This is a genomic window from Conchiformibius kuhniae DSM 17694, from assembly GCF_000428785.1.
Lineage (GTDB): Bacteria > Pseudomonadota > Gammaproteobacteria > Burkholderiales > Neisseriaceae > Conchiformibius > Conchiformibius kuhniae.
Genome location: NZ_KE386798.1, coordinates 18,306 through 59,451, shown reverse-complemented (window position 1 = coordinate 59,451; position 41,146 = coordinate 18,306). Strand labels below are relative to the sequence as shown.

The window sequence follows — 41,146 nt, the reverse complement described above, 5'->3', positions numbered from 1 at the left end:
GTTTTTCCGTTTCCAATCAATTTATTATTTGTAGCGATTTTGTAAATTTGAATCTTAACAAACATAAACAATTTTTAACAGATTAAAGACCAAAGAAATGTGGCCGGAAGCACATCTTCCGCAGCTTGAACCAAAGCGTTTATCATATCACGCAACCATGTCATTTGACAAGATGTCTTCTTCGTATCCCGTCAAAAAAATATCTTCAGGCAGCGCGGTGCGTCCCAGCGCAATAATGCGTCCGTTGGTGGGAAGCGGATACAGGCGCAGGTCGTCTTCGCGCGGATTGAGCTGTGCGGCGAGTTCCTTATGCAGTTGCTCGGCCTGCTCTTGACCGCCGCGAAACAGAAAGACGCTTTTTTGTAATGCCAAAGCGCGGCCGCTCAGCAGTTTGTGGGTGCGTTGCAGGCGGCGGCGGTCGGCGATGTCGTAGGCAATCAGCCAGCGTCGGGGTTGTCCCATAGTTGCAGTTCTCCCAGTGCGAGTTCGGGTTGGCAGGTGCTTTGGCAAAGGTGGTTGAGCAGGCGGCGGCAGGCTTGGTGGATGTGGGTGCGCCATGTTTTGGCATGTTCTTCGTAGGCGCGGTAGTAGCGCAGTCTGCCGCTTTTTTTCAGGCGGCAGCCTTGCGGGGTGTCGCTGAAGTCTTGTGCTTGCAGGGTGTGTTGGCGGAACAGGTCTATCGCCCATTGGTCGTATTGGGGGCGCAGGGGTTCGAGCAGGTCGCAGGCGAGCGATTCGCGTCCGTGTTGCAGGTTGTGGTAAAAGCCGATGCAGGGGTCGAGTCCGCACAGGTGAAGGTGGCGGACGATTTCAAAATGCAGCAGGGTGTAGCCCAGTGATAAGATGCTGTTGAGCGGGTCGCGGGGCGGGCGGCGGTTGCGGCCCTGAAAGTTGAGTGAGGCGGGCAGGAAGCTTTGCCATGCTTGAAAATAGCAGGCCGCCGCCGCGCCTTCCAAGCCGCGCAGGCTGTCTGAATCCGGTGCGGCGGCAACGGCTTGGACGAGTGCTTGGATTTGTTCGGCAGGGCGGTGGAGGCGGTGGGCGTGTTGCAGGGCGGTTTGTCCGATGCGGCGCAGCAGTTGCGCTTGGCGTTCGGTTTTTTCGGCAATCAGGTTTTTGGCAATCCGCAAGGCGGCTTCGGGGTCTTGGGCTTGGGTGTGTTGCAGGGTGCGGCGGCGGGCGTCCAGTTTGGTGTTTGGCATCATCAGTGCGGCTTGCTGCTGTTTACCGCTTAAAACCAATACGCCGATGCCGTGTTCGCCCAGTTTGCCCAACACGGAGGCGTTCAGTTGCAGGCTGCCCTTGATGCAGATGCGTTCGATAATGTGAAGCGGGACGGTGGCGGTGCGCGTGTCGTTTTCATAAAATACGGCGGCTTGGTTTTCCACCGTCAGGCGCAGATTTTTGCGGTCAATATAGAGCGTGGTCATCATGGTTTATCCGATAATCAAAGCATGGCAGGGCATGGGCGCGGCAACGCCGGACAATAAAGCAGGGTGTTTGCCCAAGCTGATGATGTGAAACGTGTCTTCAGGTTTGAGCAGGTGCGAAAGGCGCAGGTGCAGGTGGGCGTATTCGGGCGGGCTCAACAGGCATTCAAACACCGATTTTTGCCTTCCGACCGCATAGGTTTGCAAGATGCGGCGCACTTGCGCCTGCCGTTTCGGGCAGGAAATGTCGTAGGCAAGCAAATAGGCTTGACGGGCGGGCATCAGTGTGGCTCCGGCCGCCAAGCGGGAAGATAGGGCAAATCCGCATCAAGCGGGGTGGGTTCGGGGTGGCATTTGCCGCAGGGAATAAAGCCCAGTTCTTCCAATACGCCCGCATCACAGCCGCCCACGCCGCTTTTTTGTGCGCTTTGGTAGTAGTACAGCAGCAGGGCATCGCGCATCGGATTTTTGAAGGTGCGGGCGAATTCGTCCAGCAAATCCGTGAGCCGTTGCGGTGCGACATGGTCGGCACGCAAGCCGCGCTGTCTGCAACGGCGTTTGTGGGCGCGTAATGCCTGTTGTTCGGCAAAGGGCAGCGTGTCCTGCCAAACTTGGTATTTTGCCAGCAGGGTTTGAATGGTTTGCGCCAGCTCCGCCAAGTTGAAATGGTAGAACGGGTGCGTGCCGCTATTGCGGCGGCGCACGGCTTCGCGCACCGCGCTTTCCCATTGCACACGCGGCCAGAGGGCTTGCACTTTGGTTAAAAAGCGTTGTTCGTGGTCGGGCAGCAGTTCGCGGTGGACGGCGAACCAGTCGCGGAAACGTTCCACGCCTTGAATGCCGTAAGTTTCTTTAAAACCAACGGGCAGCACCAAATCCACAAAATCACTTTTCACGCAGGCGCAGCCGGCGCGGTGGTAGCGCGGCTGTTGCGGACGGGCGGCGCGGGTGTAGTTGTCTTGCGGGGTGGCGACATACAGCCAGCGTTGTCCGATGATGCGGTCAAACAGGGGGTGGCTGTGTTCCAGCAGCAGGATTTTGCAAAAATACAGCCGCGCCGCTTCCAGATTGTTAAACCAATCGATGCAGCATTCGGAATACAATGCCCCGTCATGACCGTCCATCTCCAGCTTGTGCTGCGGGCTGGCGAGCAGTCTGCCGAAATTGTATTTGGTGATGTAAACCGTCATGATGGTTGGGCGGGTTGGTGAATGATGGGGCGGATTATGCGGCGGCGGCGTTTTTCAGGCAGCCTGCACAAATTTGTGATGACGGTGTTTGACGGACTTTCGCGTATGATGGGCGTTTTTTCAAACGGAGAACAATGATGACGGTTTGGTTTGTATCGCGGCACGAGGGCGCGTTGGCTTGGATTGAGGGGCAGACGCAATGGCGCATCGACCGTTTCGTGCCGCATTTGGACGTGGCGCAGGTGGCGGCGGGCGATGTGGTGTTGGGCACGCTGCCCGTGCATTTGGCGGCGCAGGTGTGTGCAAAAGGCGCGGCATTTTATTTTTTGCAGATGCCGCAACAGCCGGAACAGCGCGGCTCGGAATACTCGGCGGAAGAAATGACGCGGGCGGGCGCGTGTTTGCGGCGTTTTGACGTGCGCCTGTTGGAAGACGGGGAAAAGCAGTGAAAAAGAAAATCTTGGTGGCGGTTACCGGCATGTCGCCGCAGATTGTTACCGAAACGGTGTATGCCCTGCACCGTTATCACGGCTGGCTGCCTGAAAAAATCATCGTGCTGACCACTTTGACGGGACGCGCACAAATTGTGGCGAAACTGCTGGGCGATGACGGTCATTTCGCCCGCTTGCGCCGCGATTACGGTTTGCCGCCGATTGCGTTCGGCAGCGACACCATCCGCGTGATTCACGAAAACGGCCGCGAGCTGGACGACATCCGCACCCCCGAACAAAACCAAGCCGCCGCCGATTTGATTGTGCGCGAAATCGGCAGCCTGTGCCGCGATGCCGACACCGAACTGCACGTTTCCATTGCCGGCGGGCGCAAATCCATGGGGTTTTACATCGGCTACGCGCTGTCGCTGTTCGGACGGGTGCAGGACAAATTGTCGCACGTTTTGGTGGAAGAGCCGTTTGAGCAATGCCCCGATTTTTTCTACCCCGCGCCTGAATCACGCCTGTTGCGCTTGCGGGACGGCAGTTGTGTCGATGCCGCGCACGCCAAAGTGATGTTGGCGGAAATTCCGTTTGTGCGGATGGCAGACAACCCCACACCGTTGCTGGCAGACGCGCAACACACTTTCTCCCAAGCCGTGCAATTGGCACAGCATGTGGTCGGCGGTCGGGCGCGGGTGCGGATTGATGCTGCCGAACGTGCGGTTTACATCGGGGGTTATTGCCGTATCGGCGATTTGAATCCCATGCAGTTTGCCTTGTATCTGGCAATGGCGCAGTTCCGAAAAGCGGGGTTTGACATTCACATCGCCGACGTGTCGCACCGCCAACGCTTGTCGGAGCGGTATTTTCATCATTATTGCCGCTATGGGGAGGGTTTGCAGGGCAGCCACAAAGCCGCCGCCGACCGCCGCCGTGCCGTGTGGGACGATTTGCAGCACGATGACGGCGCGGAAATCGTGCGGATTTTGCGGGAACACCGTTCGCGGATAAACAAAATTTTGAAAAAGCATTTGGGGCAATACGGCAAACGGTTCGGCATTGAAAGCGGCGGGGCGAACAACCGCAAATTTTACCGTCTGCAAGTGTCTGCCGAACAAATTGACATCACCGGTTTGCCGCCGTGCGTGTCAGGGCAGTAAAAAACACCGCCAACGGACATTGGCGGTGCGGCTCATCGGATTGGCACGGGACAAAACGAATGCGGTTGGCTTGTTTTTCCAACACACCAAGCCCCGCGCCATCGACATCAATAGTATTTCGGCGGCAACTGGTGGCTGCGCAAGCGTTTTTGCAAACGTTTTACCGCAGCCGCTTTTTTGCGTTTGCGGGCGGTGGTGGGTTTTTCGTAGGCTTCGCGGGCGCGAAGTTCGGTCAGCAAACCGGTTTTTTCAATGGCGCGTTTGAAACGGCGCATCGCCACTTCAAACGGCTCGTTTTCTTTTACGCGAACAGAAGGCATGTTATTTCCTTATAAAACAAAATGATGAAAAACGCATCGTTTTTGCCGCAATGCCGGCGGGGCAGATGCCGCCCGATGATGACACATCACCTCCCAACCGAAACCGCACTTGGCGGAAAAACGGGCATTGCCATACGAATGCGCCGAAAAATAAACCGATTATTTTCGCCAAAAAGCCTTGTCGTGTCAATCAAAATATTCAGCGCCGCCATTCTTCGTTCAACGCCCGCAAATTGGCTTCGCGGTCGCGCACCGTGTGTTCCCAACGCTGCGCGGCGGCGGCATCGCCGCGTTTGCGGGCTGCCTGAAGCTGTTTTTGCGCGGCGGCCAGCGCGGTTTGTTCGCGGCGGATGTCGTTTTCCAAAATTTGACGGCGGCTCGGCGGCTTGGGCGGCGGCGCGATGCCGGCGGGGCGCGGCGCAACCGTTTTTTTCGGCGGCACAACGGTGGCGGCGGGCGGCGGTTTCGGCGCGGGCGGCAAAATCGGCGTGTCGTCAAAACGCCCGTATTCGGCGCGTTTCCAAATGCGGGCGATGTCGTCTTCGCCGGTGTCGGCGGCGGGCGCGGACGCGGCGGCGTTCGGCAGGGCAACGGCGGCGGACACGGTGGGCGGCGGCGCGAAGTGGGCGGACGCGCTTTCGGCGATGCCGTCCATTTGCGAACGCACGCACTGCGGCTGCACGCGCACGCTGGTAAACACGGGTTTGCCGTCAATCACGCAAATATAGGTGTCGGCGCGGGCGGGCAACGCTGCCAAAAATATGCAAAAAAACAAGGTTTGACGCATTTTCAGGCTGCCTGAAGCCGCTCGATGCCCTGCGGCGGCAGTTCGGCGGCGATGTCGGCGATGCGGCGGCCGTTGATGCGGTAATCGGGGGCGATGTCGGCAAGCGGATACATCACAAACGCCCGTTCGCAGGCGCGCGGGTGCGGCAGGGTGAGCGTGTCGCTTGCCAGCATTTCGCCGTTAAAGTCAATGATGTCCAAGTCCAAAGTGCGCGGCGCGTTGCGGAAACTGCGTTCGCGCCCGAATGCCCGCTCGATGCCCTGCAAGGCCAGCAGCAGCGCGGGCGCGTCCAGCGTGGTTTCCACCAGCGCGGCGGCGTTGATAAAATCGGGCTGGTCGGCGTAACCCACCGGCGCGGTGCGGTAAAGCGGCGACACTGCCAGCACGCGCACGCCCTCCAACGCGGACACGGCAGACACGGCACGGCGGACTTGGTTTTCGGGGTCGGCAAGGTTGCTGCCGAAAGCAATCAGCGCATTCATTTCAGGCTGCCTGAATTAGCGGGCGTTTTTCATCAAACGCTGTTTTTCGCGTTTCCAATCGGCTTCTTTGGCAGACTCGCGCTTGTCGTGCTGTTTCTTGCCCTTTGCCAAACCGATTTGCACCTTGATGCGCCCGCGATGCAGGTGCATATTGAGCGGCACGATGGTGTAACCCGCCCGTTCGGTTTTGCCAATCAGCTTGTTGATTTCCCGTTGGTTCAGCAGCAATTTGCGCGGACGCACGGGGTCGGGCTTGACGTGGGTGGACGCGGTGGGCAGCGCGGTGATGTGGCAGCCCACCAAGTAAAACGCACCGTTGCGCCAATAAATATAGCTTTCTTTCAACTGCACCCGCGCCGCACGAATGGCTTTGACTTCCCAGCCCTCCAGCACGATGCCTGCCTGAATCTGCTCTTCAATAAAATAATCATGAAAAGCCTTGCGGTTGTTGGCGATGCTCATATCGTTTCGCAAAATCAAATGGTTTGAACGGCTGCGATTGTAGCAGAATTTGTTTCGGGTATACTGCGCGTTTTGTATTTTTCAGGCAGCCTGAAAATGATGAACGTTTTGAAAAAACTTTTGTGTTTGGCACTTTGTTTCGTCAGCCTGACGGCGGCGGCGCAGGAATGGGATTTTACGCTGGTTGCGGGGCGCGAGCATGAGGGCAACCTCTTACTCCCGAATTGGCAAACCGTCAAAGTGCAAGCACCCGCGCCTGAAGCACCGTCCGTCCAATCGTTTTTTGTGGTTGGTGAAACGTGGCTGACGGAAAAAGATGTGGCGACAATAAAAAGCCATCGGCAAGACAACAATATCTTTACCACACTTATGTTTACCCCACAGGGCGCACGCACATTTAAGCGTTTAACCACACAGCATCGCGGAAAAGTCATCTTGCTGACCGATGGGCGTGAACAATATTCTCTTGCTGCCGCGCTCATTACCCACCCCATTGATAATAATCTGCAACTGATTACCAGCGTACACCCCGACATCGCAGACAGCCGCGATATTATCCGCCTGCTGCGCGAAAACGGCTTGCGCGTTTATCTGACCCACCCCGAGCACGGACGCAAACTGATGTTGCAAGAAATGCCCAAACAGCCCATTCTCACTTGGGAAATAGACCCCGACCGCCGCTTTACCGCCGATGATTTCAATAATATCCGCATTGAAGCCGAAAAATGGAATGTCGGCGAGAGCATCAATGAAAATTCGTTTACCATGCGTTACCGCATTGTCGCCACGCCCACCGCCGCCGCCCGTCAGCGCATGAGTCAGCCTAGATTCCCTTTTTTGTTTATGTGGCTACTGCTGGACGGCGGACAACCGCCCGCTTTGCTGAACACGCTGAGTGATGATTTCCTGCATGATGCAAACGGCGATGTGGCTTTACACGGATTTTTTCTCAATGAAGCAGACGCACGCAAAGCCTTGGCCAAACTGCGCCGCACCCCGCCAGATGACAAAACCCCGCCCAAACAGTAAAATCCCCACCTTTTACCCGCAGCAAAACCATGCTAACTTTTCAAGACATTATCTTCAAACTGCAAAGCTACTGGGCGGCAAAAGGCTGCGCGGTTCTGCAACCCTTTGATTTGGAAGTGGGTGCCGGCACGTCCCACCCCGCCACCTGCTTACGCGCACTCGGCCCCGAGCCGTGGTTTGCCGCCTACGTCCAGCCCAGCCGCCGCCCCAAAGACGGACGGTATGGCGACAATCCCAACCGTCTGCAACATTATTACCAATTCCAAGTCGCGCTTAAGCCCGCGCCCGCCGACATTCAGGACTTGTATCTGGATTCCCTGCGCGAATTGGGCATCGACCCCACCGTTCACGACATCCGTTTTGTGGAAGACGACTGGGAAAATCCCACGCTCGGCGCATGGGGTTTGGGCTGGGAAGTGTGGCTCAACGGCATGGAAATCACCCAGTTTACCTATTTCCAACAAGTCGGCGGCATTGATTGCACCCCCGTACTCGGCGAAATCACCTACGGCATCGAGCGTTTGGCAATGTATCTGCAAGGCGTGGAAAACGTTTATGATTTGGTGTGGACGCGCACGCCGGACGGACAGGTTTTGACTTACGGCGACGTGTATCATCAAAACGAGGTAGAACAATCCGCCTACAATTTTGAACACAGCGATGCCGACTGGCTGCTGGCACAATTCAACGGCTACGAAGCACAGGCGCAACGTCTGCTCGCCGAAGAAAACGCGCAGCTTGCCCTGCCCGCTTACGAATTGGTGCTGAAAGCGGGACACACCTTCAATCTGCTGGACGCGCGCGGGGCGATTTCCGTTACCGAACGGGCGACTTACATCGGGCGCATCCGCAATTTGAGCCGCGTGGCGGCGCAGAAATTTGTCGCGAGCAGGGAGGCTTTGGGCTTTCCCTTGTTGAAACAATAATTTTTCAGGCAGCCTGAAACATGATTACACTCTACGCTTTGGAACAATCCCGCGCCGTGCGCATCGCGTGGCTGTTGGAAAAGCTGAAGCTCGATTACCAAGTGGAACGCTTCGCCCGCAACGCCGACACCCTGCTTGCGCCCGATGCCTTGCGCCAAATCCACCCGCTCGGCAAATCGCCGCTTGTGCGCGATGGCGACAGCGTGTTGGCGGAAAGCGGCGCGATTGCGGAATATCTGCTCGCCCGTTACGACCGCGACCACACGCTGCACCCCGCCGCCGATGCGCCCGATTTTGACAAGCATTTGTATTGGCTGCATTATACCGAAGGTTCGCTGATGCCTTTATTGGTGATGTCGCTGGTGTTCCGCCGCATTGGCGCGCAAAAAATGCCGTTTTTCGCCAAACCCGTTGCCCGCAAAATCACGGACGGCGTGCGCCAATCCTTTCTTTCGCCACAGTTAAACCTGCATTTAAATTATGTGAATCAGGCGTTGGCAGACAAAACGTGGCTGCTCGGCGACACCTTAAGCGGCGCGGACATCATGATGGGCTTTCCGCTTCAGGCAGCCTTGTCGCGCGGCGGCGGCAGTTGGGAAAATATTGAACACTATGTGCGCCGCATGGAAGCCGATGCCGATTACCAACGCGCGGCGGAGCGCACCGGCTGTTTGGAAACTTTGTGATGCCGCACTACCGCCGTCCGCACAGCCGCCGCGCCCTGCGCCGCCTAAACGCCCGCCAACGCAAAAAATACCATTTGGGCGAATACCAAAACCTGATTTTTTGCGTGCAAGGCTGCCTGAAAAGCGAATACCAAACCTTTGCCGCGTTTGAGCAATTTTGCGGAAAACTGTTGTCGTTTATCGCTGCAAACGGCATCTGCATGACAAGCTGCGGCGGTGCGGCGGATTTTCAAATCATCTTTGACACCGCCCGCCGCAGCGTTCCCGCGCTGACCGCCGCACAACGGCAAACGGTTTTGGAAATGCTGTTGTCGCTGCCCGAATTGGCGCATTTGCGGGCGGGCAATCTGATAGACGGTTTTTACGCCGATGAAACCGCATACGAAACCTATCCCGAAATACTGAAATAAATCATTGAGAACCATCACATGTCCCCCACCCTACTGATTGAATTGCTCACCGAAGAACTCCCCCCCAAAGCCCTGAACACTTTGGGCAACGCCTTTGCCGCCGCCATTGCCGAAGGCTTGGAAAAAGCACAACTGCTTGACGGCACGCCCGATTTCACCGCCTACGCCGCCCCGCGCCGTTTGGCGGTGCAGGTGCGCGGCGTGAAAGCGGTACAAACCGACCGCCAAGTGCTGAAAAAAGGCCCTGCCGTTGCCAACGCGCTCAAAGACGGCGTGCCGACCAAAGCTCTGGAAGGTTTTGCCCGCTCCTGCGGCGCGGCGGTGGCGGATTTAAGCATTGTCCACGATGGCAAACAAGACGTTTACGCCTACGAATTTACCCAAAAAGGTCAAAGCCTTGCCGATTTACTGGGCGAGATTTTGGCGCAAGCGGTGAAAAAATTGCCGATTCCGAAAGTGATGCGCTGGGGCAGCAGCACGCACACCTTTGTGCGTCCCGTTCACGCTTTAACGGTGTTGCACGGCGAAAACGTGTTGCCCGTCAGCGTGTTGGGTTTGGAAGCGGGCAGAAGTTCGCGCGGACACCGCTTTTTGTCGCAAGGCGAAATCGTGTTCGCACAAGCCGATGATTATGCGGAACAAATTCGCGAGCAAGGTAAGGTGGTGGCTTCGTTTGGCGAGCGCAAAGCCGCGATTCAGGCAGCCTTGAACGAACGCGCCGCCGCTTTGGGCGCGAGCGTGGCCGCCGATGATGCCTTATTGGACGAAGTAACGGCGTTGGTGGAATATCCCAATGTTTTGGAAGCGGGTTTTGAAGCGCATTTCCTTGCCGTGCCGCAGGAATGCCTGATTTTGACCATGCAGCAAAACCAAAAATACTTCCCGCTTTTGGACGCGCAGGGCAAGCTGATGAACCGCTTTTTGCTGGTTGCCAACATCGCGCCCGACAATCCGGAACACATTGTTCACGGCAACGAGCGCGTGTTGCGGGCGCGTTTGAGCGATGCGGCGTTTTTTTACAAGCAAGACCAAAAAGCCAAATTGGACAGCCGTTTGCCGAAACTGGCGAATGTGGTGTACCACAACAAACTCGGTTCGCAAGCGGAACGGGTGGCGCGTTTGCAGGCTTTGGCGGCGCACATCGGCGCGGCTTTGGGCGCGGACGCGGCGGCGGTAGCGCGGGCGGCGCAGTTGGCAAAGGCGGATTTGCTGACGGAAATGGTGGGCGAATTTCCCGAATTGCAAGGCGTGATGGGGCGTTACTATGCTTTGCATGACGGCGAAACGGCGGAAGTGGCGGACGCGCTGGCGCAGCATTACCGCCCGCGTTTTGCCGGCGATGCGCTGCCGCAAGGGGCGGTGGCGGTGGCGGTGTCGCTGACGGACAAATTGGAAACGCTGGTGGGAATTTGGGGCATCGGCTTGATTCCCACCGGCGACAAAGACCCGTATGCGCTGCGCCGCGCGGCTTTGGGCGTGTTGCGGATGTTGTTGGAAAATAATTTGTCTATCAATGATTTGTTGCAAACGGCTTACGACACCTTCCCCGCAGGCTACCTGAACGCGGACACAGTGGCGCAGGTGGCGGAATTTATGCAGGGGCGTTTGGCGGTGCTGCTGCACAACGATTATCCGCACGATGTGGTGGCGGCGGTATTGGCGCAACGTCCCGACCGTTTGAACGATTTGGTGGCGAAATTGCAGGCGGTTCAGCAGTTTAAGCAGCTTCCCGAAGCGGCGGCATTGGCGGCGGCCAACAAGCGCGTGCAAAATCTGTTGAAAAAAGCGGACGGCAGTTTGGGCGCGGTGGACGAAAATCTGTTGCAGCAGGACGAGGAACGCGCTTTGTTTGCGGCGGCGCAAGATTTGCAACCCGTTGTTGCCAAGGCGTTGGCGGAACAGGATTTTCAGGCGGCGTTGGCGGCATTGGCGGGCATCAAGCCGCAGGTGGACGCGTTTTTTGACAAGGTAATGGTGATGGCGGACGATGAGGCCGTGAAGCGCAACCGTTTGAGTTTGCTGAAGCAGTTGGCGGAACTGCTGAATGCCGTGGCGGATATTGCCGAGTTGGAAAATTGATGCCCGCACCAAACGCCCGTTGAAAACGCTGGACAACGGCAACAAATCGCGGTACAAAACCGTTTTCATGCAATTTTAAGGAACGATGATGAGCAACATCAAACGCTTGGGTGGCAATGCCCGTTTGTCGGAAGCCGTGATTGCCAACGGTTTCGTGTTTTTGTCGGGCATGGTGCCGGAAAATCCCGAAGCGGACATCACCGCGCAAACCGCCGATGTGTTGCGCCAAATCGATGATTGGCTGGCAAAATGCGGCAGCGACAAAAGCCGTATTGTGGAAGCCACTGTTTTTCTGCCCGATTTGGCAGACTATGCGGGCATGAATGCGGCGTGGGACGCTTGGGTCGCGCCCGAAGCCGCACCCGCCCGCGCCTGTGTACAGGCAAAGCTCGCCGATGCGGCGTGGAAAGTGGAAATCAAGGTTTCGGCAGTGCAGAGCTAGGGCGTGCCATCAATTGACTGAAAAAACGCCGCGCCGTCATTCCCGCGAATGCGGGAATCCAAGTTAAAGCACAACAAACCTTGATAAAACAACGCTTGCCAAACATCGAGCGGTAGATTCCCGCCTGCGCGGGAATGACGGCGTTTTTGTATTATGCTGATTTTCAGCATAAAAGTTTAATTGATGACACGTCCTAGGGCGTGTCATCAATTGCTTTGCGAAGGGTTTTGCAAGCAAAAATCCGCACAAGGTCAGACACCTTGCGCGGATTTTCAACACGGAAACGGCGGTTGTGCCTTTATCCGTCCGCCTGGTCGTCATCGGGATTGCTGCGAATCACCAGCAGGGGCAGGCAGGTTTGACGCATCACCGTTTCGGTAAAGCTGCCCATCAGCAGGTGCATCAGCCCCGTGCGCCCGTGCGTGCCCAACACCAGCAAATCCGCGCCTTCTTGGTCGGCATAGTTGATTAATTCGTTTGCCATTTCTTTTGCACCGCGTGTGGACACCAGCAAATGCCAAACGGGTTTGTCCACCCCTGCGGCTTCGGCGCGGCGCACGGCTTCGCCCAATACGGTTTGACCGTGTTCGCGCGCGGCTTCTTCGTAGCTGCTTTGCTGCGCCAATTCGGGGGCAACCGCCATAAATTCGGCGGGGTTGGCAACGTGAACCAGCGTGAGTTTGGCTGCGGACGACACCGCCAAACGGCAGGCGTGGTCGAGTGCGTTGAGCGATGTGTCGCTGCCGTCTACGGCAACCACCAAATGTTGGTACATAGTCGTCTCCTTGATAAGCGGTTTGCGCCATTATAACGCTGCCGCCCTTGTTGTTTCAAACCGAAAAATACGGTTTTTGTGGGATTTTGCCATGTTTGAAGTATCCGACCGGTCGCGCCGTTTCGGCGGCATCGCCCGACTGTACGGCACAGGTGTTGCCGATGCGCTCGCCCGCGCCCATGTGTGTCTTGTCGGCATCGGCGGCGTGGGGTCGTGGGCGGCGGAAGCTTTGGCACGCTCGGGCATCGGCGCACTGACGCTGATTGACCCCGACAATGTCGCCGTTTCCAACACCAACCGCCAAATTCACGCCCTCACCCCCACTTTCGGGCAGGCAAAAACCGCCGCCATGCGCGAACGCATCGCCGCCATCAATCCCGACTGCCGCGTTTGTGAAGTGGAAGATTTTGCCGATGAACAAAATCTGCCCGAATTGTTGTCGCCACCGTTTGATTTTGTGATTGACGCAATCGACCAAGTGCGGGTGAAAGCGGCATTGGCGGCGCACTGCGTACGCACGGGCAAGCCCTTGGCGGTGAGCGGCGGCGCGGGCGGACAACGCCACCCGTCCCTGATTCGGAGCGGCGATTTGGCATCGGTTACCCACGACCGTTTGCTGGCAAACATGCGCTACCTGCTGCGCCGTCATCACGGCTTTGCCCGCGCAGGTGCGGGCAAAATGGGCGTGTGGTGCGTGTATTCGTCCGAAAACGTTGTCGCCCCGCAAACCGAAAGCTGCGATGCCGCCCCGCAAGGTCTGTCGTGCGCGGGCTACGGCGCGAGCATGCTGGTTACCGCCGCATTCGGGCTGCATCTGGCACACGCGGCGGTGGAACACATCGCCACCACAGCATGAGTACCGTTGTTGCCAAAGTATTCGGGCAAACCCTGACCGACCTGCCCGCCGACCTGTTCATTCCGCCCGATGCCCTGCAAGTGGTGCTGCACGCCTTTGAAGGCCCTTTGGATTTGCTGCTCTACCTGATTCGCAAGCAAAACATCGACGTGCTGAACATTCCGATGGCAACCGTTACCGAGCAATACCTTGCCTACATCGCCGCTTTGGAGCACACCCATTTCGACTTGGCGGCGGAATACTTGCTGATGGCAGCCGTATTGGTGGAAATCAAATCGCGCCTGCTGCTGCCGCAACCGCCCGCCGAAGCCGACACCGAAGACGCCGCCGACCCCCGTGCCGAACTAGTGCGCCGTCTGCTCGAATACGAACAAATCAAAGCCGCCGCCCACCGCTTGGACGCCCTGCCCCGCGCCGGACGCGATTTCGCATGGGCGTATCTGCCCGTAGAATTGGCGGCACACGCCCGTTTGCCCAAAGCCGCCACCGCCGACCTCACCCGCGCATGGCTGGGCATACTCGCCCGCGCATCGCACCACCAACGCCACCAAATCACCCGCGAACCCCTGTCAGTGCGCGGTATGATGGCAAAAATCCTGCAACACCTGCACCAAAACGGCGGCACATGCGCCTTCAGCCAACTGTTCGCCCCACCCTACACCGCCGCCGAATGGGTTACCGGCTTCATCGCCCTGCTCGAGCTGGTCAAAGAAAGCACCGTGCGCGTGGCACAAGAACAGCCCTTCGGCGAAATCCGCGTCCTGACCGCCAAACAAACCACCGTCCTGCCCGCGTAGAGCGTGTCATCAATTGACCGGGAAAACACAGCACCGTCATTCCCGCGCTTGAAAAATCATCGGACAAAAAACAGGCTGCTTGAACCCAACCAAGCAGCCTGTTTCACATGCACACGCTTTTTAGAAACGGTAGTTCACACCCAAGCGCACTTCACGACCCGGATTGGGCGGCGTGGACGCCAACAGGCGTTGGCTGTGGCTCTTATACAGCTTGTTGCCGACATTGTTTACCGCCACATTCACATTCATCGCATCGTTGTTCAAAGGCTTCCAGTTGGCATACAGGTCGTGCACGCCATAACCTTTACGGTGTCTTGCGTTGCCTTCACGTCTGTTGGCAGCAATAAAATCTTTGCTTTCGGCAAAACGTCCGCGCCAGCCCACTTCCAAATTGGGCTTGTCAAAGCGGTAGGTGAGCGATGTGCGCCATTGGCGACCCTGCGGAATAATGTCCAAGGGGTCATCGGCAAAATCCACTTCTAAAGCCTTGCCGTTGGCATCTTTAAAGTCGGCTTTCGGGTTGGCGTACGCCATGCTGGCGCGTGCCGTCAAGCCTTTCCACTGATAAGACGCGCCCAGTTCGTAGCCGTTGGTTTTCAGCGTGCCGCGATTGGCAACCGGGCTGCTGTTCAATTCGGTGTAGTAATTTTTTACCTGTTGTTGGAACAGCGTTCCGTTTACGTTCAGGTCTTTATGCGTCCAATTAAAGCCGACTTCCGCCAAACGCGCTTGTTCGGGTTTCAATTTGTCGGCAACATCGCGCCAGCCACGCGCTTTGTTTTCGCCACGGTTGTCGGTCAGGGTGTAGGCTGATGCCAGATTGGGGCTGCGGCTGGCATAGTTCAGTTTGGCATGCAGTGCCAAATCGGGCATCACGTCCCAAATCACGCCCACGCTCGGGTTGATTGCGCCTACCGATGCTTTTTTCGCGGCGTTGGAATTGTATTTGCCTACGGTGTTCAATTCAAAATGGTCGTAGCGCAAGCCTGTGGTCAGGGTTACGGGGTCGAGCGACCAGATGCCTTCGGCATAAATGCCCACTTCGTTTTTGCGTTCGCCGTTTACGCTGTTGTCGCCCGCCCGACCTTTGGTGTGTTCGTTGCGCCAGTTCAAGCCGTATTTGATGGTGTGTTTGCCAAGCAGGCTGCTGGCGGCGTTCAGGTTTGCGCCTGTGGTAAAGGTTTGGGAATGCCGTCCCTTGCCGGCGTTGTAGGTTTCTTCTACCTTTTTGCCATTTTTTTCGACTTCGCGGCGTTGCCAGTTTTCGCGTTCGTCATCGCCTTTGATGTGGAAGACGTTGGCATCAAGGCTGTTGATAAAGCCCAAGTTTTTGCCGGCGTATCGGGCATTGACGGTTTGCTGGGTGGTGGCGACGTTGCCTCGGTCTGCGTAGGAAGCAAATTCGGGACGTTCGGAACTGTCGCCGTAGAAATGCTCGCGGCGGTAGCTGATGCCGATTTTGTGGTCGGGGTGGATTTCATAGCCGAATTTGGCAAGGTAGTTGGCTTGTTTGCGGGCGGTGTTGTCGGCAATCACGCTTTTGTTTTCCTTGTCTCTGTCCCTGCCCGCTTTGTAGTTGCGGGCGTTGTGCCAACTGCCCAGCAGCAGGGCATCGAAGCCGTGTGTGTTGGCGTACACGGCGGCGCTGCCGCTGATGCTTTTGTTGCTGTTGTATTGGGTGGAAATGCGTGCGCCAAAGGGTTTGCCGTCCAAAATCAAATCTTTGGCATCAAGGGTTTGCGAACGAATCGCGCCACTGGTCATGCCGATGCCCGCGCTTGCCGAACCTGCGCCTTTGTCCACGCCAATCACGCGAACCATGTCGGGGTCGAGCTGGAAGCGCCCTTGGTGGTACCAAAGCTGGGTGGCGGTGGCGGTGCCGTCCACCACCATGTCGATGCGGTTTTGCCCCGCCGCGCGGATGGACAGGTATTGCGCCGATGCGTTGCCGCCGCCGGCGTTGATGTCGGCACGGTCGGCAAGCAGGTCGCGCATGCTGCTGATGTTGCGCTCGGAATTGGTTTTCCAGTTGTTGGTAATCGGGCGTTTGCCGGTGGCGGAGATGGCGGGCAGGTCTTTGCCGTTTTCTGCGGCGTGCGCCAAGCTGACGCCGGACAGGGCAAGTGCCAGCATGCTCATGCGGAAAAAAGAGATGTGTGCAGACATAACGTTGTTTATCCTTACAAACAGACAAAATTCGGGCGTCAAACGCCCTGTTGCGTATTGAAAACTGTGAATAAAAATGGTTATCAGAACCAATTTTACCCAATTTGACGGTTTTGTCCAGTATATTAACTTTTGTCAAACCGCCGTCCGCATTCGGGCAAAATCCGTGCCGCCGCAGGGCAAATTGGGTTACAATGTCTGCCGTTTTACAGCAATTTTGGAAAATACGGTATGCAACAATCTGTTTGGCAACAAAAATGGGTGGTCGGCAATTGGAAAATGAACGGCCGCACCGAGTCCAACCGCGCCCTGCTCGGCGACATCGCCGCCCTGCCCGCCGCCGAACGTGTCTGCATCGGCATCGCCCCGCCCCTGCCCTATCTTGCCCAAGCGCGCGCCGCCACCGCCCAAGCGGGCAACCGCATTCACCTTGCCGCTCAGGAAGTCAGCCGTTTTGCCGACAACGGCGCGTACACGGGCGAAGTTTCGGCGCACATGCTTGCCGATGCGGGCGCGGATTTGGTATTGGTCGGGCATTCCGAGCGCAGCCTGTATTTTGCCGAAACCCATGCCGAGCGCCGTCAGAAACTGGAAAACGTGTTGGCGGCGGGCTTGCAGCCTTTGCTGTGTGTCGGCGAAACCCTTGCCCAGCGCGAAGCCGGACAGGAGCAAAACACCGTTGCCGCCCAGCTTGACGTATTGGCAAACCTGAACAGCCGCCACATTGCTGTTGCCTACGAGCCGGTTTGGGCCATCGGCACGGGCAAAGTCGCCACCACCGCGCAAATTGCCCAAATGCACGAATTTATTTACCGCCACATCTTGTCATTGTGCGGCAGTGATGTTAATATCCGCATTCTTTACGGCGGAAGTGTGAACGAACAAAACGCCGCAGATATTTTCAGCGTCGCCCATGTGGACGGCGCACTTGTCGGCGGTGCATCGTTAAAAGGCGGGTCGTTTGCCGCCATTATCCGAGCCGCCGAAGAAACCGCATAATCATCATGGAAGCCTTAAAAACCGTTATTTGGATTGTCAATATCTTTTCCTCGCTCGCCATTATCGCCTTGGTGCTGATGCAGCACGGCAGGGGTGCGGACGCGGGTGCGAGTTTTGGCGGTTCGGGCAGCGCACAAGGCGTGTTCGGCTCTGGCGGCAACGCCAATTTTTTGAGCCGCATGACCGGCATGGCCGCCACGGTCTTTTTCGCTTCCTGCCTGTTGCTCGGCTACATTCACAGCCAACAAAGCAACAAGGGTTTGGATTTCAGCACCGTGCAACAAAGCAGTATCGCACCTGCCGCCACACCCGCCGCCGATGAGCAAGGCAGCACCTTAAATCCCGTTGCCGCCCATGCAAGCGCAGAAGCATCTGCCGCCGCAGCAAGCGGCGAAGCCAAAGCAACAAATGATGATAAGGGTTCGGCATTGGCTGCTGCCGCCGCAGGCGCAACCGCAGGTGCGGCCGCCGCCAAATTGGCAGACACCAAAAAAGCCGAAACCGACAAAAAAAATAACAAAAATAACGATGATGCCAAAAAAGACGCAAAAGCACCGGCAGGAAAAAGCAAAAAGCCAACCAAAGCCGATGCCGACAAAAACAAGAAAAAATCATCGTCCAAAACCAAACAATAAACTTTATGCCGACATGGTGGAATTGGTAGACACGCTATCTTGAGGGGGTAGTGACCGCAGGTCGTTCGAGTTCAAGTCTCGATGTCGGCACCAAACTGAAAAAAGCAGCCCGAAAACGGGCTGCTTTTTGATTTCCCATTGCACGGCTTGATTTGTACCCGCCTTGTATGCAAAACAAATCACATCAACGCCAACAATCAAAGTATTTCAACCGGCACACACATTGTGGCTCATGTACCGCAGAAAGTACGGTAGGGTTCGTCCTGTGCGGGAACGTGCTGATAGACACGGCAGGTTTCATCGCCATGGCGGAACGGCTGTTGCAGCACCGCCAGCAAATCATGAAACGGCTGCATGTCGCCTTGTTCTGCCGCCGCCAACGCCGTTTCCACATGGGCGTTACGCGGAATCACGGCGGGGTTGGCGGTACGCATGCGTTCGGCAACGGTGTCGGGCGGGCAGCCCTGCAAAGCCTGCTGCCACGCCTGATGCCATGCGGCAAAATCATCCGCCGCAAACAGTGCGTCCGTTCCGTCCAGCCTTGTGTTGCGGTTGCCGCTTTGCGCCAACGTCAGGCGGGCGAAGGTGTTGGTGTAATCGGCGCGGTGGCGCATCATCAGGTGCAACAGGCATTCAACCAAATGCCAATGTGCTTGCTCGTTGTCGGCAAAGCCCAGTCTTTGTGCCATTTTGGTGCGGTAGTGCTGTTCAAACGCGGGCATAAAGCCGTTTACGGCGGCGTATGCTTGTGCCAAAGCGCGGTGTTCGTCCGCATCAAGCAGGGGCAGCAGGGTTTCCGCCAAACGCGCCATGTTCCATTGTGCCATCGGGGCTTGGTTGGCATAGCGGTAGCGTCCGTGGTGGTCGATGCTGCTGAACACGGTGTCGGGGTGGTAGTTGTCCAAAAAGGCGCACGGGCCGTAGTCCAGCGTTTCGCCGGATATGGCGCTGTTGTCGGTGTTCATCACGCCGTGTACGAAGCCCGCCCATTGCCACAGTGCCGTCAATCGGGCTTGACGGGCGACAACGGCGTGCAGCAGGGCGCAATAGGGTGATGCTTGCGCTTCGGGTGTCAGGTCGGGAAAGTGGCGGGCAAGGGTGTAATCCGCCAAGGCGCGGACATCGGACACTTCGCCGCCCAGCGCGGCAAACTGGAAGGTGCCGACACGGATGTGGCTTTGGGCGGTGCGCACCAAAACCGCGCCGTCCGGCCAGTGCGGACGGTACACCCGTTCGCCCGTCCGCACCACTGCCAAGCTGCGGGTGGTCGGAATGCCCAAAGCGTGCATGGCTTCGCTAATCAGGTATTCGCGCAACATGGGTGCGAGTGCCGCTTTGCCGTCTCCGCGCCGCGAATAGGGGGTGCGCCCGTTGCCTTTGAGTTGGACGTCTGCCAATGTGCCGTTTGGGGTGCGCTGTTCGCCAATCAGGGTGGCGCGTCCGTCTCCCAGCACGGCGAAATGACCGAATTGGTGTCCCGCATAGGCTTGGGCGATGGCATGCGCTTGTGCGGGAAAACGGTTGCCGCACAAAACATCGGCATGGGTTTGCGGGTCGAAGTCCGCACCGTCTGCCAACAAGCCCAATTCGTGTGCCAAAGGCGTGTTGAACACCAGCACGTGCGGATTGGGAAAACCGGCACACACGGCAGAGGCGTAAAAACGGGGCGGGAGGGTACGGTAGCTGTGGGCAAATTGCCAATCAAGTTCGGACATGGGCGAAAAAACGGTGGCGGGTGGATAAAACGGTCAATCCTGTATAATGGCGCAATGTGGAAAACGATGACCTTGTTTGTGCTGACCGCGCTGGCGGAAATTGTCGGGTGCTGGCTGCCGTATTTGTGGCTGCGGCAGGGCAAAAGCGCGTGGCTGCTGCTGCCTGCGGCGGGGGCTTTGTCGCTGTTTGCGTGGCTGCTTACCCTGCACCCTGCCGCAAGCGGGCGCGTGTACGCCGCCTACGGCGGCGTGTACATCAGCGTGGCACTGCTGTGGCTGCGCTTTGCCGACCAAGTGCGCCCGCTTTGGAGCGACTGGCTCGGCGTTGCCCTGTGCCTGTGCGGGGCGGCGGTGATTGCTTGGGGCGGACGTTGATTATTCCCGTCTGTCCGCCACATCGTCCGCACCGTCTGCCGCCGTCTGCGCCACCGCCGTTTCCAAGCCCTTCCACTTGCGCCAACCATAGCGCACATAGCCCGACAAGCTGTACATCAGAAAAAATGCAAACAACACCAATGCCGGCTCAAGCGCCACCACCATCACCGCCAACACCAGCAAAATCATTCCGAAAAACGGCACCTTGCGCTTCACATGCACCTCTTTGAAGCTCCAAAACGGAATTTGCGCCACCATCGACAGCCCCGCAAACAGCGTCATCAGCAACGCCCATGCGCCACCGCCCGCCAAGCCGCCATAACTTTGGTCGAGCCACACCAAACCCGCCATCAGTGCCGCCGCCGTCGGGCTGGGAATACCGATAAACCACTTCTTATCGATTTTGCCAATCAGCGTGTTAAACAGAGCCAAACGCAGCGCCGCACAGGCACAATACACAAACGCAATCCCGTAACCGAGCTTGCCAAACTGGTACAACTGCCAATTGTACACAATCAGCGCAGGCGCCACCCCGAAGCTCACCATGTCTGCCAAACTGTCGAGCTGCTCGCCGAATGCGCTTTGGCTGTTCGTCCACCGCGCCACCCGCCCGTCCATACCGTCCAGCAGCATCGACACGAACACCGCCGCCGCCGCCGTACCGAAGCGGTCGTGCATCGATTCGGTAATCGCATAAAACGCACAAAACAAAGCGGCAATGGTAAACGAATTGGGCAGCAGATAAATACTGTTCTGCTTCAGATTATTGATTTTGTTTCTTGATTTTGTGGCGGACATAAGCCTGTCCCAAAGATTCGGCAACACGCGGATAATAGCACGATTCTGCCAAAACCAAAAACAGCCCGTTTTTCAACGGGCTGTTTGCTTCATTGGGGAATGGTCGTGGTTTGTGTCTTATTGTGCCCCAAGTTGCAGATAAGCGGGCAAACCCAGTTTGCCAATCAGTTCCTGCTGGTTGCCCAGCCAGTCCAGATGCTCCTCGTTTTCCGCTTTCTGTTCTTCCAAAAGCTGACGGGAAACATAATCCTGCTGCGCTTCGCACACGGCAATCGCTTCCACCAAAGCCGCATGTTTTTCCTGCTCTTTTGCCAAATCGCAGGCGATGATTTCTTCCGCGCTTTCGCCAATCAGCAGTTTGCCCAATTCTTGCAAATTCGGCAGACCTTCCAACAGCAAAATGCGTTCAATCAGCGCGTCTGCCGCTTTCATTTCCACAATGGATTGTTTGTAAAAATGCTGTCCCAGCGCTTCCAAACCCCAGTTTTTCAAAATGCGGGCGTGCAGAAAATACTGGTTGATGGTAACGAGCAGCAGCCCCAAATTTTTGTTCAGTTCGCGGATAACCGCGCGGTCGCCTTGCATGGTGCGTCCTTTTTAGTGGCTGTGGGCGGCGGCTTCGCCGATTTGGCTTTGCAGGTAGTTTTGCTCGCCAATCATGTCCATCAGGCGCAGTTGCTGTTCCAACCAGTGCGCGTGGTCTTCTTCGGTGTCTTTCAGTTGCTCGACCAAAAGCTGGCGGGTAACGTAATCCTGTTTCTCTTCGCAGAGTTTGATGCCTTTTTTCAGATTGCCCTGCACTTCCAATTCGGTGTCCAAATCCAGTTGCAGCATTTCGCGCACGGTTTTGCCCACTTTCAGCGCGGCGGGAACGCACACCGGCGTGCCGCCCAATGCCAGAATGCGGCGGATAAAGCCTTCGGCGTGCAGGGTTTCGTCTTCCATTTCATGACCGATGCGGGCAAACAATTTGCTCAAGCCCCACTCGTCATACATACGGGAATGAATGAAATATTGGTCGCGCGCCATCAGCTCGCCCGCGAGCAGGAAGTTCAAATAATCGATGATTTCTTTATCGCCTTGCATTTTTTTGTCCTTTTACGGTGTGTTGGTTCAAAACGGAGCGAATGATAGCGCGGCTGCCTGAACAATGCAAATTCGGTTTTAAATACAAACAATTATCAAGATTGAAAAAACCGCGCAAACCGTTTTGATAGCCATTCCGATTGCCGCTTTTTCATTGATAAATCATATTGATATTTTGAGATTGATTGTTAATTGTTATTTTGCGCGGACGCGGCGGGCGGGTGTTTTTTACCTTTCTTTACGTTTTCAGGCTGCCTGAACGCGCTTTTTCACGGGTTTTCGGCAAAAACGGTTATAATAATCGGTTTTGAGATTGAAACCCCCGAGATGAAAAATATCCGCAACATCGCCATTATCGCCCACGTCGACCATGGCAAAACCACGCTGGTGGACCAGCTTTTGCGCCAATCCGGTACGTTCCGCGCCAATCAGCAGGTGGACGAGCGCGTGATGGACAGCAACGATTTGGAAAAAGAACGCGGCATCACCATTCTCGCCAAAAACACCGCCATCGAATACGAAGGCTGCCACATCAACATCGTCGACACGCCCGGACACGCCGATTTCGGCGGCGAAGTGGAGCGCGTGTTGGGCATGGTCGATTGCGTGGTGCTGCTGGTGGACGCGCAGGAAGGCCCGATGCCGCAAACCCGTTTTGTTACCAAAAAAGCGCTGGCATTGGGCTTGAAACCGATTGTGGTGATTAACAAAATTGACAAACCGTCCGCCCGCCCGTCTTGGGTGGTGGACCAAACCTTTGAACTGTTTGACAAACTGGGCGCAACAGACGAACAACTGGATTTCCCCATCGTCTACGCATCGGGCTTGAGCGGCTTTGCCAAGCTGGACGAAAACGACGACAGCAGCGATATGCGCCCCCTGTTTGAAACCATCTTGAGCCACACGCCCCCGCCTTCAGGCAGCGCGGACGAAACCCTGCAACTGCAAATCTCGCAACTGGACTACGACAACTACACCGGCCGCTTGGGCATCGGGCGCATTCTCAACGGCCGCATCAAGCCCGGACAAGTGGTTGCCGTGATGAACCACGAACAGCAGGTCGCGCAAGGGCGCATCAACCAGCTTTTGGGCTTCAAAGGCTTGGAGCGCGTGCCTTTGGAACAGGCGGAAGCGGGCGACATCGTGATTATTTCCGGCATTGACGACATCGGCATCGGCGTAACCGTTTCCGAAAAAGACAATCCCAAAGGCTTGCCCATGCTCAGCGTGGACGAACCCACGCTGACGATGGATTTTATGGTGAACACCTCGCCTTTGGCAGGCACGGAAGGCAAATTCGTTACTTCGCGCCAAATCCGCGACCGTTTGCAAAAAGAACTGCTCACCAACGTGGCTTTGCGCGTGGAAGATACGGACGATGCAGACGTGTTCCGCGTATCGGGGCGCGGCGAACTGCATTTAACCATCTTGCTGGAAAATATGCGCCGCGAAGGTTACGAATTGGCGGTCGGCAAACCGCGCGTGGTGTACCGCAACATTGACGGACAAAAATGCGAACCCTACGAAAACCTGACGGTGGACGTGGAAGACAGCGTGCAAGGCGCGGTGATGGAAGAGCTGGGACGCAGACGCGGCGAACTCACCAATATGGAAAGCGACGGCAACGGGCGCACCCGTTTGGAATACCACATTCCCGCGCGCGGACTGATTGGTTTTCAAGGCGAATTTTTAACCATGACGCGCGGCACGGGCTTGATGAGCCATGTGTTTGATGACTACGCGCCCGTCAAACCCGATATGCCGGGACGGCACAACGGCGTGTTGGTGTCGCAGGAGCAGGGCGAAGCGGTGGCGTATGCCTTGTGGAATTTGGAAGACCGTGGGCGCATGTTCGTATCGCCGGGCGACAAGCTCTACGAAGGCATGATTATCGGCATTCACAGCCGCGACAACGATTTGGTGGTCAATCCGCTCAAAGGCAAAAAACTCACCAACGTCCGCGCAAGCGGTACGGACGAAGCCGTGCGCCTGACTACGCCGATTAAGCTGACGCTGGAAAGCGCGGTGGAGTTTATTGACGATGACGAATTGGTGGAAATTACGCCGAAATCCATTCGTTTGCGTAAACGTTATTTGACCGAGAACGAGCGGCGCAAGCATTTTAAAAAGGATTGATTTTAAAAACGGCGCGGGCTGCCTGAACAGGGTTTCAGGCAGCCCGCTTTGATGCCCCCCACCCTTACCCTCCCCCGCAAGCGGGGGAATGTTACTGTGATTGCGGCAATACTTTATTTTTCCCGCAACAAAACGCGCTGTAATCCCACGCCCGCCAAACAACTCAAACCGACTTGCCAATAAAACATATCTTTGTCCGGAAACAGATAATCAAATCCCAACGCAATCAGCAAAGACGCGCCGAAAGCCAAGCATATGGTCAAAATACACCGTTTCATCAGGATTTGTTTTTCAAAAACCGCAATACGTCTTGATTTTGAAACGATTGCGGTGCGTGCGCGAAACTTGAATACAAATAATAGCCATACAATACCGCCGCATCAATCAACACCATCATGCCCGCCTGACTGTGCCAAAACACCGCCGTTAAAACCGCTTGGCGGCGGTAATGATGCTTGAGCAAATAGCGTTGCTTGACCTGCTTCGCCAGCACATTGCCCGCATACGCCGCCGCCAGCAATACCGCCAAATCAATCAGATGGCTTAACCCTTCAAACATTTGCGAAACCTTTTTGTGATGTGGAAAACGGTGCGGATTATACGGCGGGAAAACGGTCGGGCAGCGTGGTTTTACCGCATTTCACACAAGTCGCGGCATATTTTGACTATGTTTTTTCAGGCGAAACCAAAAACACCCTCCCCTGCAAGCGGGGGAGGGAATGCCGTGCAGTACGGCAGCGCGGGGTTTAATAACCTTTTGATTTTAAGATTTGCAGGTTTTCCTTGGCGGTTTCATCACCTTGAGCGGCGGCTTTTTCCCACCATTGACGGGCAAGTGCGTAATTTTGCGTTACGCCATGCCCGTTGGCATACAGCACGCCAAGATTGAATTGTGCAATGGCATCGCCTTGGGTAGCGGCTTTTTCGAACCATTGTTTGGCAAACGCGTAATTTTGTGTTACGCCTTTGCCATTGAGATACAGTGTGCCAAGATTGGTTTGTGCATCGACATTGCCTTGAGCGGCAGCTTTTTCGTACCATTGACGGGCAAGCGAGTAATCTTGCGCTACGCCGCGCCCATCGTTGTATAACGCGCCGAGATTGTATTGTGCTCCAGCATCGCCTTGAGCGGCGGCTTTTTCAAGCCATTGTTTTGCAAGCGCGTAATTTTGCGTTACGCCTTGTCCGTTGTAATACAGTACGCCCAGATTGTATTGTGCATCGGTTTTGCCTTGTTTAGCGGCTTTTTCATACCATTGTTTGGCAAGTGCGTAATTTTGCGCTACGCCGCGCCCGTTGGCATACAGAATGCCGAGATTGTATTGTGCTTTAGCCATGCCTTGAGCAGCAGCTTTTTCATACCATCGTCTGGCAAGTGCGTAATTTTGTGCCACGCCATGTCCTTTTTCATACAGTACACCGAGATTGTATTGTGCATCTGCATCGCCTTGGGTGGCGGCTTTTTCATACCATTGGCGAGCCAGTGTGTAATTTTGTTTCACACCTTTTCCTTCAACATACATCGCGCCGAGCATGGTTTGTATTTGGCTATTACCTTGTTGTGCCAAAGGCAGCCACAAACGATGTGCTTCGGCGTAATTGCCTTTTTTAAAGGCAGTCATGCCGTCTTCTAACGCACCCGCCATCACGGGCGCAGCCGTCAGCAAACCCAGCGCGGCAATCGCCGCTACCAAAACTTTATTCAAATTGCGGCATGGCAGTTTTTTCATGCTTAATCCTTTGTCTTGAATTTAAAAAGCGCGTATTGGCGCGGGCGCGATTGTAGCACGATGTAGCGGTTTTGTCATCTAAAATTTTACGGCAACCCGTTTGGTTTCGCGCTTGGCATGCGTGTTAAAATTTGCTTATTTGGACAACAAGCATGCAATTATCGGATTTTGATTTTGACCTGCCCGAACACCTGATTGCCCAACACCCGCCCGCCGAGCGCGGCGGCAGCCGTCTGCTGGCGGCCTTGCCAAACAGCCCTTTGCGCGACTGCACGTTTGCCGATTTGCCCGAATTTGTGTCGGCGGGCGATTTGCTGGTGTTCAACAACACCAAAGTGATGAAAGCGCGTTTGTTCGGACAAAAAGCGAGCGGCGGGCGCGTGGAGGCTTTGGTGGAACGCGTGTTGGACGCGCACACGGTGTTGGCGCACGTGCGCGCGTCCAAATCGCCGAAAGCGGGCGCGGAACTGCGGTTTGACGGCGGTATTGATGCGATAATGGAAGCTCGGGAAAACGAATTGTTCCGCCTGCGTTTTTCAGGCAGCCTGAACGTGTACGAATTGCTGGAGCGGCACGGCAAACTGCCGCTTCCGCCCTACATCGTCCGTGCGGCGGACGATGATGACGATGCCCGTTACCAAACCGTTTACGCCAAACATCAGGGCGCGGTGGCGGCACCGACTGCGGGTTTGCATTTTACCGATGAGTTGCTGGACGCGCTGCGCGGCAAAGGCGTGCAAACGGCGGAACTGACTTTGCACGTGGGCGCGGGGACGTTCCAACCCGTGCGCGGCGACAACATCGCCGACCACAAAATGCACAGCGAATGGTTTGAAATCCCGCCGCAAACCGCCGAAGCGGTGGCACAAACGCGGGCGCGGGGCGGCAAAGTGTGGGCGGTCGGCACCACTTCGCTGAGGGCATTGGAATCGGCGGCGCGTTCGGGCAGCCTGCACGCGGGCTCAGGCGACACCGATATTTTCATCACGCCGAGCTACCGTTTTCAGGTGGTTGACCGCCTGATTACCAATTTCCACCTGCCCAAATCCACCTTGCTGATGCTGGTGTCGGCGCTGGCGGGAACGGCGCATATCCGCGAGGTTTACCGCCACGCCGTAGAACGCGAATACCGTTTTTTCAGCTACGGCGATGCCATGCTGCTGGGGCGGATTTGACGGCTTGCATTTGCGGCGGTTTGCCGTATAATCGCCGTTTTGCTTGCGGACGTGGCGAAATTGGTAGACGCACCGGATTTAGGTTCCGGCGCAGTGATGTGTGAGAGTTCGAGTCTCTCCGTCCGCACCACACTCACAAAAAAGCAGCCTTTCGGGGCTGTTTTTTTACGTCCAACACCGTAAACCAAATATTTTTAACAATAAGGTTTAAATGCTATTTTCCCGCCCATTTTTTCCTGCTTGTATCGTCTAATCCCGTCTAATCCCGCCCAATTGAAACAACCGCCCGATGAGGGTATATTTGAGGATACCTTGAAATACTCCCGAAAAAATATCCCCAAATAACCGCCACCAAAGCACAAAAATCATTCCAATGACGTCCGGCTGTACCGGACAAGCTCTATAGCATACGATTACAACGTTTTCTACAGAGTCGGTTGTGGGGTAGTGTCGTATTTCCGTTTTATCGGGGTGTTGTTCGGTTTTATTCCCGCCAAAAATGCGGCGAAATTGAATCCGATTGATGCGTTGGCGCATGATTGAGGTGTTTCAGGTAGCCTGAAAATGATAAACAACTATTTTTAAAATGAAATAAAATGGATTTTAAAAATCAAAAGAAACAAGCTGTTTTTATGTTGGTGTATAGTGAATTGATTTTTCGTCAGTTGAATTTCAGTCATAAGGAAATTATCAGAAATGCTCTAAATCTTTGCTGGAAATGGATTGCAAATCAAGATATTTCAGCAGACACAATTTATTCAACTTTAGATGATGGTACTGATTTTGGCGGCATTTGCATACTAATGCAACTAGATAAAAATGAAGAGAATATTTTAAAATTAGATAATATTGTTTATGCAATTTCCTACATTTCATTATTAGCATATCAAAAAGAAAATAGTAACGGTTATTTGCCACCTATTTTAGAAAATATAGATGAGAATACAATAGTTTTGTTTATGGAAAATCTATCTAAAATGAATTTATTGCATATAAATTCTTATCAAGATTAACGTAGATTGGGTTGGAGCGCAGCGCAAACCCAACAATCAACGGTTTATTCGGAAATGTTGGGTTACGGCTTACGCCTAACCCAATCTACATACTTTATTCAGGCAGCCTGAAAACGCAAAAACACGCCTTCCCTGCATTGTGGATTTTTTTAAAAAACGGTTATAGAATGTAAAGCCCTTTTGTTTCAGGCAGCCTGAAACGCCCCGCCATCAGAAAAACAAGGAACCCCCGCCATGTACGAAACCCCGATTTACAATTTTTCCGCCGGCCCCGCCGTGCTGCCCGAAAGCGTGCTGCGCACCGCGCAAAGCGAAATGTTTGACTACAACGGCACCGGCTTTTCGGTGATGACCATGAGCCACCGCTCGGACGTGTTTATGAGCATTCTCTACCACGCCGAACAGGATTTGCGCCAACTCATGGACATTCCCGACAACTACAAAGTCTTGTTCCTGCAAGGCGGCGCATCGGCGCAGTTTAATCAGGTGGTGATGAATTTCGCCAACGGTTTCAAGCGCGTGGATTCGGTGGTAACGGGCAACTGGTCGGAAATCGCCCACTCGCAAATGGGCAAACTCTCCGATGCCGAAATCCACTTGGCGGCAGACGGCAAACAATACCATTACCAAAACCTGCCGCCCGTATCGTCTTGGGACATCAGCCCCGATTCGGCGTTTGTGCATTTTGTGATTAACGAAACCGTACACGGGCTGCAATACCGCGAAGTGCCCAAGCTGCCTGAAGGCATGCCGCCTTTGATTTGTGACATGTCCAGCGAGATTTTGTCGCGGCGCGTGAACGTGTCGGACTTCGGCGTGATTTACGCGGGCGCACAGAAAAACATCGGGCCTTCGGGCGCGACCATCGTGATTATCCGCGAAGATTTGCTGGAACGCTGTTCCGACCGCATTCCCGACGTGTGGAACTACAAATCCCACGTCCAACGGGACGGCATGTACAACACCCCCGCCACCTATCCGATTTATATTTCGGGACTGGTGTTCCGATGGCTGCAATCGCAAGGCGGCGTGGCGCAAATGGAAACCATCAACACCTTGAAAGCGAAAACACTTTACGATGCGATTGACAGTAGCGGCGGTTTCTACATCAACAACGTCCACCCCGGCGCGCGCTCCAAAATGAACGTGATTTTCCGCACCGGCGACACCCGTTTGGACGAACTGTTCGCACAGGAATCCACCACGCGCGGACTGCGGCTGTTGCGCGGTTACAAATCCATGGGCGGCATGCGTGCCAGCATTTACAACGCCATGCCGCTTCAGGGCGTGGAAGCCTTGATTGAGTTTATGAAAGAGTTTCAAAAGCGTTACGGCTAGAGCGTGTCATCATTTAATTTTTTATACTGAAAATTCAGTACAATATAAAAAACCGTCATTCCCGCGCAGGCGGGAATCCACCTCCCGATGCTTGGCAAACCATGTTTTATCAAGGCTTCTCGTGCTTCGACTTGGATTCCCGCCTGCGCGGGAATGACGCTGCGGCGTTTTTTCGGCTAATTGATGACACGCCCTAAAGTGCCTGAATTTCACGCATTGTTTGCCAACCGTGCCGATGTTTGAGCGGATTTCCGCATACGCGGGCGCAACGGCATACGGTGGCATTAAAAAACCAAGCGCACGAATCCATTTCGTGCGCTTGGTTTTATTCGGCAACGTTTTTCCGGTTGCGCTTCAGTTGCAGAGGTTTGCCCAAAGGCTGTCCTTTGTCCACCGCCGTGGGCGGGGGGGCTTCGGTTGTCGGGGCATCATCGCGGGTGTGGCGTTTCAGCCCGCCGCCCAATGCTTTGTACAAATCCGCCATGTTTTCCAATAAGGAAAGTTGTGTTGCCAAGACGCCGCTTTCGGCATTGTGGCTGCTGCGTTCGCCGTCCAACAAATCCAGCGAGCTTGCCGCGCCGTGTTTGTAGCGCAGCTTGACCAAGCGCAGGCGTTCGTTGTGGGCGTTGCGCTGGGCGATGTTGGACTGGTATTGGCTTTGCAGGGCGGCGCGCGCCACCAGTGCATCGGACACGTCGCGGAAGGCGGCGCGCACTGCCGCTTCGTAGGCAACAACGGTTTTTTCTTGGGCGATTTTGACTGCTTCGATATTCGCCCGATTGCGCCCCCAGTCAAAAATCGGCACGCTGACCACGCCGCCAAACGACCAGTTTTTGCCGTTGCCCTGCAACAGTTGTCCCAATTGTCCGCTTGCCAAGCCGATGCTGCCGGTCAGCCCGATGGTGGGAAACAGGGCGGCACGCGCCACGCCGATGTTGGCATTGGCTTGGCGCAATTGGTATTCTGCGGCGCGGATGTCGGGGCGGTTGAGCAAAAGCTGTGAGCTTAATCCTGCGGGCAGTTGTTTGATTTTGTATTGTTTGTCCAAAGCAAGCGGCTTGGGCAGATTGGCGGGCAGGGGCTGGGCAATCAGCAGTGCCAAGGCGTTACGCGCCTGTTCGCGCCCTTTGGCGGCGGTAGCAAGGTTGTTTTTCGCCGCTTCAATCAGGGCTTCCTGCTCGCGCAGGGGAATGGCGGACACCACGCCCGCTTTGTGTTTGAGCCGGGTCAGGCGGTAGGTTTCTTGGCGTCCGGCAAGCACCCGTTCTGCCAGTTTCAGCGAAGCATCGGCGTAGATTTCGTTGAAATGGGCTTTGGCAACGGCGGCAATCAGGCTCAAATGCGCCGCGTCTTTGGCGGCGGCGGTGGCAAAATATTGCTGCAATGCCGCATCGGAGGCGTTACGCACCCTGCCCCACAAATCCAGCTCGAAATTGCTCACGCCCAAACCGATGCTGTAATTGCTCGCCGCGCCGTAGTCGTTGCCGCGCCGTGTCGCGCTGCCGTTGGCGCCCAAGTTCGGCACTTCTGCCGTGCGGGCGATGGCGTATTGGGCGCGTACCTGCTCGACATTCAGCGCGGCGGTACGCAAATCGGTGTTGTTTTTCAACGCCAATTCAATCAGCGCGTGCAAACGCGGGTCGGCAAAATAATCCTGCCAGCCCAACGATGCCGCCTGAATGCCCTCGCCCTGCTCGGGCGTGTCGTAACGGAACGTTTCGGGAACCGCCACTTGCGGCTGCCGGTAATCGGGCGCAAGTTTCACCACCGGCTTGATGTGGCTGCACGCGCCCAACGACAGCACCGCCCACACCGATACCCATAAATATTTATTCATATCATTGTTTCCTATACGGTTAATGCGGGGGTTTGTTCAGGTTCAAGCCCGCTTCCACGGCGGCTTGCGCGGCATTGCGCGGCGGCTTGCCCGGAAACAAGCGGCGCACGAAAGCATAAAACACCGGCACCCAAAACACCGACAACACCGTTCCCACCAACATGCCCCAAAACACGGTCGTACCGATGGCGCGTTGGCTCGCCGCACTCGCACCCGATGAAAAATAAAGCGGCACCACCCCCAAAATAAACGCAAACGAAGTCATCAAAATCGGGCGGAAACGCAAATGCGCCGCCTCCACCGCCGCTTGCATAGCCGTACGCCCCTGTGCCTGCAAATCTTTGGCAAACTCGATAATCAAAATCGCGTTTTTCGCACTCAGACCGATGACCGTAATCATGCCCACCTTAAAATAAATATCATTGGCATACGCAATCGGAATGCCCACAGAATTGTTGAACGTATTGCGCAACCACACCCCCAGCACCACCCCCAAAAAGCCCAAAGGCGCAACCAGCAGCACCGCAAACGGCACCGACCAGCTTTCGTACAGCGCCGCCAACACCAAAAACACCGCCAACAGCACAAACGCGTACAACATCAACGTTTGCGCCTCGCCTTTGGCTTCCTCGCGGGACTGGCCGTCCCATTCCACACTGTAATTGCCCCCGCCGATTTCATTGACCAAACGCTGGATTTCCGCCATCGCCTGACCGCTCGAAAAGCCCGAAGCGGGCGCGGTGGACACCTTCATCGCCGGATAGCCGTTGAAACGCACGCTCTGCTCGCGCCCCTTTACCCATTTCGCCGACATAAAGGTAGACAAAGGCACGGCTTTGCCCTGATTGTTCGGCACGGTCAGCGCCAAAATCTGCTCCGGCTGCATCCGCGCACCGGCTTCCGCCTGCACCATCACCTTTTGCAAACGCCCGTTATTCGGAAAATCATTGACATACGTTCCGCCCAACGCCGATGCCAACACCCCGCGTACCGCCGAAAAATTCACCCCCTGCGCGGCAACCGTTTCACGGTCGATGTGCAGCTTGAGCTGCGGCGCGTCTTCCAAACCCGCAGCGCGGGTGTCGCGCGGGCTGAACATCGGATTGGTACGGATTTTGCCAATCAGCTCATTGCGTTTTGCCAACAAAGCCTCATGCCCCGCACCGTTGCGGTCTTGCAGGTAAAACTCCACCCCGCCGTTGCCCAGCTCCCGAATCGGCGGCGGATTGGCGGCAATCGCCATGCCGTCCGACACCGCGCCTTCCATCAGCTTTTTCATCATCAGTTGCGACACGATGGACGCATCGGAAATCAAGCCCGGACGCTCGTCCCAGTCCTTCAAAATCACAAAGCCCATCGCCATATTCTGCCCGCTTCCAAAAAAGCTGAAGCCGGAAATGGTGATGATTTCTTTTACTTCTTTAAAGTCGAGCGCAACTTTTTCCACTTCCGCCAGCACTTTGTCGGTGCGCTCTTTGGTCGCCCCTGCGGGCAGTTGCACGCTCACCATCAGGTTGCCCGAATCTTCGGCGGGCAAAAACGAAGTCGGCAGCTTGGTAAACACATAGCCCGCCCCCAGCAGCAACGCCAGCCACACCACCATCATGCTGCCGGTGCGGCGCAGCAATTTCACCACCCAGCCTTCATAACGCTTGTTGCCCGCATTGAATTTGCGGTTGAACCAGCCGAAAAAGCCGCGTTTTTCATGATGATGCCCCGCACGCACCGGCTTGAGCATGGTGGCGCACAAAGCGGGGGTCAGCGTCAGTGCCAAAAACGCCGAAAAACCGATTGCCAATGCCATGGTCGCGGCAAACTGGCGGAAAATATTGCCCACCGCCCCGTTCAACATCGCCATCGGCACAAACACCGACACCAGCACCGCCGTAATGCCGATGACCGCGCCGGAAATCTGCCCCATTGCCTTTTTGGTGGCTTCACGCGGCGGCAAGCCCTCTTCCGCCATAATCCGCTCCACATTTTCCACCACCACGATGGCATCGTCCACCACAATGCCAATCACCAACACCATCGCAAACATGGTCAGCACGTTGATGGACATGCTCAAATAATAAATGCCCGCAAACGCGCCCAGCAGCGAAATCGGCACCACGATTGCCGGAATCAGCGTGTAGCGCAGGTTTTGCAAAAACAGGAACATCACCAAAAACACCAGCACCATCGCTTCAATCAGCGTATTCACCACTTTTTCGATGGAAATATCGACAAATTTGGAGGTGTCGTAGGGTGCGCTCCATGTGATGTCGTCGGGGAAATAGGTTTGCAACTGCGCCATGCGCTCGCGCACGAAACGGGCGGTGGCGGTGGCGTTGCCGCTGTTGGACAGCATCACGGCAATGCCCACCGAAGGCGTGCCGTTCAGGCGGGTGCTGGCACCGTAGGCTTCCGAACCCAGCTCGATTCGCGCCACGTCTTTCAAACGCACGTTGGCACCGTTTTCAGCACTGCGCAGCATGATGTTGCCGAATTGTTCGGGCGTGGCAAGCTGGCCTTCGGCGGTGATGGTGGCGGTGATGTTCTGCCCCGCTTTGGCGGGCAAGGCGCCCAATGCGCCGGCGGAAATCTGCGCGTTTTGTGCGGAGATGGCGGCGGAAACGTCGGCAAACGACAGGTTGAAGTTTTGCAGTTTGTTCGGGTCAATCCACACGCGCATGGCACGTTGGGCGGCAAACATGCGCACCGCGCCCACGCCTTCCAAGCGCTGCAATTCGGGAACGACGTTGCGCTGGGCAAAATCCGCCATGTCTTCCAAGCTGTGTTTTTGCGATTTGAGCGTCAGCACCATCAGGAAGTTGGAGCGCGATTTGGACACGTTCACGCCGTATTGCTGTACGGTGGCAGGCAGCAGTGCCTGCACTTCCGAGAGCTTGTTCTGCACGTTCATCTGCGCCAAATCTTCGTTGGTGTCGGGCGTGAAGGTGAGCGACACCGAGCCGGAACCGCTCGAGTTGGCGGAAGTGGACATGTAGTCCAAGCCTTCGATGCCGTTCATGCCGCGTTCAATCACCGCCAGCACGCTGTCTTCCATCACCTGTGCGGACGCGCCCGGATAGGTGGCGGTCAGGGTGATGGTGGGCGCGGCAACGGACGGGTATTGCGACACGGGCAGTTGCCTGATGGCGATGATGCCCGCAATCATGATGAAAATGGAAATCACCCATGCAAAAATCGGGCGGTCGATAAAAAACTTGGCCATACGCGAAATTCCTTCTATTCTGCTGCGGAGGCGTCTTCACCCGAAAGGGTTTCCACCGCTTGCGGCGCGTCTTCGCCGTCTGCGGCATCGGAAGCGGCGGGGGGCGCGGGCGGGGCATACAGTGCTTCCTGACCTGCGGGCGGCTGCCATTCTTTGGTTTCCACCGTTTCGGCGTTGCGCATGCCCACCAGCATCGCGCCTTCCATAACCACTTTGTCGCCGGGGTTCAAGCCTTCGGTAATCACCCAATTGCCGCTTTTTTCACCGCCGATTTTCACGGTGCGCGGCTCGAGTTTGCCTTCGGGGGTAACGATGGTTACCGTATCCGTTTCGCCACGGCTGACCGCGCCCTGCGGCACCAAAAACGCGTTTAAAATGCCCGCCAAAGGCAGTTTGACGCGCACATAAAGCCCGCTCATCAGCAATAAGTCGGGATTGGGAATTTGCGCCCGCACCGTCATTTGTCCCGTTGCCTTGTCCACGCTGGATTCGGCAAACAGCAAGCGTCCTTTGTGCGGGTATTCGGTGCCGTCTTCCAGCACGATGCCCACTTCCACCACGCTGTTGCGGACTTTTTCGCCGCTCATCAGTTGTTGTTTGAGCTTGATGAAGTCGGCGGCGGATTGGGTGATGTTCACATAAAGCGGGTCGTTTTGGCGGATGGTTGCCAATTTGGTGGTGTTGGCATTAACCAAAGCGCCTTCCGCCACCAACGATTGACCGATTTCGCCAGAAATCGGCGCCACAATCCGGCTGTGGCGCACGTTTACCTGCGCCGCATGAATCGCCGCTTCGGCGGATTTGATTTGCGCCTGTGCGGAACGCTCCGCCGCCACCGCCGCGTCCCATTCCTGCTTGCTGATGGCGTCTGCTTCCACCAAGGGGCGAAAACGCGCCACATCTGCCTGCGCCTTCGCCAATGCTGCCTGCGCCGTCATCAGTGCCGCTTCGGCACTTTGCAGATTGGCGCTGTAGGAAGCATCGTCAATTTGGTAAAGCGGCTGCCCCGCCTGCACAAACGCCCCTTCTTCAAACAAACGGCGCAACACGATGCCGGTAATCTGCGGCACCACATCGGTGCTGCGAACCGACTCCAACCTGCCGGATAAATCGTTTTCCAACAAAACATTGGCAGGATAAACGGTCAATACCGACACAGTGGGTTTGCTTGCCGCCATTTGCGCCATCGCCTCTTTCTGACGCTTCTCGTTTTTGTTTTCACAAGCACCCAACACCAAACACGCCGCCACTGCCGCAGCCGTCAAGCGCCACACGCGCCGTTGCGGTTTCATCGCTGTCATCATCAATGTTTCCTGAAAGTTTTATTTACTTGAAATACAAAGGGGAAATCGGGCTTCCAAGCAAATGCCCGAACACCCGTTTGTTTTTAAAACCATTTGTTTCCGCCAATTATACCGATATTCCCCCATCTTGTTTGTAAAACTTTGCGAAAACACGCCCGCGCCGCCGCAATGCGGCATTTGCACCGTCATGCCAAGCCCTTACTTGACGGCGTGTGCCCGTTTGCGCTAAAATGGCAAAATTATCTTGGTGCTTGCCGTTTTCTGCCGCAAGCTGCAACCCGAACATGCCGACAGGCTTTCTGTACTTCCCCGCCCCGCCGCATCCCCACCCTAAATTAAATTCATGCACCCTATTGCACCCTTTTGATTATGCACGTTTCCGAACTCCAAACCCAACACATCACCCAACTGATTGAACACGCCGAAAGCATCGGCATTGAAAACGCCAACCGATTGAGAAAACAGGATTTGGTGTTTGCCATCGTGCGCCAGATGATGAAAGACGGCGTGGACTTTTCCTGTTCCGGCACGTTGGAAATCCTGCCGGACGGCTACGGCTTTTTACGCAGCCCCAACACTTCTTATTTGGCGTGTCCCGACGATATTTACGTTTCGCCCAACCAAATCCGCCGCTTCAATCTGCACACCGGCGACACCATTGAAGGCACGGTGCGCGTTCCCAAAAACGACGAACGCTATTTCGCCCTTGTGCGCTTGGACAGCATCAACGGCGACCACCCCGAAAAATGCCGTCATAAAGTCCTGTTTGAAAACCTCACCCCGCTTTTCCCCACCCGCCAGCTCAAACTCGAGCGCGACATCAAGGCGGAAGAAAACATCACCGGCCGCGTGATTGACCTGATTTCCCCCATCGGCTTGGGACAACGCGCCCTGCTGGTCGCCCCGCCCAAATCCGGCAAAACCGTGATGCTGCAAAACATCGCCCACGCCATCACCGCCAACGCCCCCGAAGTGGAACTCATCGTCCTGCTGATTGACGAACGCCCCGAAGAAGTAACCGAAATGACCCGCAGCGTGCGCGGCGAAGTGGTCGCGTCCACCTTTGACGAACCCGCATCGCGCCATGTGCAAGTCGCCGAAATGGTGATTGAAAAAGCCAAGCGCATGGTGGAACACAAAAAAGACGTGGTGATTTTGCTGGACAGCATCACCCGTTTGGCGCGGGCGTACAACACCGTTGTTCCCGCATCGGGCAAGATTCTCACCGGCGGCGTGGACGCCAATGCCCTGCACCGCCCCAAACGCTTTTTCGGCGCGGCGCGGAACGTGGAAGAAGGCGGTTCGCTCACCATCATCGCCACCGCTCTGGTGGACACCGGCAGCCGCATGGACGATGTGATTTTTGAAGAGTTTAAAGGCACGGGCAATATGGAGTTGAATTTGGAACGCAGGCTGGCTGAAAAGCGCGTGTTCCCCGCCATCAACATCAACAAATCCGGCACACGCCGCGAAGAACTGCTTGTTTCCAAAGACCAGCTCCAGCGCATGTGGCTGTTGCGTAAAGTATTGCACCCGATGGACGACATTGAAGCGGCAGAGTTTCTGCTGGACAAAATCCGCAAAACCAAAAACAACGATGAGTTTTTTGACTCGATGAAAAAATAAACCCGCACGCCCCCAACCAAGCGGCACAGCTTTTTTCAACCTTAACAGCGCGGTTCGCAATCCTCCCGCGTCATCAAAACTAGGCACACCATGAGAAACCATCAAGAACTGCACGGCTTGACCCTGCTCGGGCAGCGCGAAACCGAATACCGTTCGGATTACGCGCCCGAAGTGCTGGAAGCCTTTGACAACAAACATCAAGACAATGATTATTTTGTCAAATTTGTTTGTCCCGAATTTACCAGCTTATGCCCGATGACGGGTCAACCCGATTTTGCCACCATCACCATCCGCTACATTCCCGATGTAAAAATGGTGGAAAGCAAGTCTTTGAAACTGTATCTGTTCAGCTTCCGCAACCATGGCGATTTTCACGAAGACTGCGTGAACGTCATCATGAAAGACCTGATTGCGCTGATGAATCCCAAATATATTGAAGTATTTGGTGAATTCACCCCGCGCGGCGGCATTGCCATTCACCCGTTTGCCAATTATGGCCGTCCCGACACGCCGTTTGCGGACATGGCGCGGGAACGTCTGCTGCGCCACGATATGCGCTGATTTTTCCCTTTTATTTTTAAAATCCTACGCCGTCATTCCCGCGAATGCAGGAATGACGGCACAAGGGTTTGCGCGTCTTCAGCCAGCCTGCAAACGCTGCCCCCGTTTGACTTTGAGAAACACCATGACACACTACGCCTTCTCACCCGCCCAACAAAGCAACGCCCTGTTTTGGCTGATTTTGTTCCACATCACCATCATCGCCGCCAGCAATTATCTGGTGCAATTCCCGTTTACCGTTACCCTGCCCAAGGGCTACGAAGTGCATTCCACTTGGGGCGCGTTCAGCTTTCCGTTTATTTTTCTCGCCACCGATTTGACGGTGCGGATTTTCGGCAAGCCTTTAGCGCGTAAAATTATTTTTTGGGTGATGCTGCCTGCGCTGCTGTTGTCTTACGTCTTGTCGGTGCTGTTCCACAACGGCGCGTGGACGGGCTGGGCTTCGTTGGCGGCGTTTAATTTGTTTGTGTTCCGCATCGCGCTGGCGAGTTTCACGGCTTATGCGGTCGGACAACTGCTGGATATTGCCGTATTTGACCGTTTGCGCCGTTTGAAAACGTGGTGGGTTGCGCCCGCCGCATCCACTTTTGTCGGCAACGGCGCGGACACGCTGCTGTTTTTCGCGGTGGCGTTTCACGGTGGCAGCGACCCGTTTATGGCGGCGAACTGGGGACACATCGCTTGGGTGGATTATCTGTTTAAGCTGTTGATTGGCATGGCATTGTTCCTGCCCGCCTACGGCGTGCTGCTGAACGTGCTGACGCGCAGGCTCACCGCCCTGCCCCCGCGCCGCGCTCTTGAAATGTAAAGTTAGACAAAGGTCTGTGTTTTTTCTTTACAATATGCGCCGTTTGCCAAAACCAAAAGAAAACAAATTATGTATAACAAAGACTTGCCCTGTGGCCAACAAGCAGATTTTTGGGACGGCGTGCATTGTTCGGTCAATGCGCTCAGCAGCCCGCTTTGGGACGCTTTGGTGTGGATTTTATTGGGCGTGGGGCTGTTTTTCACGCTGGCAACGGGTTTTGTGCAAATCCGTTTGTTCGGGCAAAGCATCGCCGAGATGAAGGGCAGCCGCCGCAATCCCAAGCAGGCGGGCAGCATCACGGCTTTTCAGGCTTTTGTAACGGACTTGGCAAGCCGTGTCGGTACGGGCAACATCGCCGGTGTTGCCATCGCCATCACGGCGGGTGGGCCCGGTGCGGTGTTTTGGATGTGGCTGACCGCGCTGATTGGCATGAGTTCGGCTTTTGCCGAGTCTTCTTTGGCGCAGTTGTTCAAAGTCCGCGACGGTGCGGGCGGTTTTCGCGGCGGGCCGGCTTACTACATCACGCAGGGCTTGGGCAAAAAATGGCTGGGCATGCTGTTTGCCGTGAGCCTGATTAGCTGCTTCGGCTTCGTGTTCAATGCGATTCAGGCAAACACCATTGTGTCGTCCCTACAGGCGGCGGCGGGCTTTACCGGCGAAGCGGCGCAAGCGCAATGGCGCGATTATGCGCTGATGCTCGGCGCAGTGCTGGTGATTTTGTCCGCGCCCGTGATTTTCGGTGGCATCAAGCGCATTTCACGGGTGGCGGAGCTGGTCGTTCCCCTGATGGCGGGGCTGTATCTGCTGCTGGCACTGTTTGTGATTGTAACCAATCTGAACCTGCTGCCCCAAATGTTCGGCATGATTTTCGCCGACGCCTTTAGCGGCAAAGCGGCGGCGGGCGGGCTGCTCGGCGCGATGATTTCGCAAGCGATGATGCTGGGCATCAAACGCGGGCTGTTTTCCAACGAAGCGGGCATGGGTTCCGCGCCCAATGCCGCCGCCGCCGCCGATGTGCAACACCCCGTTTCGCAAGGCATGATTCAAATGCTCGGCGTGTTTGTCGATACCATGATTGTCTGCTCCTGCACCGCCTTCATCATTTTGTTGTCGGACATGTCTGCCACAGCCGGTTTGAGCGGCGTCCAGCTCACCCAAGCCGCGCTCACCCAACACGTCGGCACATGGGCGCAATACTTTTTGGCGGCCGTCTTGTTCCTGTTCTGTTTCTCGTCCATCTTGGGCAACTACGCCTATGCCGAATCCAATATGCAGTTTATCCGCGACAACACCACCGTCATGACCGTCTTCCGCATGCTGGTATTGGGCTTCGTGTATTTTGGCGCGGTCAGCGAATCCGCACTGGTGTGGGACATGGGCGACCTGACCATGGGCATCATGGCACTGATTAACCTGATTGCCATCGCCCTGCTGCACAAACTGGTGCTGCTGCTGCTCAAAGACTACACCGTCAAACGCAAGCTTGGCAAAGAACCCGTTTTCAAACTTGCCGAACACCCCGTGTTGAAACGCAAAATCAAAACCGATATTTGGTAACGCCATCATACACAACGCAAAGGGTCGGATAAATAGAAAACAACAATCAAAATGTGAATGTGGTTTTACAAAATTTATCCACCCCTTAAACGCACCGCGCCCCGAATCTGCTATCATGCCGCTTTTCACACACCCACCCGCAATCTCATCAAGGAAAACAAAATGTTGAAATCCAAATCTGTTTACACCGCTCTGTTTGCCGCACTTGCGTTCGGTGCTGCCGCACCGTCTTTTGCCGATGACGACGACCGCCACTACCGCCAACACCGCGCCAAATACATCAGCCACCAAAAAGCCGCACAAAAAGCCGTTGCCCACGTTGGCGGCGGCACGGCAAAAAGCGTGGATTTCGAATACAGCACCCGCAAAGGCGCGTATTTCGATGTGGAAGTTCGCACCCGCAACGGTCGCGAATACGATGTCAAAGTCGATGCCAAAACCGGCAAAATCCGCTCCGCCCGCTTGGACGACTAAAACGCACCGTCCCAATTAAATCAAACCGTTATTTCCGCGCCGTTGGGAATAGCGGTTTTTTGCCCGTGCCGCCTGCGAAAAGCAAACCGATGCCCCGCGTTTTTCCGCACACACCTTGCCCGAAAGCAGAAATTGTGTTAGTCTTGGCGGATTGTTTTCTGCTGCGTGCGGCATGCTTCCGACCGTGCCGGTTTGGTCTTTAATTTGTCAAAAATTGTTTATCTTTGTTAAGATTTGAATTTACAAATCTTAACCTACAGGGAATTGATTTTTAACAGAAAAACAAGACTCCGCAGTCGGAAAACCCGCCCCATCATTAGGGGATTAAGAC

General features: G+C 55.7%; 42 protein-coding genes, 2 tRNA genes and 1 pseudogene. 24 read left to right on the top strand and 21 right to left on the bottom strand.

Going from position 1 to position 41,146, the window contains the following annotated elements:
• Positions 1-147: 147 nt before the first annotated feature.
• The 4 genes from cas2 (G392_RS12770) to G392_RS0109990 are packed head-to-tail and all read right to left on the bottom strand — an operon-like array spanning position 148 to position 2,620.
• Positions 148-462: a CRISPR-associated endonuclease Cas2 gene (gene cas2 / locus G392_RS12770; protein ID WP_051255684.1), complete on the bottom strand. Its 315-nt coding sequence runs from the start codon at positions 460-462 to the stop codon at positions 148-150.
• Complete coding sequence (cas1, locus tag G392_RS12765; protein ID WP_084165978.1) at positions 438-1,433, bottom strand: CRISPR-associated endonuclease Cas1; 996 nt, start codon at positions 1,431-1,433, stop codon at positions 438-440. The genes cas2 (G392_RS12770) and cas1 overlap by 25 nt, the downstream gene beginning before the upstream one ends.
• A gap of 3 nt (positions 1,434-1,436) precedes the next feature.
• Positions 1,437-1,712, bottom strand: a complete 276-nt coding sequence (gene cas2 / locus G392_RS12760) for a CRISPR-associated endonuclease Cas2 (protein WP_027010096.1) — start codon at positions 1,710-1,712, stop codon at positions 1,437-1,439.
• Complete coding sequence (locus G392_RS0109990; protein WP_027010095.1) at positions 1,712-2,620, bottom strand: hypothetical protein; 909 nt, start codon at positions 2,618-2,620, stop codon at positions 1,712-1,714. The genes cas2 (G392_RS12760) and G392_RS0109990 overlap by 1 nt, the downstream gene beginning before the upstream one ends.
• A 134-nt stretch (positions 2,621-2,754) precedes the next feature.
• Between G392_RS0109990 and csx16 the strand changes: the two genes are divergently transcribed.
• Positions 2,755-3,069: a CRISPR-associated protein Csx16 gene (gene csx16, locus G392_RS0109980; RefSeq protein WP_245571961.1), complete on the top strand. Its 315-nt coding sequence runs from the start codon at positions 2,755-2,757 to the stop codon at positions 3,067-3,069.
• Complete coding sequence (gene csm6, locus G392_RS13150; RefSeq protein WP_027010093.1) at positions 3,066-4,214, top strand: CRISPR-associated ring nuclease Csm6; 1,149 nt, start codon at positions 3,066-3,068, stop codon at positions 4,212-4,214. Before csx16 ends, csm6 begins: the two co-directional genes overlap by 4 nt.
• Before the next feature lie 107 nt (positions 4,215-4,321).
• Here csm6 and rpsU read toward each other — a convergent pair whose 3' ends face one another.
• The 4 genes from rpsU to smpB all read right to left on the bottom strand — a co-directional run bounded on the left by rpsU (position 4,322) and on the right by smpB (position 6,265).
• On the bottom strand, positions 4,322-4,534 hold the full coding sequence (gene rpsU / locus G392_RS0109965; RefSeq protein WP_027010092.1) for a 30S ribosomal protein S21: 213 nt from the start codon (positions 4,532-4,534) through the stop codon (positions 4,322-4,324).
• Between the two features lie 199 nt (positions 4,535-4,733).
• Positions 4,734-5,321, bottom strand: coding sequence for a hypothetical protein (locus G392_RS13145; RefSeq protein WP_051255682.1), 588 nt, complete (start codon positions 5,319-5,321; stop codon positions 4,734-4,736).
• A gap of 2 nt (positions 5,322-5,323) precedes the next feature.
• Positions 5,324-5,803 carry a 2-amino-4-hydroxy-6-hydroxymethyldihydropteridine diphosphokinase gene (gene folK, locus G392_RS0109955; RefSeq protein WP_027010091.1) on the bottom strand — a complete coding sequence of 160 codons (480 nt, stop codon included), beginning with the start codon at positions 5,801-5,803 and terminating at the stop codon, positions 5,324-5,326.
• 15 nt (positions 5,804-5,818) lie between these two features.
• Positions 5,819-6,265 carry an SsrA-binding protein SmpB gene (gene smpB / locus G392_RS0109950; protein ID WP_027010090.1) on the bottom strand — a complete coding sequence of 149 codons (447 nt, stop codon included), beginning with the start codon at positions 6,263-6,265 and terminating at the stop codon, positions 5,819-5,821.
• A gap of 96 nt (positions 6,266-6,361) precedes the next feature.
• On the opposite strand from smpB, the gene G392_RS0109945 reads away from it, so the two are divergent.
• The 6 genes from G392_RS0109945 (at position 6,362) to G392_RS0109915 (ending at position 11,837) form a co-directional block, all read left to right on the top strand.
• Positions 6,362-7,294 carry a hypothetical protein gene (locus tag G392_RS0109945; RefSeq protein WP_027010089.1) on the top strand — a complete coding sequence of 311 codons (933 nt, stop codon included), beginning with the start codon at positions 6,362-6,364 and terminating at the stop codon, positions 7,292-7,294.
• A gap of 29 nt (positions 7,295-7,323) precedes the next feature.
• Positions 7,324-8,220: a glycine--tRNA ligase subunit alpha gene (gene glyQ / locus G392_RS0109940; protein ID WP_027010088.1), complete on the top strand. Its 897-nt coding sequence runs from the start codon at positions 7,324-7,326 to the stop codon at positions 8,218-8,220.
• A gap of 20 nt (positions 8,221-8,240) precedes the next feature.
• A complete protein-coding gene (locus tag G392_RS0109935) occupies positions 8,241-8,906 on the top strand; it encodes a glutathione S-transferase (protein WP_027010087.1) in 666 nt (221 codons plus the stop codon).
• On the top strand, positions 8,906-9,316 hold the full coding sequence (locus tag G392_RS13140; protein WP_051255681.1) for a 50S ribosome-binding protein YggL: 411 nt from the start codon (positions 8,906-8,908) through the stop codon (positions 9,314-9,316). The genes G392_RS0109935 and G392_RS13140 overlap by 1 nt, the downstream gene beginning before the upstream one ends.
• 18 nt (positions 9,317-9,334) lie before the next feature.
• Positions 9,335-11,395 (top strand): glycine--tRNA ligase subunit beta, encoded by a 2,061-nt coding sequence (glyS, locus tag G392_RS0109925; protein WP_027010086.1) that lies wholly within the window; start codon positions 9,335-9,337, stop codon positions 11,393-11,395.
• An 88-nt stretch (positions 11,396-11,483) separates the two neighbouring features.
• Complete coding sequence (locus G392_RS0109915) at positions 11,484-11,837, top strand: RidA family protein (RefSeq protein WP_027010085.1); 354 nt, start codon at positions 11,484-11,486, stop codon at positions 11,835-11,837.
• Between the two features lie 298 nt (positions 11,838-12,135).
• Here G392_RS0109915 and G392_RS0109905 read toward each other — a convergent pair whose 3' ends face one another.
• Positions 12,136-12,612, bottom strand: a complete 477-nt coding sequence (locus G392_RS0109905; protein WP_027010084.1) for a universal stress protein — start codon at positions 12,610-12,612, stop codon at positions 12,136-12,138.
• Positions 12,613-12,703: 91 nt separating this feature from the next.
• On the opposite strand from G392_RS0109905, the gene G392_RS0109900 reads away from it, so the two are divergent.
• Both G392_RS0109900 and G392_RS0109895 read left to right on the top strand, forming a co-directional pair.
• Positions 12,704-13,468: a tRNA threonylcarbamoyladenosine dehydratase gene (locus G392_RS0109900; RefSeq protein ID WP_027010083.1), complete on the top strand. Its 765-nt coding sequence runs from the start codon at positions 12,704-12,706 to the stop codon at positions 13,466-13,468.
• Positions 13,465-14,265: a segregation and condensation protein A gene (locus tag G392_RS0109895; protein ID WP_027010082.1), complete on the top strand. Its 801-nt coding sequence runs from the start codon at positions 13,465-13,467 to the stop codon at positions 14,263-14,265. The genes G392_RS0109900 and G392_RS0109895 overlap by 4 nt, the downstream gene beginning before the upstream one ends.
• 120 nt (positions 14,266-14,385) lie before the next feature.
• Here the strand turns inward: G392_RS0109895 and G392_RS0109890 are convergent, their stop codons facing one another.
• A complete protein-coding gene (locus G392_RS0109890; RefSeq protein ID WP_027010081.1) occupies positions 14,386-16,431 on the bottom strand; it encodes a TonB-dependent receptor domain-containing protein in 2,046 nt (681 codons plus the stop codon).
• A gap of 231 nt (positions 16,432-16,662) precedes the next feature.
• On the opposite strand from G392_RS0109890, the gene tpiA reads away from it, so the two are divergent.
• The 3 genes and pseudogenes from tpiA (at position 16,663) to G392_RS0109870 (ending at position 18,158) form a co-directional block, all read left to right on the top strand.
• A complete protein-coding gene (gene tpiA, locus G392_RS0109885; RefSeq protein WP_027010080.1) occupies positions 16,663-17,430 on the top strand; it encodes a triose-phosphate isomerase in 768 nt (255 codons plus the stop codon).
• Positions 17,431-17,435: 5 nt separating this feature from the next.
• Positions 17,436-17,729: pseudogene (secG, locus tag G392_RS14240) on the top strand (preprotein translocase subunit SecG); the annotation flags it as partial.
• Positions 17,730-18,072: 343 nt separating this feature from the next.
• A tRNA-Leu gene (locus tag G392_RS0109870) sits at positions 18,073-18,158 on the top strand.
• Between the two features lie 137 nt (positions 18,159-18,295).
• On the opposite strand, the gene G392_RS0109865 is transcribed toward G392_RS0109870, so the two are convergent.
• Positions 18,296-19,780 carry a protein adenylyltransferase SelO gene (locus G392_RS0109865; protein WP_027010078.1) on the bottom strand — a complete coding sequence of 495 codons (1,485 nt, stop codon included), beginning with the start codon at positions 19,778-19,780 and terminating at the stop codon, positions 18,296-18,298.
• Between the two features lie 66 nt (positions 19,781-19,846).
• On the opposite strand from G392_RS0109865, the gene G392_RS0109860 reads away from it, so the two are divergent.
• Positions 19,847-20,155 carry a YnfA family protein gene (locus G392_RS0109860; protein ID WP_425393419.1) on the top strand — a complete coding sequence of 103 codons (309 nt, stop codon included), beginning with the start codon at positions 19,847-19,849 and terminating at the stop codon, positions 20,153-20,155.
• On the opposite strand, the gene pssA is transcribed toward G392_RS0109860, so the two are convergent.
• The 3 genes from pssA to bfr (G392_RS0109845) form a co-directional block, all read right to left on the bottom strand.
• Positions 20,156-20,953: a CDP-diacylglycerol--serine O-phosphatidyltransferase gene (pssA, locus tag G392_RS12735; RefSeq protein ID WP_051255680.1), complete on the bottom strand. Its 798-nt coding sequence runs from the start codon at positions 20,951-20,953 to the stop codon at positions 20,156-20,158.
• Positions 20,954-21,070: 117 nt separating this feature from the next.
• The gene (gene bfr, locus G392_RS0109850) at positions 21,071-21,538 is read right to left on the bottom strand and encodes a bacterioferritin (protein ID WP_027010076.1); all 468 of its coding nucleotides are present in this window, start codon (positions 21,536-21,538) and stop codon (positions 21,071-21,073) included.
• Between the two features lie 12 nt (positions 21,539-21,550).
• A complete protein-coding gene (bfr, locus tag G392_RS0109845; protein ID WP_027010075.1) occupies positions 21,551-22,039 on the bottom strand; it encodes a bacterioferritin in 489 nt (162 codons plus the stop codon).
• A gap of 327 nt (positions 22,040-22,366) precedes the next feature.
• On the opposite strand from bfr (G392_RS0109845), the gene typA reads away from it, so the two are divergent.
• Positions 22,367-24,175 carry a translational GTPase TypA gene (typA, locus tag G392_RS0109840; RefSeq protein ID WP_027010074.1) on the top strand — a complete coding sequence of 603 codons (1,809 nt, stop codon included), beginning with the start codon at positions 22,367-22,369 and terminating at the stop codon, positions 24,173-24,175.
• 113 nt (positions 24,176-24,288) lie between these two features.
• On the opposite strand, the gene G392_RS13785 is transcribed toward typA, so the two are convergent.
• From G392_RS13785 to G392_RS12730, 3 genes are all read right to left on the bottom strand, one after another.
• Complete coding sequence (locus tag G392_RS13785) at positions 24,289-24,453, bottom strand: hypothetical protein (protein WP_156900901.1); 165 nt, start codon at positions 24,451-24,453, stop codon at positions 24,289-24,291.
• Positions 24,453-24,734, bottom strand: coding sequence for a hypothetical protein (locus tag G392_RS0109830; protein WP_027010073.1), 282 nt, complete (start codon positions 24,732-24,734; stop codon positions 24,453-24,455). The genes G392_RS13785 and G392_RS0109830 overlap by 1 nt, the downstream gene beginning before the upstream one ends.
• Positions 24,735-24,921: 187 nt before the next feature.
• Complete coding sequence (locus G392_RS12730; protein ID WP_051255679.1) at positions 24,922-25,905, bottom strand: SEL1-like repeat protein; 984 nt, start codon at positions 25,903-25,905, stop codon at positions 24,922-24,924.
• Between the two features lie 152 nt (positions 25,906-26,057).
• Between G392_RS12730 and queA the strand changes: the two genes are divergently transcribed.
• The 4 genes from queA (at position 26,058) to serC (ending at position 29,431) form a co-directional block, all read left to right on the top strand.
• Positions 26,058-27,080 carry a tRNA preQ1(34) S-adenosylmethionine ribosyltransferase-isomerase QueA gene (gene queA, locus G392_RS0109820; protein ID WP_027010072.1) on the top strand — a complete coding sequence of 341 codons (1,023 nt, stop codon included), beginning with the start codon at positions 26,058-26,060 and terminating at the stop codon, positions 27,078-27,080.
• 45 nt (positions 27,081-27,125) lie between these two features.
• Positions 27,126-27,210: transfer RNA gene (locus tag G392_RS0109815), tRNA-Leu, on the top strand.
• Positions 27,211-27,676: 466 nt separating this feature from the next.
• Positions 27,677-28,093 carry an Imm6 family immunity protein gene (locus G392_RS12725; protein WP_084165976.1) on the top strand — a complete coding sequence of 139 codons (417 nt, stop codon included), beginning with the start codon at positions 27,677-27,679 and terminating at the stop codon, positions 28,091-28,093.
• Positions 28,094-28,327: 234 nt separating this feature from the next.
• A complete protein-coding gene (serC, locus tag G392_RS0109800; RefSeq protein WP_027010071.1) occupies positions 28,328-29,431 on the top strand; it encodes a phosphoserine transaminase in 1,104 nt (367 codons plus the stop codon).
• Between the two features lie 21 nt (positions 29,432-29,452).
• Here serC and G392_RS13775 read toward each other — a convergent pair whose 3' ends face one another.
• Genes G392_RS13775 through G392_RS0109785 form a run of 4 tightly spaced genes read right to left on the bottom strand, consistent with a single transcriptional unit; the run spans position 29,453 to position 35,786 of the window.
• The gene (locus G392_RS13775; RefSeq protein ID WP_156900899.1) at positions 29,453-29,767 is read right to left on the bottom strand and encodes a hypothetical protein; all 315 of its coding nucleotides are present in this window, start codon (positions 29,765-29,767) and stop codon (positions 29,453-29,455) included.
• On the bottom strand, positions 29,757-31,268 hold the full coding sequence (locus G392_RS12720; RefSeq protein ID WP_084165975.1) for an efflux transporter outer membrane subunit: 1,512 nt from the start codon (positions 31,266-31,268) through the stop codon (positions 29,757-29,759). The genes G392_RS13775 and G392_RS12720 overlap by 11 nt, the downstream gene beginning before the upstream one ends.
• Before the next feature lie 19 nt (positions 31,269-31,287).
• Positions 31,288-34,485: an efflux RND transporter permease subunit gene (locus tag G392_RS0109790; protein WP_027010070.1), complete on the bottom strand. Its 3,198-nt coding sequence runs from the start codon at positions 34,483-34,485 to the stop codon at positions 31,288-31,290.
• Between the two features lie 14 nt (positions 34,486-34,499).
• Entirely contained in the window at positions 34,500-35,786 is a 1,287-nt protein-coding gene (locus G392_RS0109785) for an efflux RND transporter periplasmic adaptor subunit (protein ID WP_027010069.1), read from the bottom strand.
• A gap of 372 nt (positions 35,787-36,158) precedes the next feature.
• On the opposite strand from G392_RS0109785, the gene rho reads away from it, so the two are divergent.
• The 5 genes from rho (at position 36,159) to G392_RS0109755 (ending at position 40,815) form a co-directional block, all read left to right on the top strand.
• On the top strand, positions 36,159-37,415 hold the full coding sequence (gene rho / locus G392_RS0109775) for a transcription termination factor Rho (protein ID WP_027010068.1): 1,257 nt from the start codon (positions 36,159-36,161) through the stop codon (positions 37,413-37,415).
• 90 nt (positions 37,416-37,505) lie between these two features.
• On the top strand, positions 37,506-37,976 hold the full coding sequence (gene queF / locus G392_RS0109770) for a preQ(1) synthase (protein WP_027010067.1): 471 nt from the start codon (positions 37,506-37,508) through the stop codon (positions 37,974-37,976).
• Positions 37,977-38,100: 124 nt separating this feature from the next.
• Positions 38,101-38,784 (top strand): 7-cyano-7-deazaguanine/7-aminomethyl-7-deazaguanine transporter, encoded by a 684-nt coding sequence (locus G392_RS0109765; RefSeq protein ID WP_027010066.1) that lies wholly within the window; start codon positions 38,101-38,103, stop codon positions 38,782-38,784.
• A 69-nt stretch (positions 38,785-38,853) separates the two neighbouring features.
• Positions 38,854-40,341 (top strand): alanine/glycine:cation symporter family protein, encoded by a 1,488-nt coding sequence (locus tag G392_RS0109760; RefSeq protein WP_027010065.1) that lies wholly within the window; start codon positions 38,854-38,856, stop codon positions 40,339-40,341.
• A 162-nt stretch (positions 40,342-40,503) separates the two neighbouring features.
• A complete protein-coding gene (locus tag G392_RS0109755; protein WP_034335135.1) occupies positions 40,504-40,815 on the top strand; it encodes a PepSY domain-containing protein in 312 nt (103 codons plus the stop codon).
• Positions 40,816-41,146: the final 331 nt, after the last annotated feature.

Coding starts and splice junctions, on each gene's coding strand:
- G392_RS0109865 (WP_027010078.1), bottom strand. CDS start 19,780: ATGTCCGAACTTGATTGGCAATTTGCCCACAGCTACCGTACCCTCCCG.
- cas1 (WP_084165978.1), bottom strand. CDS start 1,433: ATGATGACCACGCTCTATATTGACCGCAAAAATCTGCGCCTGACGGTG.
- G392_RS13140 (WP_051255681.1), top strand. CDS start 8,906: ATGCCGCACTACCGCCGTCCGCACAGCCGCCGCGCCCTGCGCCGCCTA.
- G392_RS0109790 (WP_027010070.1), bottom strand. CDS start 34,485: ATGGCCAAGTTTTTTATCGACCGCCCGATTTTTGCATGGGTGATTTCC.
- cas2 (WP_051255684.1), bottom strand. CDS start 462: ATGGGACAACCCCGACGCTGGCTGATTGCCTACGACATCGCCGACCGC.
- rho (WP_027010068.1), top strand. CDS start 36,159: ATGCACGTTTCCGAACTCCAAACCCAACACATCACCCAACTGATTGAA.
- csx16 (WP_245571961.1), top strand. CDS start 2,755: ATGATGACGGTTTGGTTTGTATCGCGGCACGAGGGCGCGTTGGCTTGG.
- glyQ (WP_027010088.1), top strand. CDS start 7,324: ATGCTAACTTTTCAAGACATTATCTTCAAACTGCAAAGCTACTGGGCG.
- G392_RS0109760 (WP_027010065.1), top strand. CDS start 38,854: ATGTATAACAAAGACTTGCCCTGTGGCCAACAAGCAGATTTTTGGGAC.
- G392_RS12730 (WP_051255679.1), bottom strand. CDS start 25,905: ATGAAAAAACTGCCATGCCGCAATTTGAATAAAGTTTTGGTAGCGGCG.
- G392_RS13785 (WP_156900901.1), bottom strand. CDS start 24,453: ATGAAACGGTGTATTTTGACCATATGCTTGGCTTTCGGCGCGTCTTTG.
- G392_RS0109830 (WP_027010073.1), bottom strand. CDS start 24,734: ATGTTTGAAGGGTTAAGCCATCTGATTGATTTGGCGGTATTGCTGGCG.
- tpiA (WP_027010080.1), top strand. CDS start 16,663: ATGCAACAATCTGTTTGGCAACAAAAATGGGTGGTCGGCAATTGGAAA.
- G392_RS0109755 (WP_034335135.1), top strand. CDS start 40,504: ATGTTGAAATCCAAATCTGTTTACACCGCTCTGTTTGCCGCACTTGCG.
- G392_RS0109945 (WP_027010089.1), top strand. CDS start 6,362: ATGATGAACGTTTTGAAAAAACTTTTGTGTTTGGCACTTTGTTTCGTC.
- rpsU (WP_027010092.1), bottom strand. CDS start 4,534: ATGCCTTCTGTTCGCGTAAAAGAAAACGAGCCGTTTGAAGTGGCGATG.
- glyS (WP_027010086.1), top strand. CDS start 9,335: ATGTCCCCCACCCTACTGATTGAATTGCTCACCGAAGAACTCCCCCCC.
- serC (WP_027010071.1), top strand. CDS start 28,328: ATGTACGAAACCCCGATTTACAATTTTTCCGCCGGCCCCGCCGTGCTG.
- smpB (WP_027010090.1), bottom strand. CDS start 6,265: ATGAGCATCGCCAACAACCGCAAGGCTTTTCATGATTATTTTATTGAA.
- G392_RS0109905 (WP_027010084.1), bottom strand. CDS start 12,612: ATGTACCAACATTTGGTGGTTGCCGTAGACGGCAGCGACACATCGCTC.
- typA (WP_027010074.1), top strand. CDS start 22,367: ATGAAAAATATCCGCAACATCGCCATTATCGCCCACGTCGACCATGGC.
- cas2 (WP_027010096.1), bottom strand. CDS start 1,712: ATGCCCGCCCGTCAAGCCTATTTGCTTGCCTACGACATTTCCTGCCCG.
- bfr (WP_027010076.1), bottom strand. CDS start 21,538: ATGCAAGGCGACCGCGCGGTTATCCGCGAACTGAACAAAAATTTGGGG.
- G392_RS0109860 (WP_425393419.1), top strand. CDS start 19,847: ATGACCTTGTTTGTGCTGACCGCGCTGGCGGAAATTGTCGGGTGCTGG.
- G392_RS12725 (WP_084165976.1), top strand. CDS start 27,677: ATGGATTTTAAAAATCAAAAGAAACAAGCTGTTTTTATGTTGGTGTAT.
- queA (WP_027010072.1), top strand. CDS start 26,058: ATGCAATTATCGGATTTTGATTTTGACCTGCCCGAACACCTGATTGCC.
- G392_RS12720 (WP_084165975.1), bottom strand. CDS start 31,268: ATGAATAAATATTTATGGGTATCGGTGTGGGCGGTGCTGTCGTTGGGC.
- G392_RS0109890 (WP_027010081.1), bottom strand. CDS start 16,431: ATGTCTGCACACATCTCTTTTTTCCGCATGAGCATGCTGGCACTTGCC.
- G392_RS0109765 (WP_027010066.1), top strand. CDS start 38,101: ATGACACACTACGCCTTCTCACCCGCCCAACAAAGCAACGCCCTGTTT.
- G392_RS13145 (WP_051255682.1), bottom strand. CDS start 5,321: ATGCGTCAAACCTTGTTTTTTTGCATATTTTTGGCAGCGTTGCCCGCC.
- pssA (WP_051255680.1), bottom strand. CDS start 20,953: ATGTCCGCCACAAAATCAAGAAACAAAATCAATAATCTGAAGCAGAAC.
- bfr (WP_027010075.1), bottom strand. CDS start 22,039: ATGCAAGGCGATAAAGAAATCATCGATTATTTGAACTTCCTGCTCGCG.
- G392_RS0109935 (WP_027010087.1), top strand. CDS start 8,241: ATGATTACACTCTACGCTTTGGAACAATCCCGCGCCGTGCGCATCGCG.
- queF (WP_027010067.1), top strand. CDS start 37,506: ATGAGAAACCATCAAGAACTGCACGGCTTGACCCTGCTCGGGCAGCGC.
- G392_RS0109895 (WP_027010082.1), top strand. CDS start 13,465: ATGAGTACCGTTGTTGCCAAAGTATTCGGGCAAACCCTGACCGACCTG.
- G392_RS0109785 (WP_027010069.1), bottom strand. CDS start 35,786: ATGACAGCGATGAAACCGCAACGGCGCGTGTGGCGCTTGACGGCTGCG.
- G392_RS0109990 (WP_027010095.1), bottom strand. CDS start 2,620: ATGACGGTTTACATCACCAAATACAATTTCGGCAGACTGCTCGCCAGC.
- folK (WP_027010091.1), bottom strand. CDS start 5,803: ATGAATGCGCTGATTGCTTTCGGCAGCAACCTTGCCGACCCCGAAAAC.
- G392_RS0109915 (WP_027010085.1), top strand. CDS start 11,484: ATGAGCAACATCAAACGCTTGGGTGGCAATGCCCGTTTGTCGGAAGCC.
- G392_RS0109900 (WP_027010083.1), top strand. CDS start 12,704: ATGTTTGAAGTATCCGACCGGTCGCGCCGTTTCGGCGGCATCGCCCGA.